Annotated in this window: 82 protein-coding genes and 1 pseudogene (1 of these 83 running past the window's edge); 17 read left to right on the top strand and 66 right to left on the bottom strand. The window is 36.0% G+C overall.

All coding sequences use genetic code 11. From position 1 onward, the window contains the following. The 6 genes from QRN68_RS14850 to QRN68_RS14825 form a co-directional block, all read right to left on the bottom strand. Positions 1–539 carry the 5' portion of an SCO family protein gene (locus QRN68_RS14850; protein WP_285397671.1) on the bottom strand. 70 nt of this gene lie to the left of the window's left edge, so only the first 539 of its 609 coding nucleotides appear in the window; the start codon lies at positions 537–539; its stop codon lies beyond the left edge, outside the window. 103 nt (positions 540–642) lie between these two features. Beyond that, positions 643–765 carry a YvrJ family protein gene (locus tag QRN68_RS14845; RefSeq protein ID WP_082337366.1) on the bottom strand — a complete coding sequence of 41 codons (123 nt, stop codon included), beginning with the start codon at positions 763–765 and terminating at the stop codon, positions 643–645. Positions 766–836: 71 nt separating this feature from the next. Then, positions 837–1,061 (bottom strand): DUF2922 domain-containing protein, encoded by a 225-nt coding sequence (locus tag QRN68_RS14840; protein ID WP_285397670.1) that lies wholly within the window; start codon positions 1,059–1,061, stop codon positions 837–839. A gap of 15 nt (positions 1,062–1,076) precedes the next feature. Continuing rightward, the gene (locus QRN68_RS14835; RefSeq protein WP_285397669.1) at positions 1,077–1,292 is read right to left on the bottom strand and encodes a DUF1659 domain-containing protein; all 216 of its coding nucleotides are present in this window, start codon (positions 1,290–1,292) and stop codon (positions 1,077–1,079) included. Between the two features lie 314 nt (positions 1,293–1,606). Next, a complete protein-coding gene (locus QRN68_RS14830; RefSeq protein ID WP_285397668.1) occupies positions 1,607–2,368 on the bottom strand; it encodes a hypothetical protein in 762 nt (253 codons plus the stop codon). Between the two features lie 134 nt (positions 2,369–2,502). Beyond that, on the bottom strand, positions 2,503–3,396 hold the full coding sequence (locus QRN68_RS14825; protein WP_285397667.1) for a helix-turn-helix domain-containing protein: 894 nt from the start codon (positions 3,394–3,396) through the stop codon (positions 2,503–2,505). Between the two features lie 170 nt (positions 3,397–3,566). Between QRN68_RS14825 and QRN68_RS14820 the strand changes: the two genes are divergently transcribed. The 5 genes from QRN68_RS14820 (at position 3,567) to QRN68_RS14800 (ending at position 4,953) form a co-directional block, all read left to right on the top strand. Continuing rightward, complete coding sequence (locus tag QRN68_RS14820; protein ID WP_285397666.1) at positions 3,567–3,797, top strand: helix-turn-helix domain-containing protein; 231 nt, start codon at positions 3,567–3,569, stop codon at positions 3,795–3,797. After that, complete coding sequence (locus QRN68_RS14815) at positions 3,798–3,929, top strand: hypothetical protein (RefSeq protein ID WP_285397665.1); 132 nt, start codon at positions 3,798–3,800, stop codon at positions 3,927–3,929. Between the two features lie 126 nt (positions 3,930–4,055). Further along, positions 4,056–4,385: a hypothetical protein gene (locus QRN68_RS14810; protein WP_285397664.1), complete on the top strand. Its 330-nt coding sequence runs from the start codon at positions 4,056–4,058 to the stop codon at positions 4,383–4,385. Positions 4,386–4,665: 280 nt separating this feature from the next. Further along, on the top strand, positions 4,666–4,728 hold the full coding sequence (locus QRN68_RS14805) for a YjcZ family sporulation protein (RefSeq protein ID WP_285397679.1): 63 nt from the start codon (positions 4,666–4,668) through the stop codon (positions 4,726–4,728). Between the two features lie 30 nt (positions 4,729–4,758). Beyond that, complete coding sequence (locus QRN68_RS14800) at positions 4,759–4,953, top strand: hypothetical protein (protein WP_285397663.1); 195 nt, start codon at positions 4,759–4,761, stop codon at positions 4,951–4,953. Positions 4,954–5,316: 363 nt separating this feature from the next. On the opposite strand, the gene QRN68_RS14795 is transcribed toward QRN68_RS14800, so the two are convergent. From QRN68_RS14795 to QRN68_RS14635, 33 genes are all read right to left on the bottom strand, one after another. Next, positions 5,317–5,988 carry a M15 family metallopeptidase gene (locus tag QRN68_RS14795; protein ID WP_285397662.1) on the bottom strand — a complete coding sequence of 224 codons (672 nt, stop codon included), beginning with the start codon at positions 5,986–5,988 and terminating at the stop codon, positions 5,317–5,319. Continuing rightward, positions 5,985–6,389, bottom strand: a complete 405-nt coding sequence (locus tag QRN68_RS14790) for a phage holin family protein (RefSeq protein ID WP_285397661.1) — start codon at positions 6,387–6,389, stop codon at positions 5,985–5,987. Before QRN68_RS14790 ends, QRN68_RS14795 begins: the two co-directional genes overlap by 4 nt. Before the next feature lie 69 nt (positions 6,390–6,458). Next, positions 6,459–6,671 carry a Thoeris anti-defense Tad2 family protein gene (locus QRN68_RS14785; RefSeq protein WP_285397660.1) on the bottom strand — a complete coding sequence of 71 codons (213 nt, stop codon included), beginning with the start codon at positions 6,669–6,671 and terminating at the stop codon, positions 6,459–6,461. 78 nt (positions 6,672–6,749) lie between these two features. Next, positions 6,750–6,932: a hypothetical protein gene (locus QRN68_RS14780; RefSeq protein ID WP_285397659.1), complete on the bottom strand. Its 183-nt coding sequence runs from the start codon at positions 6,930–6,932 to the stop codon at positions 6,750–6,752. An 88-nt stretch (positions 6,933–7,020) separates the two neighbouring features. Continuing rightward, positions 7,021–7,182 (bottom strand): hypothetical protein, encoded by a 162-nt coding sequence (locus tag QRN68_RS14775; protein WP_285397658.1) that lies wholly within the window; start codon positions 7,180–7,182, stop codon positions 7,021–7,023. A gap of 1 nt (position 7,183) precedes the next feature. Then, entirely contained in the window at positions 7,184–7,465 is a 282-nt protein-coding gene (locus QRN68_RS14770) for a hypothetical protein (RefSeq protein ID WP_285397657.1), read from the bottom strand. An 11-nt stretch (positions 7,466–7,476) separates the two neighbouring features. Next, the gene (locus QRN68_RS14765; RefSeq protein WP_285397656.1) at positions 7,477–8,301 is read right to left on the bottom strand and encodes a glycine-rich domain-containing protein; all 825 of its coding nucleotides are present in this window, start codon (positions 8,299–8,301) and stop codon (positions 7,477–7,479) included. Further along, positions 8,298–8,615 carry a hypothetical protein gene (locus QRN68_RS14760; protein WP_285397655.1) on the bottom strand — a complete coding sequence of 106 codons (318 nt, stop codon included), beginning with the start codon at positions 8,613–8,615 and terminating at the stop codon, positions 8,298–8,300. The genes QRN68_RS14765 and QRN68_RS14760 overlap by 4 nt, the downstream gene beginning before the upstream one ends. After that, positions 8,615–9,430 carry a putative phage tail protein gene (locus tag QRN68_RS14755; RefSeq protein ID WP_285397654.1) on the bottom strand — a complete coding sequence of 272 codons (816 nt, stop codon included), beginning with the start codon at positions 9,428–9,430 and terminating at the stop codon, positions 8,615–8,617. The genes QRN68_RS14760 and QRN68_RS14755 overlap by 1 nt, the downstream gene beginning before the upstream one ends. Before the next feature lie 8 nt (positions 9,431–9,438). Further along, entirely contained in the window at positions 9,439–9,786 is a 348-nt protein-coding gene (locus QRN68_RS14750) for a phage tail fiber protein (protein WP_285397653.1), read from the bottom strand. Further along, positions 9,783–10,826 (bottom strand): baseplate J/gp47 family protein, encoded by a 1,044-nt coding sequence (locus tag QRN68_RS14745; RefSeq protein WP_285397652.1) that lies wholly within the window; start codon positions 10,824–10,826, stop codon positions 9,783–9,785. Before QRN68_RS14745 ends, QRN68_RS14750 begins: the two co-directional genes overlap by 4 nt. Further along, a complete protein-coding gene (locus QRN68_RS14740; protein WP_285397651.1) occupies positions 10,827–11,273 on the bottom strand; it encodes a DUF2634 domain-containing protein in 447 nt (148 codons plus the stop codon). Then, positions 11,273–11,632, bottom strand: a complete 360-nt coding sequence (locus QRN68_RS14735; protein ID WP_285397650.1) for a DUF2577 domain-containing protein — start codon at positions 11,630–11,632, stop codon at positions 11,273–11,275. Before QRN68_RS14735 ends, QRN68_RS14740 begins: the two co-directional genes overlap by 1 nt. Continuing rightward, entirely contained in the window at positions 11,633–12,610 is a 978-nt protein-coding gene (locus QRN68_RS14730; protein WP_285397649.1) for an XkdQ/YqbQ family protein, read from the bottom strand. Then, positions 12,610–13,032, bottom strand: a complete 423-nt coding sequence (locus QRN68_RS14725; RefSeq protein WP_285397648.1) for a hypothetical protein — start codon at positions 13,030–13,032, stop codon at positions 12,610–12,612. Before QRN68_RS14725 ends, QRN68_RS14730 begins: the two co-directional genes overlap by 1 nt. 13 nt (positions 13,033–13,045) lie before the next feature. Further along, complete coding sequence (locus QRN68_RS14720) at positions 13,046–14,884, bottom strand: phage tail tape measure protein (RefSeq protein ID WP_285397647.1); 1,839 nt, start codon at positions 14,882–14,884, stop codon at positions 13,046–13,048. Between the two features lie 198 nt (positions 14,885–15,082). Further along, a complete protein-coding gene (locus tag QRN68_RS14715; RefSeq protein ID WP_285397646.1) occupies positions 15,083–15,487 on the bottom strand; it encodes a phage tail assembly chaperone in 405 nt (134 codons plus the stop codon). A gap of 13 nt (positions 15,488–15,500) precedes the next feature. Further along, on the bottom strand, positions 15,501–15,932 hold the full coding sequence (locus QRN68_RS14710; RefSeq protein ID WP_285397645.1) for a phage tail tube protein: 432 nt from the start codon (positions 15,930–15,932) through the stop codon (positions 15,501–15,503). A 14-nt stretch (positions 15,933–15,946) separates the two neighbouring features. After that, the gene (locus tag QRN68_RS14705; RefSeq protein WP_285397644.1) at positions 15,947–17,005 is read right to left on the bottom strand and encodes a phage tail sheath C-terminal domain-containing protein; all 1,059 of its coding nucleotides are present in this window, start codon (positions 17,003–17,005) and stop codon (positions 15,947–15,949) included. Next, on the bottom strand, positions 16,986–17,453 hold the full coding sequence (locus tag QRN68_RS14700) for a phage tail terminator family protein (RefSeq protein ID WP_285397643.1): 468 nt from the start codon (positions 17,451–17,453) through the stop codon (positions 16,986–16,988). Before QRN68_RS14700 ends, QRN68_RS14705 begins: the two co-directional genes overlap by 20 nt. Beyond that, positions 17,450–17,878: an HK97 gp10 family phage protein gene (locus tag QRN68_RS14695; RefSeq protein ID WP_285397642.1), complete on the bottom strand. Its 429-nt coding sequence runs from the start codon at positions 17,876–17,878 to the stop codon at positions 17,450–17,452. The genes QRN68_RS14700 and QRN68_RS14695 overlap by 4 nt, the downstream gene beginning before the upstream one ends. Then, a complete protein-coding gene (locus QRN68_RS14690; protein WP_285397641.1) occupies positions 17,875–18,204 on the bottom strand; it encodes a phage head closure protein in 330 nt (109 codons plus the stop codon). Before QRN68_RS14690 ends, QRN68_RS14695 begins: the two co-directional genes overlap by 4 nt. Positions 18,205–18,214: 10 nt before the next feature. Next, positions 18,215–18,505, bottom strand: coding sequence for a head-tail connector protein (locus QRN68_RS14685; RefSeq protein WP_285397640.1), 291 nt, complete (start codon positions 18,503–18,505; stop codon positions 18,215–18,217). Beyond that, entirely contained in the window at positions 18,495–18,650 is a 156-nt protein-coding gene (locus QRN68_RS14680; protein ID WP_285397639.1) for a hypothetical protein, read from the bottom strand. The genes QRN68_RS14685 and QRN68_RS14680 overlap by 11 nt, the downstream gene beginning before the upstream one ends. A 38-nt stretch (positions 18,651–18,688) precedes the next feature. Next, positions 18,689–19,858 (bottom strand): phage major capsid protein, encoded by a 1,170-nt coding sequence (locus QRN68_RS14675; protein WP_285397638.1) that lies wholly within the window; start codon positions 19,856–19,858, stop codon positions 18,689–18,691. Position 19,859: 1 nt separating this feature from the next. After that, positions 19,860–20,468 carry an HK97 family phage prohead protease gene (locus QRN68_RS14670; protein WP_285397637.1) on the bottom strand — a complete coding sequence of 203 codons (609 nt, stop codon included), beginning with the start codon at positions 20,466–20,468 and terminating at the stop codon, positions 19,860–19,862. After that, the gene (locus QRN68_RS14665) at positions 20,458–20,721 is read right to left on the bottom strand and encodes a hypothetical protein (protein WP_285397636.1); all 264 of its coding nucleotides are present in this window, start codon (positions 20,719–20,721) and stop codon (positions 20,458–20,460) included. Before QRN68_RS14665 ends, QRN68_RS14670 begins: the two co-directional genes overlap by 11 nt. Further along, positions 20,718–21,710, bottom strand: a complete 993-nt coding sequence (locus tag QRN68_RS14660; protein WP_285397635.1) for a phage portal protein — start codon at positions 21,708–21,710, stop codon at positions 20,718–20,720. Before QRN68_RS14660 ends, QRN68_RS14665 begins: the two co-directional genes overlap by 4 nt. 12 nt (positions 21,711–21,722) lie before the next feature. Beyond that, positions 21,723–23,402 carry a terminase large subunit gene (locus QRN68_RS14655; RefSeq protein ID WP_285397634.1) on the bottom strand — a complete coding sequence of 560 codons (1,680 nt, stop codon included), beginning with the start codon at positions 23,400–23,402 and terminating at the stop codon, positions 21,723–21,725. Next, a complete protein-coding gene (locus QRN68_RS14650) occupies positions 23,399–23,830 on the bottom strand; it encodes a phage terminase small subunit P27 family (RefSeq protein ID WP_285397633.1) in 432 nt (143 codons plus the stop codon). Before QRN68_RS14650 ends, QRN68_RS14655 begins: the two co-directional genes overlap by 4 nt. Positions 23,831–23,944: 114 nt before the next feature. Beyond that, on the bottom strand, positions 23,945–24,334 hold the full coding sequence (locus QRN68_RS14645) for an HNH endonuclease (protein WP_285397632.1): 390 nt from the start codon (positions 24,332–24,334) through the stop codon (positions 23,945–23,947). A 33-nt stretch (positions 24,335–24,367) separates the two neighbouring features. Next, the gene (locus QRN68_RS14640) at positions 24,368–24,535 is read right to left on the bottom strand and encodes a hypothetical protein (RefSeq protein WP_285397631.1); all 168 of its coding nucleotides are present in this window, start codon (positions 24,533–24,535) and stop codon (positions 24,368–24,370) included. Next, complete coding sequence (locus QRN68_RS14635; protein ID WP_285397630.1) at positions 24,528–24,809, bottom strand: hypothetical protein; 282 nt, start codon at positions 24,807–24,809, stop codon at positions 24,528–24,530. Before QRN68_RS14635 ends, QRN68_RS14640 begins: the two co-directional genes overlap by 8 nt. A gap of 362 nt (positions 24,810–25,171) precedes the next feature. On the opposite strand from QRN68_RS14635, the gene QRN68_RS14630 reads away from it, so the two are divergent. Both QRN68_RS14630 and QRN68_RS27085 read left to right on the top strand, forming a co-directional pair. Continuing rightward, positions 25,172–25,321, top strand: coding sequence for a YjcZ family sporulation protein (locus tag QRN68_RS14630; RefSeq protein WP_481817454.1), 150 nt, complete (start codon positions 25,172–25,174; stop codon positions 25,319–25,321). Positions 25,322–25,597: 276 nt separating this feature from the next. Further along, a pseudogene (locus QRN68_RS27085) lies at positions 25,598–25,681 on the top strand (YjcZ family sporulation protein); the annotation flags it as partial. A gap of 419 nt (positions 25,682–26,100) precedes the next feature. On the opposite strand, the gene QRN68_RS14620 reads toward QRN68_RS27085, so the two are convergent. From QRN68_RS14620 to QRN68_RS14515, 22 genes are all read right to left on the bottom strand, one after another. Beyond that, entirely contained in the window at positions 26,101–26,469 is a 369-nt protein-coding gene (locus QRN68_RS14620) for a hypothetical protein (protein ID WP_285397628.1), read from the bottom strand. Between the two features lie 73 nt (positions 26,470–26,542). Then, positions 26,543–26,794: a hypothetical protein gene (locus QRN68_RS14615; RefSeq protein WP_285397627.1), complete on the bottom strand. Its 252-nt coding sequence runs from the start codon at positions 26,792–26,794 to the stop codon at positions 26,543–26,545. A gap of 449 nt (positions 26,795–27,243) precedes the next feature. Beyond that, positions 27,244–27,684, bottom strand: a complete 441-nt coding sequence (locus tag QRN68_RS14610) for an ArpU family phage packaging/lysis transcriptional regulator (RefSeq protein WP_285397626.1) — start codon at positions 27,682–27,684, stop codon at positions 27,244–27,246. Positions 27,685–27,741: 57 nt separating this feature from the next. Beyond that, entirely contained in the window at positions 27,742–28,188 is a 447-nt protein-coding gene (locus QRN68_RS14605) for a hypothetical protein (RefSeq protein WP_285397625.1), read from the bottom strand. Continuing rightward, entirely contained in the window at positions 28,181–28,759 is a 579-nt protein-coding gene (locus QRN68_RS14600; protein WP_285397624.1) for a hypothetical protein, read from the bottom strand. The genes QRN68_RS14605 and QRN68_RS14600 overlap by 8 nt, the downstream gene beginning before the upstream one ends. 35 nt (positions 28,760–28,794) lie before the next feature. After that, a complete protein-coding gene (locus QRN68_RS14595; protein ID WP_285397623.1) occupies positions 28,795–28,989 on the bottom strand; it encodes a hypothetical protein in 195 nt (64 codons plus the stop codon). 31 nt (positions 28,990–29,020) lie between these two features. After that, complete coding sequence (locus tag QRN68_RS14590; protein ID WP_285397622.1) at positions 29,021–30,304, bottom strand: replicative DNA helicase; 1,284 nt, start codon at positions 30,302–30,304, stop codon at positions 29,021–29,023. Next, positions 30,282–31,058 carry a replication protein gene (locus tag QRN68_RS14585; RefSeq protein ID WP_285397621.1) on the bottom strand — a complete coding sequence of 259 codons (777 nt, stop codon included), beginning with the start codon at positions 31,056–31,058 and terminating at the stop codon, positions 30,282–30,284. Before QRN68_RS14585 ends, QRN68_RS14590 begins: the two co-directional genes overlap by 23 nt. 15 nt (positions 31,059–31,073) lie before the next feature. Then, positions 31,074–31,298: a hypothetical protein gene (locus tag QRN68_RS14580; protein ID WP_285397620.1), complete on the bottom strand. Its 225-nt coding sequence runs from the start codon at positions 31,296–31,298 to the stop codon at positions 31,074–31,076. Continuing rightward, on the bottom strand, positions 31,298–32,041 hold the full coding sequence (locus QRN68_RS14575) for an MBL fold metallo-hydrolase (protein WP_285397619.1): 744 nt from the start codon (positions 32,039–32,041) through the stop codon (positions 31,298–31,300). Before QRN68_RS14575 ends, QRN68_RS14580 begins: the two co-directional genes overlap by 1 nt. Positions 32,042–32,186: 145 nt before the next feature. After that, the gene (locus QRN68_RS14570) at positions 32,187–33,065 is read right to left on the bottom strand and encodes a RecT family recombinase (protein WP_285397618.1); all 879 of its coding nucleotides are present in this window, start codon (positions 33,063–33,065) and stop codon (positions 32,187–32,189) included. A 2-nt stretch (positions 33,066–33,067) separates the two neighbouring features. Then, positions 33,068–33,262 carry a hypothetical protein gene (locus tag QRN68_RS14565; RefSeq protein ID WP_285397617.1) on the bottom strand — a complete coding sequence of 65 codons (195 nt, stop codon included), beginning with the start codon at positions 33,260–33,262 and terminating at the stop codon, positions 33,068–33,070. Then, positions 33,259–34,767, bottom strand: a complete 1,509-nt coding sequence (locus tag QRN68_RS14560; protein ID WP_285397616.1) for an AAA family ATPase — start codon at positions 34,765–34,767, stop codon at positions 33,259–33,261. Before QRN68_RS14560 ends, QRN68_RS14565 begins: the two co-directional genes overlap by 4 nt. A 218-nt stretch (positions 34,768–34,985) precedes the next feature. Continuing rightward, on the bottom strand, positions 34,986–35,258 hold the full coding sequence (locus QRN68_RS14555; protein WP_285397615.1) for an AbrB/MazE/SpoVT family DNA-binding domain-containing protein: 273 nt from the start codon (positions 35,256–35,258) through the stop codon (positions 34,986–34,988). After that, on the bottom strand, positions 35,255–35,869 hold the full coding sequence (locus QRN68_RS14550; protein ID WP_481817453.1) for an HNH endonuclease signature motif containing protein: 615 nt from the start codon (positions 35,867–35,869) through the stop codon (positions 35,255–35,257). Before QRN68_RS14550 ends, QRN68_RS14555 begins: the two co-directional genes overlap by 4 nt. Beyond that, positions 35,866–36,102, bottom strand: a complete 237-nt coding sequence (locus QRN68_RS14545; protein ID WP_285397613.1) for a hypothetical protein — start codon at positions 36,100–36,102, stop codon at positions 35,866–35,868. Before QRN68_RS14545 ends, QRN68_RS14550 begins: the two co-directional genes overlap by 4 nt. Next, a complete protein-coding gene (locus tag QRN68_RS14540; protein WP_285397612.1) occupies positions 36,102–36,452 on the bottom strand; it encodes a hypothetical protein in 351 nt (116 codons plus the stop codon). The genes QRN68_RS14545 and QRN68_RS14540 overlap by 1 nt, the downstream gene beginning before the upstream one ends. Then, positions 36,453–36,761, bottom strand: a complete 309-nt coding sequence (locus QRN68_RS14535; RefSeq protein ID WP_285397611.1) for a hypothetical protein — start codon at positions 36,759–36,761, stop codon at positions 36,453–36,455. It abuts the gene before it with no gap. Further along, positions 36,758–36,997: a DUF6877 family protein gene (locus QRN68_RS14530; protein WP_285397610.1), complete on the bottom strand. Its 240-nt coding sequence runs from the start codon at positions 36,995–36,997 to the stop codon at positions 36,758–36,760. The genes QRN68_RS14535 and QRN68_RS14530 overlap by 4 nt, the downstream gene beginning before the upstream one ends. Continuing rightward, positions 36,987–37,130 (bottom strand): hypothetical protein, encoded by a 144-nt coding sequence (locus QRN68_RS14525; protein WP_285397609.1) that lies wholly within the window; start codon positions 37,128–37,130, stop codon positions 36,987–36,989. Before QRN68_RS14525 ends, QRN68_RS14530 begins: the two co-directional genes overlap by 11 nt. After that, positions 37,099–37,341, bottom strand: a complete 243-nt coding sequence (locus tag QRN68_RS14520) for a hypothetical protein (protein WP_285397608.1) — start codon at positions 37,339–37,341, stop codon at positions 37,099–37,101. The genes QRN68_RS14525 and QRN68_RS14520 overlap by 32 nt, the downstream gene beginning before the upstream one ends. Positions 37,342–37,361: 20 nt before the next feature. Continuing rightward, a complete protein-coding gene (locus tag QRN68_RS14515) occupies positions 37,362–37,544 on the bottom strand; it encodes a helix-turn-helix domain-containing protein (RefSeq protein ID WP_285397607.1) in 183 nt (60 codons plus the stop codon). Positions 37,545–37,935: 391 nt separating this feature from the next. Here QRN68_RS14515 and QRN68_RS14510 point away from each other — a divergent pair, with 391 nt between their 5' ends. From QRN68_RS14510 to QRN68_RS14490, 5 genes are all read left to right on the top strand, one after another. Then, complete coding sequence (locus QRN68_RS14510; RefSeq protein WP_285397606.1) at positions 37,936–38,361, top strand: helix-turn-helix domain-containing protein; 426 nt, start codon at positions 37,936–37,938, stop codon at positions 38,359–38,361. A 17-nt stretch (positions 38,362–38,378) separates the two neighbouring features. Further along, positions 38,379–38,816: an ImmA/IrrE family metallo-endopeptidase gene (locus QRN68_RS14505; protein WP_285397605.1), complete on the top strand. Its 438-nt coding sequence runs from the start codon at positions 38,379–38,381 to the stop codon at positions 38,814–38,816. An 83-nt stretch (positions 38,817–38,899) separates the two neighbouring features. Next, the gene (locus QRN68_RS14500; protein ID WP_285397604.1) at positions 38,900–40,546 is read left to right on the top strand and encodes a recombinase family protein; all 1,647 of its coding nucleotides are present in this window, start codon (positions 38,900–38,902) and stop codon (positions 40,544–40,546) included. A 160-nt stretch (positions 40,547–40,706) separates the two neighbouring features. Further along, positions 40,707–41,135 (top strand): DUF2621 domain-containing protein, encoded by a 429-nt coding sequence (locus tag QRN68_RS14495; RefSeq protein WP_285397603.1) that lies wholly within the window; start codon positions 40,707–40,709, stop codon positions 41,133–41,135. Positions 41,136–41,456: 321 nt separating this feature from the next. Further along, entirely contained in the window at positions 41,457–41,990 is a 534-nt protein-coding gene (locus QRN68_RS14490; protein WP_285397677.1) for an SF0329 family protein, read from the top strand. A gap of 122 nt (positions 41,991–42,112) precedes the next feature. Here QRN68_RS14490 and QRN68_RS14485 read toward each other — a convergent pair whose 3' ends face one another. The 3 genes from QRN68_RS14485 to QRN68_RS14475 are packed head-to-tail and all read right to left on the bottom strand — an operon-like array spanning position 42,113 to position 43,763. Further along, on the bottom strand, positions 42,113–42,607 hold the full coding sequence (locus QRN68_RS14485; protein ID WP_285397602.1) for a CcdC family protein: 495 nt from the start codon (positions 42,605–42,607) through the stop codon (positions 42,113–42,115). Between the two features lie 33 nt (positions 42,608–42,640). Continuing rightward, on the bottom strand, positions 42,641–43,018 hold the full coding sequence (locus QRN68_RS14480) for a response regulator (RefSeq protein WP_285397601.1): 378 nt from the start codon (positions 43,016–43,018) through the stop codon (positions 42,641–42,643). A gap of 34 nt (positions 43,019–43,052) precedes the next feature. After that, entirely contained in the window at positions 43,053–43,763 is a 711-nt protein-coding gene (locus QRN68_RS14475; protein ID WP_285397676.1) for a cytochrome c biogenesis CcdA family protein, read from the bottom strand. 525 nt (positions 43,764–44,288) lie between these two features. On the opposite strand from QRN68_RS14475, the gene QRN68_RS14470 reads away from it, so the two are divergent. From QRN68_RS14470 to QRN68_RS14455, 4 genes are all read left to right on the top strand, one after another. After that, a complete protein-coding gene (locus QRN68_RS14470; RefSeq protein WP_285397600.1) occupies positions 44,289–45,017 on the top strand; it encodes a FadR/GntR family transcriptional regulator in 729 nt (242 codons plus the stop codon). Between the two features lie 327 nt (positions 45,018–45,344). After that, on the top strand, positions 45,345–46,058 hold the full coding sequence (locus QRN68_RS14465) for a (Fe-S)-binding protein (protein WP_285397599.1): 714 nt from the start codon (positions 45,345–45,347) through the stop codon (positions 46,056–46,058). A gap of 83 nt (positions 46,059–46,141) precedes the next feature. Then, on the top strand, positions 46,142–47,569 hold the full coding sequence (locus QRN68_RS14460; protein ID WP_285397598.1) for a LutB/LldF family L-lactate oxidation iron-sulfur protein: 1,428 nt from the start codon (positions 46,142–46,144) through the stop codon (positions 47,567–47,569). Then, complete coding sequence (locus tag QRN68_RS14455; protein ID WP_285397597.1) at positions 47,569–48,285, top strand: LutC/YkgG family protein; 717 nt, start codon at positions 47,569–47,571, stop codon at positions 48,283–48,285. The genes QRN68_RS14460 and QRN68_RS14455 overlap by 1 nt, the downstream gene beginning before the upstream one ends. Positions 48,286–48,389: 104 nt before the next feature. Here QRN68_RS14455 and QRN68_RS14450 read toward each other — a convergent pair whose 3' ends face one another. Next, on the bottom strand, positions 48,390–49,676 hold the full coding sequence (locus tag QRN68_RS14450) for an MFS transporter (protein WP_285397596.1): 1,287 nt from the start codon (positions 49,674–49,676) through the stop codon (positions 48,390–48,392). A 144-nt stretch (positions 49,677–49,820) separates the two neighbouring features. Here QRN68_RS14450 and QRN68_RS14445 point away from each other — a divergent pair, with 144 nt between their 5' ends. Further along, entirely contained in the window at positions 49,821–51,071 is a 1,251-nt protein-coding gene (locus QRN68_RS14445; RefSeq protein WP_285397595.1) for a helix-turn-helix domain-containing protein, read from the top strand. 48 nt (positions 51,072–51,119) lie between these two features. Here QRN68_RS14445 and QRN68_RS14440 read toward each other — a convergent pair whose 3' ends face one another. Next, complete coding sequence (locus QRN68_RS14440) at positions 51,120–53,024, bottom strand: endonuclease MutS2 (protein WP_285397594.1); 1,905 nt, start codon at positions 53,022–53,024, stop codon at positions 51,120–51,122. Positions 53,025–53,741: the final 717 nt, after the last annotated feature.

The following is a 53,741-nucleotide window of genomic DNA, read 5'->3' as shown; positions in this document are numbered from 1 at the left end:
TTAGAATACCCACTATACATTTTTACTAAGACTCCATCTTTATCGACTAAGAAAAATTGGTTTCCGTGTATCACTTGGTCGCTATTCGGATCATCTTTTACCATTATCTTCGTTGATTTTACAGCAAACTGCTCAATATATTTTTGTGAGTAGCCAGTAAGAAGATTCCATTTAGATTCATCGGGAACATTATATTTGCTTAAATAATCAGCTAATACTTCAGGCTTATCAACGTCAGGGTCAATTGAAAACGCAACAATATTATAGTCTTCTACACCTTTTTTCTTTAGCTTTTCTTGAACTTGCGTCATATTAAAGGACATTGGTGGACAAATTGAGTTACAATTCGTGAAAATATACATCCCGATCCAAGGTTTTCCTTTTAAACTATCTAAAGAAACTTTTTCTCCGCGTTGATTGACATGTTCAAAGTCTGGTAATTCCAAGTTATAATCTGCTTTAAACTTTGTATTTCCACATGCACTGAGCACTGCTGTTAGTGCAAAAAGTAAAACAATCCCAATTACTTTATTTCTCATCTTAAACACTCTCCCTACCTACACTAACCTCATCCTATCTTAGGATGTCAACGTTGACAAGGAATCTAAGTGACATCTTTCGTACATCTTTGTGAAATTCATTTCACTTTAAGGAGACAAGTGCATCATGTATAGCATCTAGTTTAACCTCTACTCGGTGCAGTAAATAAAACGACACTAAGATAGGAAAGCCGATATCCGATATCATATTTAGCCACTGTTCCATGTGAATCCCTCCTCCACATACTTTTGCGAAAAATGGTCTCTGCAGTACATTCTGCAAAGACCATTTCTTGATTATTCTACCTCTAATTCAAATTCTGTCACTTGTCGATCAACGATTCGAGCCCCGCTCATTGCAACCAGAGCACCAGCTTGTCCACCAAAAACATTTTTAGTGATGATTGTTTGCATTACCTTTTGAATCTCTTCCGCAGTTACTGTTGGCTTCGGTGCATCAATCACTATCGTTGCTGTTTTCCCTGCTGCTGTCTCAAATTGCAGCTCTAAAACTTGTGTCATAACTTTTCCCTCCCTTTAGGATAAATCTGTTGTTTCTTGTTTTACAATGCTGTCTAGTGTGAGTGAGGAAAGACTAGCAATACCAGAAGCTACTGCTAGTAAATCCTCTGCCTTATGCGAGCCGTTTAAATTCCGGTACGTTTTAGTTGTGAACATAGGCTCATTTTGATCATTGTGACCAGTGACATACTTTAAACGAAATGTTGCACCTAAGAAATTGACTTTTGCCATGAGGATCACCTCCTTTCTTACACAATATATACATATAAATATGGGTATAAAACCATGAGGATTATAGTGTACAGAAAACAACAAAAGACCGCCCATATAGGTGGCCTTTCTTCTATTATAATTATCATGCTTATAGACAAAAAAATAGACCCATCACTCTAACTTTTGGGGTGCAGCACCCACGGGGTGGTCTTTTTATAGTTTATTCAGCTAAGCCCAAGACATCGACAAACATCCTATCCGCATGTCAATCAACCATAAAAAATAGCCCCCTTATCAAATAAATAAGAGGGCTTTATATAATTCTTAATCTATCACTTATCTCCAACTGGCTTTAATAAATTCATCGGAAGCCAAACAGCATTATCGTGTCTTCCTTCTAAGTTATCGACTACATATATATAACCATTAATTTCATTATACCATGAATAAACAATGCTTCCCTTTTTCATAAATCTTTCAGTTTTAGATTCTTTTAATGGAACGCCTTTTCCTTCTGCATCTCCTGTTAGCTCATAACGTACACCTCTTTCTCTCGATATTGTCTCAACGATTTTAAGGTCTGTACCAGGATACTCATAACAAAATTCGTAAGTACCATCACCACTGTCGCAATACTTCAGTATTTGTCCATTATTTGTATCCTTGAAAGAAATACCCCATAATCCTTCTTGTTTGAAGTACGATCCGTAATATTTGCTAGCATTAATACCATCACGAGTAATAACAATATAAGTTGGATTATTATAGAAAGATGAACGGATTTCTATTGGTACTTCTTTGAAAACTACCAAATCCGTTGCTTGTACCCGATATTGACCCATTTGATAGAATGTTTTACCATCATATTTCTCAATATCATACGTTCTAAAAAAGTTATTTCGCTTAACCACTAACGAATCAAACGTACCATTTGGATTTCTCTTGTATACCTTGATGTCTTTTTTAAAGGTCATTTTTCCTGTTTGTCCTTTTACAACTTCGGCTCCATCATGCATCACTTTCGCATCAGATATTGTTGGATTTACTACTGCTATTACTAATGCTGCTAGTAACATAATAAAAAACTTTTTCATTATTCTCCCCCTACTCAGTTTTATTTTAAAAAACATAATATCTTAGTATTATATACTAGCAATCTACTATTCTACCAACGAATGTTAAAAATCCAACAAAAGTAGAGTGTTTTCCATTACATAATTTCACCCATCTACCACTCTACCCAATTTTCTAAATTACCTGGTCTGCTATTTATTTGTGTACGACTGTCACGCTCATTAACCCAGTTATAAAACGATACTGGACGTTCTCTATTCACTGTTTCTTCTATAGATGATGAATTAATCGACTTCTTACTTAATCGCTCTACAGCCTTACTATAAGCCCCTACAAATACTGCTCTTAATGTACTAGCAACCGTCAGTACACCTTCTTTAATATCCATAGCAATTTTGAACATCACATTTTTTGCTTTTATAAATTCCTCTACTGAATTTACTTGTGAAGCTAATACAACTTTGTGTAATTCATCTTTCAAGTTATCTACTAATGGCAAACTATTCATGAAATCAAATAGCATCCCCTGATACTCATTCATGTATTCTTTTTTCTTTTCAGCTTGCAAAGCCAATTCATTTTCTAATTCACATAAATTATTATTTGCTTGTTTAGAACTTAAAAGATTAAAAGAGTTTAAAGATAGGTTTTCAGATTGTGGAGGACAAGCAACGTCATTACTAGCCTCATCAACTGTCTCTCGTTGGGACACGCTCGATGGGACATAGGGTAATATGCGATAAATACTAGCACCTTTAATGCCGTTTAATTTTGTACCTGGTACTTTTTCGATGATGCCTAACTCGACTAATTTTTTTATTGAACGGTAAACTGTCTTTGCGCTGATCTCTAATGATGCAGCAATGGTACTCGCTTTTAAATGACATACCCCAGGATGCTCTAAGCTGTGACTAGCAAGCTTGAAAACGATAGCACGCTCTGATTCAGTCAAATCATAGTAGTGTGCTGCCATGTGATTCTCTACAGCTGTGTCCATATCTGTTATTGAATCGAATGTTGTGTATTGTGCTAAGTATTCAAATGCCATCGTTTTCACCTACTTTGTAATTCATTATTATATTTTGTATTCCAAAACCAAATTACGTAATTTAATTACATAATAAAATAACATCACATGTAAGTCAATTACAAATTGCGTAATTGACTACCTTAATTTATAATTGACATATGATAATGTTACTTTTGAGAGGTGAGAAAATGACTAAGGAGGTAAAATTACGTTTACGTGTACTACTTGCAGAAAGAGATTGGGAACAGAAGGATTTAGTAGCAAGAACGAACTTAACAAGCCGTGCAGTAAGTGATATGGTAAATGATCGACAAAAAAGCTATCCCAAAGCATCTATTAACGAATTAGTTAATGCATTTGAAATAACTGACATGAACGAATTATTTAAGATTGTAGAAGTTGAAAATGAGGAAAATTAAATGAACAGATTAGAGCAAACAACCCAAGAATTGCTTGAAGAAGGTTATACAATCGAGGAAATTAAAGCAGCTTTTGATGAAGCATTTAATAAAGCTATACAATCAATGACTAATGATGAAACAGATAACTAATATTGGTTGTCTGTTTTTTTATATGTACTAATGTAAGGATTTTAGATCCCAAACCTGTACCTTAGTCTAAGCCACTTCATTAATTGAACATAGCCTATACTATATCAAATGAAGGGAGTTAAAAAAATGGTAAATCCAATGCATTTTAATGAAGGACGCCAATTTTTCCCCCGTTTTGAAGACCAAAGGTTTCGTGGTTTTGAGAACGAATTTTTCCCCGGTTCTAGACACGAATTTTTTCCCATTTTTAGACACGAATTCTTTCCCGGTTCAAGACACGAATTTTTCCCTGACGGTTTTAGACATGAATTCTTTCCCGGTTCTAGACACGAATTTTTCCCTGACGGTTTTAGACACGAATTTTTCCCCGGTTCTAGACACGAATTTTTTCCCCGTTTTGGGAGCCCATTTTTCCCGGGCTTTGGAAACCAAATGTTTCCCCGTTTCCCTAGATAAATAGGAATCCTTTTTTTGAATTACTGATTTATTATCAACTAATCAAATTTTTAAAACTAAAAAACCAGGTACTCATTAATGAGCGCCTGGTCTTTTGTTTGTAAAACGATGTTTAGTGAATTTAAGTTAGTAAATAATCCAATACGATATCCAAATACGAATATACCTGTTTGCGTTTCAAGAAATTTCACGGGATTATTGACAATTTGTCCATAAGACTTATTTTTATAACTCATATATTAAATTACCAAGCTCTAAAGGAGATGATATGTGAGGAGTAATGACAACTTCTTTTGCATTAATTGTTGTATTGTTTATTCTACTCATTATTGTAGGAACCTAAGTAAAATTTGCTTCTGAAAGGAGGGTTACTATGCATCAACTATGTAGACACCAAGGTCAGGCTGTAGAAGTTAGAGATATTCATGGAAGAGTTCATAGAGGAGTACTAGTAGGAGTTGATCCAGCAAGAGGAATTTTTATGCGGTCAGCCTTTAGAACCTTTTTCATTCCCTTCTTTTTAATTGCAGCTATTTTCCTCATAAGTATTGGACTACGTATCTTCTAAGTATAAACACTTGAACAAGTGAATATATAATATAAAAAAAATAGAAGTAAACGTGCGTGATTGTGGAATAAAATTAATTAGAAATCTTCGTTTTGTTTTTTCTTCGAATACACAGGAATTACGAGGTAAAGAAACACAAAAAAAGCCCAGGCTCAAAATTAATTGAGTACCTGGGCTTTTCAGTTGAGTTTAGGGATAGTGCATCTTAACCCTTTGTGCAGAAGGGAAAAGTTGCACCTGAATTATTATACCAATTCAATTATTTCGACAAAATCCAACAAATGGTTTAAAAAGAGATATAATCCCATCGTCTTGGATAATATACATTTTTAACTAAATGTATCCAATTATACAGACCAACTTCTATTTACCTCGTCTTTGTTGAATCGTAATATTCAACCCAACTAAACGGTCAGTTGTCATAGTACCATTCTGTAAATCCTTCAAATGTGAAGCTTGAATAATACCATCCTTTACAGCTTGTGCAATATAATTCTCCGTTTCAGTTTTCATAGCTGGTGAACCTGGATTCCAATTTGTATTTGTCAATTTAATTTCCTCCTTTTTATCTTCCACAATTAATTGAACTTTCATTTTGCTGTTACTTGGTACGATTACTTGTCCTTCTAACTTGTATCCTTTTGGCATCTTCCAAGATGATTTAACCTCAAAGTGCGGTCGGTCAATACTGCCTACCCAATCACCGCCCCACGTAATGCCTAGCTTTCGTGCAATAGCCCCTACTTGACTCAGCGTTGTCACATCATAAAGAGATTGTGGAAGACCAACAGCAATGTCCCATGCTAGACGGCTGTTATGGTTGCTTTTTAATGTCCATGTAACAATTTGCCCTGGTCGTGTTCGTCCTTGTGCATATAAGTAGTTTTGGCGTGCTTGACTTCGATACGTTTCCGTAATGAAGATATTCTTAATACCAGCCTTGAAACACTCTTGGAATAGCAATCTACAAGCTGTTTGTGCAGCTGGTAATAGTTCGGCCAAGTCTCGACATGTAGTAGTTACGCTTGTACTCATTTCGTGTTCCCCTCTCCTGTTTGATCCTTTACAATCGCTAAAATATTTTTAATAAAATTCGGTGTAGGCAAGCCCATCTTTGTACCGTTTTCTGTGATAGAAATAAATTCGAGTACACAGAATGCAATGGCTGCCCCATCACCTGCGTACTCGATACCTGGAATCACTAATGCCAGTAAATACACTGAACCAACTAGCATTAAGTAATAAATTTTTCGTATGATGCCGTTGAAACCTACTCGGCTATTTAAATTCCGGTTTACAATCCCACTCATAATTCCTGTGAGGTAGTCAATAGCCATAAATCCTATTAAAACTGTTACTGCCATACCTAAACCGTTAACCGAATACGACACCAACGTGCCAATTGCTCCACTTACTGCAGCAATCCATTTTTCCATTAGAACACTTCCCTTTTTGCATAGTAAAAAGCACCCTCGTTTGAGAGTGCTAAATAATGTTGTGTAATCCTACTCAATAACTGTCCAATTTTCAGCGAATAGCTCAATGTATGTTTCTTTCCACGGCACACATCCAAAACGGCTTTCCACGTATAAGTAAGGTGCTGTCATTTTGCTATGTTCATCAGGGTATTGAACACGGACAACAACATCCGGTTGCCATTGTGGTAATCGCATCCCTTTCCCTTGTTTTGCTTGTTCAAATGCTTGTTCAAATTTCATTGTAAATACCTCCGTTTTTTTGCATAATAAAAGCCCTCCACAATAATCTGTGGAAGGCGAATCAATATTCATTCTATATTATTTTGTCATAGCTTTAATATCTGTAACAAGCGTTTCAATCTCTTCGAAAGTTGCTACATTTTTCGATTCCAACAATTCGATTACCGCAATCATAAAAGACCCTATTATCTCTGCGCTATTTAAATCTGAAGTTAGTTCCTTAGCGATTTTAATTGCTTCTTTTCTTTGCTCTGTTAACATAATAAATCCTCTCCTTCACCATCTATATTTCGACAAAAAAGAGAGATTTTCCTTCAACAAGATTTAGACAATAAAAATAACGCTAGGCTCATGCCTGCGTCTTCTGGTCGTCCATTACTGTAAGTAACCCTGTATACTCATCATCTTTTAGTTGATTATTAGCATAAAAGACGTTTACCTTATTTAACATAGCCTCATGCTCATAGCGTTTACGCTCAATTAAAAATTTACATAATTCGTAGACTGACATTTTAGTTTCCTCCTAATAATTCACTTTTTGATACCAAGTATTCAGTGTTTAAAAGCGTTTGTGCCTGCATTTCCTCGAGTGTTGGTTGTGGTTTGATTGGCGTTGGTTCAGGTGCTACAGGTGCTGTAAATACGCCTGATTTAGCATTATATAAATACCCTTCTTCAATACCTTCACGCCCAGTAATATCTAAGAAATCTTCTGGATTCGGATATGGCGGTAATTCATCTGCTTCAAATATCCAGTGAACTCTTTCGCCTATAATTTGTGCATATCTTTTCATGTCTGTTCCTCCTACCATTCTATAATTATAATGCCATCTCCACCAGGCATAGAAGAAAACCACCCACTACCAGCTCGGAATACTACTCCACCGCCACCTGCGCCGATTCCAGCTACAGTAGGTGTTATAGAAGAGTAACCGGCAACACCATCGCCACCACTTCCATATCCAGGACCACCACCACCAGCCATCAAATCGTTACTGTTATCAGAAACCCTAGATGATTTTCCTGGTTTTCCGTAAGGGGTATAAGCTTCAAATCCAGCATAAACATCAGTAGTGTATCCATAAGGATGAATCGCATTCGTTCCTGCAGTAACTAAAGAAGAATTGCCACTCGGTGCACCAATGCCACCACCTTGACCACCAGCGCAAATTAAACCAAATGCCGAACTACTACCGCCTGTTAAACCTCTAGAAACGTTATTAATACTTGCATTACCAGGTGCTGGGTTTCCACCTTTACCAACAATTAATGTATATGTCGTGCCAGGGATAACAGAAACGAATTTACCACCTACAAAAGCTCCACCCCCACCGCCTTGCGCTCTTTCGTCAGACTCAAAATTACCCTGAAGCACGTCACCACTTCCGCCACCGCCGAACATAGTTAGCTTCACCGCTTTTACATTCGCAGGACAAGTCCAGTAGTAAGTACCAGGTTTATCAAATACTGCACATCCTGAAACACTAGATACGACTTTTTGTGTTTCATTTACTGCTGATTTTATTTCTGCAACTTCGTTTTTTGTACTATCTACAGTACCTTTAATATTATCTACGACAGATTTTATTGCTGTCTGCATCATTTTTGTTGCCATATCGATTATGTTCATCCTGTTACCTCCTCATAAATAATTTGAGGTTCACCATTATTAACTGTTCTGAATCCCCATCGATAAGTAATACCATTATCGATAAACATGTGAGGCATTGGATCTATTACATGACCGGTCATTTCGTTTTTTACCTCGTTAATGGCTCCGGCCAATGTTTTATCTACTGTCTCTAAGTCGGGTATCGATGTGTTACCCTTTTGTAATTCACTGACGGCACCATCTAAAGTTTCCATATTTTCGTTTATATCTGAAATTAAAATATTGTCTTTTAAACCTGGTTTCTTTAAGTTCAGATTTGGTGTGTATTCCATTAGCTCACCTCATTCCATATTCGTATATCATCCCATGTGATATTGGTTACACTTCCCCAGGTTCTATTGCTTACAAATTCCCAAACGTTGAAGGTATACGCATAATCAAACTGCAGATGTGCTGGCACAATAATTTCAATCGCTTGCATTAGACCAGCTATGTTATCCGGTATACCCTTTTTACCAACGAATTTAATTTCGTATACACCAGGTATGCTTGTTGGGTTTACCTCTACATCTCCATTACTGTAAGCAGCTGCAACCGACTTAATTGTTTCTTTTGTTGTTTGGTCAAAGCTTGCCCGATTTCGTGAAGTGATCTGCTCTCTCCGTTGGTCATAGCGTAATGTTCCAATCGATTTAATACCAAGATCACGTTCATATATTGGCAAGGCCTCAATCGCTGTATCGATAAATATATTACGATTAACGATTTCAAGCTGTTGCTCAGTGTTACGAAACTCCCTGTCGTCTGAGTTAAGTACCGTTCTAAATACGGATGATTTACGCTCATATAACGGTAAATATTTAATCATATCCGTTAGATAATCTCGTGTCGAAACAACAATACTTGTAATCATTTCAGCTTGTGTTTGCATAATGATAGGCGATTGAACCACTTTGACACCTTGTGTCTGTAGCTCAGTTATAACTTCATTTGTTGTACCGGATGAAGCTATAGAAACCCCATGTGTCTGCAATTCTGTTTCGGTAATCATTAATGCTAATCTAAAACATTCCCATTGGTGAGGCGTTAACTCGCCCCATGTAAATATGGAGATCTGACCCCATTCCGATTGTGGTATAGCGTGCATATTATCACCTACTTCAATCGTACAATTAGATAGTTTTTAGGAATCTTGTATTGGCTTGATACATCGATGTTCTTTGTAAATTCTGCTTGTGATTTAAAAAGTAAATTACCAGCCGTCTTTGCATCATAAATACCAATATGCGAAATATCTCCCCAAGACTCTGCAGCAATCGGAAATAAAATATCAGCATTATTAGAGGTTTGGCCATCTGTTGGTACTGCAAATACCGCAGATTGTCGTGAATAACTTGCAGCGCTTACCTCTGTGTCACCATTAAATATGGCAACAAATACCGGTGTCGTCCTTAAATTGTCCGTTAACACCTTATTCTTTAAATAAACAGTCATGTGATTCATTCATTTACACCTCCCATAATTGCCACTGCATCATCAGGAATAACAACATTTGCTGTTGATCCATTGATAAGTAAATCTTGATAATCCATCACTCCGTCACTGTCTATAATGAGTGCGCCTATTTTGGCATAACTCACAAATGAAGCTTTGAAAGCTATTTCTTTCAAGTATTTAGTAACGTTCTTTTTGATATTTGTTTTTACAATTTCCTCCGTGTAACCAGGCAATAATGATAAGGCTACGGATAGATTAAGTAACAATGCAGTTGCAGATATTACAAGCAAATCCTCAACACCAAACGGCATTTCCTTCTCAATATGCTTTCTCACATCTTCTACTAATTCAACCGATGCAGGTAGCTTATTCGCATCGATAACGACAACCTTCATTGTTAATGGTCCGTTGTAGCGAGGGAATACTTTTGCATCCCCTGTGCCTGTAACTTCTAAGGTCCATTCACGATAATGATATTTATTGCCTGCTTTCCCTGGGCGCTGCAGCTTGTCATAATATCGTTGGCGTAAATCGTTATCTGTTTCAGCATCGTAGCCGTCCATCACTGGATCAGGATTATAAACATTGACCAGGCCTACTATAGAAACGGGAAAGTTTTTAATAGTATTAGCTGGCACATTTCCTATTTGACCAAATTCATTACACTGTACACGTACATGAGCAAACCCACTTTCATTAAGTGTTGCTTCCTCAATAACTGTATATAGTAATGATGTTTCAGTAGCTACTAACTCGCCAACTTTAACAGGTGTGCCAGCTGTACCCGATACAATAACTGTCGTTGTTGCTCTTGTTGAAGGTTTTCTGATTTGCCCTGTGCGCTGATATACGGTGCGAGTAAGTTCGTCACCGGTTAACTTTTCAACATCTAATTTATCTTGTACCTTAGCAATCTTTTTTTGTTGTTCTGAAAATTCAATAGCTGCAGGCTTCGTTACATCGTAAATGTAATTGCCTGTTGACTTGTCGTATTCATCGCTAATGTTCGAAAGCATACGTTCATGTATGACTTTTTCATCTTCCATCTACGCTGCCACCTCCTTAATTGGCTCGTCAATATCGAAAGCCCCCTCTACCGTAATGACTCTAAATTTAATTCTCATCCATGTTCCATCACGGATAAATTGCCACTCCTGGATTGCTTGTATATGTGTGTGTTCCATCAAAGACTCTGTAACTTCTCGTTTAATCTCAGCTTCAACAAATGCACGTGGCAAGTTAGAGCCTATTAAATCTTCAAGCGTGACTCCGTATGGAATATCTTTGTAGATCCTAAAACGAAAGCGCTCAGTCTTTAACACTTTTAAAATCCATTGCTTTAATGTTTCAAGACCGTGTACTTCAACCATTTTTCCATTTCGCATCACGAAATCGCCTTTTTTAAAGTCATATAAAAAAGACTTACCAAGTGGAGGTAAGTCTTTTTTAATCTCCTGGTTATTAAATTCTAGTTGAGCAATCTTAGGTAACATTATTCAAACCTCACCGCCTTGGCCAAGACAAAATAAAGCTGCTCGTCTGCAGTAGGTAACAATATTACTTCGTCATCTTCTTTAAGCGTATCTTTTGTTGTGGATCTTACTTCTTTAGCCTCAAAAGTCTGAAATGGGCTATCAGTGAATCTAATATCACCTTCTAGCTCAATTTCACGTTCATAATCTTCAAGAATATGAGCAGCGAATACTAACTGGTTATTATATAAGATGACTGTATCATTTAATCGTATTTGAGCATTTGGAGGCGGTGAAATAACGGTACCAGTTGACATTGATATAGGTTTTGGATTTTTGTTGTCATTAAACATTTTTGCAAGATCCGTGATTGCATCCATTTACTTCACCTCTAAACTAGGCTTCATTGTATGAATTCCTTTACTGATAGTGTGTAGCACATCTTTAATTAAGAAAGTGCCGTTAATACCCGTTGTTGGTTCTTCTAGTGCAAATAAACGGCCAGCCCTAAAATCATCATGGCCCATCAATTCAACGCCATTTTCCTCCACAATTTTTGATAGCTGCTTTAATTCATTTTCAGCAACCTGTTTAGCGCTTTTTTTCTCATTTTGATCTAACTTCACCACTTTAGTAATCTGGCCATATTTCTCAACCATTGTACTATCAGACTTTGTTAAAACAACTTTGTCATTGTTGCCAACCACCTGAATTGTATTAGCCATGTCTGTAATGCTGCGTTTTTTAGATGGATTCATAAGGGCTGAATGAATGTCGTACTCGGGGCCACCTTCGAACAATTGAAATGTACCTGTTACCACAACATCACCTTGTTTTTCGATGTATAACTTACCCTGGCGCATTTCCATGAGATATTTCACGCCTAACGATTGTTCTGCAGTCGTTAAAATTTCTTTAATAATTTCACTGACTTTTTTATCGTTATAAATTTTCGTGATTGGTTTAGGAATAGATATAATCTTACCAATTGGGATATTAAAATCTTTAGCGATTTTCTTTATACAGGCATCTGCAGATAGTTTATTAAATTGATACACAGCAGTTGATTTATTTAGATAAAACGCATAATCAAATCCGATGTATGCAATTGGTGCAAATCCATTTTTCTGCTCATCCACGATAATAGCTCGCGTGATTTCCTTACCGTTGTTGTATAGAGCCACCATATCGCCTATATCACATGGATTCACTGGAAAGTAGTTCGTATCATTAAAAGCAATACTGAAATTAATTTCGTCTCCTAGTTCATCCATGTTACTACGCCAGGTTAATGTTCCAAGCAAAGGCGTAATATTCGTCATGGTATCGCCTTTGATTAGCCATAATTCATGTGCCATCATTTCACCTTCTTTGTTTCTAAAATAATCTCCTTAAATTCCGATAGACCAAGTGAATAATATACATCGCCTGAACCATCTTGTGGACCGTATTCAAATTTATCGATAACCATCAGTAAATTGATAGGTGTGTTCGAAATAACTAGGCGAATAGGAAACCGTTTATCAATCCAAGATTCGATAATGTCAACGTATTCCCAACCTAAGTAAGAAGTATCTCGCGAAAAAGGATACAACTTGGAGGGGAAAAATGTGTCTATATTAAGTGCCTTTAAGCCCCTACGACCAATTGCTTTAATATCGCCCTGGTTAATGGTTGTGAATGTTTCATTATTCATTGGGCTAGGTATTTTAAACTCAGCTGGCACTATAGGAAGTTGAATAATCTGTTTACGATCCATTGTACTTAAAAATATATCCACCTATCCAACCTCCCTACATATTGGCCAATCTTAATTTCAACATCGGTACAAACTCGTCCACAACTTCTTTTGCCGTTACACCTTTAGCGTTTAAGTTTTGAATAATAACTTGTACACTGCCATTATTTGAAGGAGTTGCTTGTGGTGTACCGCCCGATGGTGCCGGTTGTGATGTGCTTCCTGAAGGTGTAGGCGTTGCTACTGCAACAGGATTCGGCTGTACCATTTGATCTACATTATCGATTGATCCACCGGCTGCACGAATCCTTTCAGATTGTCGTGCGGGAATAACCATTTCGCCTTTGTGCAGCTCAGCGATATAGCCATCGTAAGGTACATGATTTAAACCAGTTGCGTGTGATCCGCTAATCCAACCTCCAACCTTACTTGCTGCACCACTTATTGCACCACCAATTTTTGAAACCCATTCAGGTGGCTTAAAGCTCATAATTGCGTTTTTAAAATCGACAAATTTGTCATATAGCCCCTGGAAAAAGCTTATTACTGGTTGGATTTTTTGAACGCCCCAATCATATATACCGCCAAATACTTCTGTTACTTTTCCCCACAATTCACTAGCTTTAGCTTTGACAACATCCCAGTTTTGATATAAGGCAACTCCTACTCCAATTAGTAAAGTGATAAGTGTAACTACCAACCCAATAGGATTAGCCCGCAATGCTGCGTTAAAACCTTGTGTAGCGAATGTAGTGGCTATAGTAGATGCCTTAAACAAGTCCATAAAGCCTTTAATTGTATTAAAAATAGATAGCAGTTTTAGTTGAATATACAACGCACCTATAGCACCAGCAATTGGCGTAATTATAGAAGTTATCGTTCCCCAGTTATCTACTATAACAGTGGCAAATTCGGTAACCTTACCTACTACTAAATCTAATGTAGGTGTTATTTCAGTTAACTTACTAGTAAGCTGATTAAATAGATCAAGTAAAATGGATCCAAATGGTGCTAATGACGTGACCACATCACCTATAATTGTTCCGATATTACCTAGTGTGTCCATCAGGACGGGTCCGTTTGTTTTCGCATATTCAATAAAATTTTGAAACCCTTTCGATTCACTTAACCCTGCAGACCATTGTTGGAATTTTTCCGTCATGCTTACTAATCCACCTTCAACACTAGCCCCCAATGGCGCAAAAGCTTGCAATACGTTAAAAACGCCACTAAATGTATTGCCGATGATCGTTGCAAAGTTTGTCAAACTTGTTGCGGCATTAGTTTCTAACCAGGTAAAAAAACCTTTCATGCCGCCGCCATCAATGGATTTATTCATATCTTGCATAATTCCAACAACTGCGCCCGACACATTTGTGATTGTCGGTTCTAAGCCTTTTAATAATTTTTGAGTAAATTGTAGCCCTTCACTAAAGGCTGTAAAAACAGGCTTTTCAAATTGCTTTACAAACCCACCCCAAAAACCTTTAAAATCTTGCAGATCCTTTAAGGCACCTTTTTGTGCGGTACCCATATCGGCATATACTGCAGCTAATTCTTTTTGTGCTGCAGCTCTCTCCTTGGCACTATCAGCCTTTGCAATTTTCTCTTCTATCTTTTCTACTTCTTCCGATGCTTCAAAAACATCTTTTAGTGATGATGCCGCTACTGCCCCAAATGCCGCGGCGCCAAGACCAGCTGCAGCAAATGATGATGCTACTGCACCAACTCCAGCAATTGCTGGTCCTGTAGCAGCTGCTATACCAGCAATTCCACTCGACACTATGGCTGTTTTCTTTGAAAAATCATTCATTTGAGCTGCAGCCTTTTTCATGTTCGTAGAAAAGTTCTTATCTTTTAACGTTAAAATTGCTGATATTACGCTCGTGGCCATATAAGTTTCACCGCCTTTCAGGCAAACAAAAAAGAGAAGACTATTTTATTTCAAATTTAGCCTTCTCTTCATCCATATACCGATCTATACTTGCTGTCATAAAAAGTTTCTCATCTTCTCTTAAACTCAATAGGTATTCTAGTTTAAAACCTCTTTGTAAATAGTGATGAAGAAAATAAAATTCATCATCACTAGTAATTAGTTTTTTAAATCTTTAACCTTGCTAACTGAGTTCCCATATCCAGACAGTGCGAAACAAGCTTTGGCAATTTCATCAACTTCTCCTGGATCAAATAATTTTTCAACAATATCAGTCGGCTCTACACACCCAAATTCTTTTTGTAATGCTTTGTCTTTTAAATTTGGCTCCACAACCGCATTATAAACCACGAAATTATTAGATTTATCTGCTTGATTTGGATCGTGTGCCATTTGGATTGTTTCAAGACATAAAGAACGTTCAGGCTTTCGAATAGTAATACTTACCCCTAAACGATCGATGATTAAATCCTCTGTAACATCATCTTTCACCTGATACTTTTCTTTATTTTTAATAATATCTGTCAACGTTAATTTTTTAATATCTTTTTTAGTTTCTCCCATTGTAAACCTCTCCTTAAGCAGAAATTTTGTCTATAAAGTCGTAGTCCGCGAAATTAAACGGTAATTCTTCAGTAGCAGGTGTCTTTTGTTCAAATGCTAGTAAAGTAAACTCATTAAATGTTATTTCCCTAATTGCAACTCGCTCATGCCCAAATGCATCAGGATCAGCCAGTCTTCCAACGATCTCAACGTCCGGCATTTGACCTGTCTTAGCAAAATCAGCCATTAGTATAGCACCTCGTGAATATACCTTTTTCACTGTTATAGAACCTTCTCCGTTCCATCCAATCGCCTTTTTGTGAGTGGCCAAGTCTTCAGCCATATTTACATCTTCATAGTCAAAAGCGACTTTAGCTTCAAAACTTTCTACATCAAGCCACTTTTCACCATTAACCCAAACTGCACCGAATGTACCGTTAATTTGTTTATTCGATTTTAGTTTCAAGTGTTAACCCTCCCTTAAATTGCAATTTGGAAATCAAGATCTTCCATTGCATCAACAATTTTAATATTTCCACCTGCAAAAACATTACTCTTGAAGGACATTAATTTCACTTTCAAGTCATCCCACGTGGATGTGTCCTCACCAATACTTTCCCAAGCTAGACGTTGTGTTTCGATGTCCACAGTGGCGTAATTATTGTAGCTAGGATCTAATATCATATCTCCAGCTAAGCCCTTAAAATAGGAATTAACAGACGTAAAAAACAAAACCTGATTATCATAGATATTTGGTACTTTACCAACATAATTGTTATCAAAAGTACTCCGAATATCATCCATAATCATATCCATTACTTCTAATACTTTAATCTTCTTAAAATCCTCTGTTTTGACTAGAGTTGTCGTTACTAAACTATTAACACCTCTAGCAATTTTGATATTTTCACCATCATTAATAAGGATTAATTGTCCTGCATCTATATCTTCATTCGGTGTATCTGATTCAGTAATACTATCTACTTCATCCAATACAAAATAAGTAGACGATCGCGTGAATGGTAATCCTGCAAAGATGCCAGCAAAACGTGCTGTATATTCTGCAGTTGTATATACTTTGTCACCAACTTTAATATCTTTAGTAGTGAAGTTGATAATACCTTCATCATCACCATCTACATTTGGAAGTACTGCTTTAAATGTTTTCTTGTCATTTTTACGCTTTGATTTAATCCAAGTTGCAACGTCTTCTTTTTCTGCATCTTTTAATTCAGGAATAGCTAAGTAATTCCACTTTTTACTTCCAAGACGTTTTAAAACTGCATTCATATCTGTTGCATCTGCGCCTTGCCTTTCACAGATAACTTTTTTAGGTATGCCCAGAAAAGCTTTTTTGATAAAGTCCAGATTTTTAGCATTCCAATCGGCTGATTCAATTTCTTCAATGTTCTTATATTCTTTTGCGTCAAAGGTGCCTGTATCATCCTTCAATACTAAAGAGACAATCCCCATAGCACTTCGACTTATCGCACTAACGGCTTTACCTTTAAACTCAATATTAATCTCCGGTAATCCCACTATAATCACCCTTTCTAAATTCTAGGTTTTGCATTAACTCTGGATTGTGGTTAGGATTCATGTCATATTCGTTTCCTCTTGCTTCAAAGATTTGAATATCAAATTCAAACTGCAGCACACCGTCAATTTCATCAAATTTCGGTTCAACTACATCTAAATGGCGGCCATCCACAGTGAATTTAAGATCAAATAAATCCCCTAATGCTTCTTGAACATCTAATAGCTCTGCTGCATTATCATCAATAGTAGAAGGGAAATAAAAAATGCGAACCGTGCAAGACCTTTCAACTTGTGTTAAAGAGCCTTCACGCTTCACATTATCTAACTCAACTTTAAATGATGGACGTATAAATCCTTCTTTTGCTGATCTACTAGAAACATCAATATCACTAAAACTGGATTTTAATTTCTTGTTCACTGTTATTTTTAATTTTTTAAAGGTAATCATAATTTATTTTTCCTCAACAATTCATCTAGCCACTTTACTGTTTCTTTCTCCACCTCGCCAGATGCTTCAAATTCTCGTATCCCTTTGTCGAGAGGTTTTTTACCGTGTACAAACTTTCCTAAATCATTTCCCTCACTATCGACCATCCTGTGACCATCTTCCACTAAATGAGCATGTGGTGATGAATTATAAACACGAACAACAAGCTCACCTCGATAGCCAACAAAGACCTTACCTCGTTTCCACTTTTTATGGTACATTCCTGTTTTCTTTTTAACGAGGCTTCGAGCTTTTCTTGCTACTTTCGTCCTTGCTTTGCTACCAATTTTTCGCATCAATTTCGGAGCTTCATTAGGTACCTTTCTAGTGGCGACATCAAACAAAGCTTTTTGGAAATCGGTTAAACCATCCATTTCAATACTCATGTCAGCACCTCCTGGACAAAGATTTCAAGTGTTTCGTTTTTGAAATATGGATTTAGGATATATTTGATTTCAAATTCGTGATTTTTATATCCGATTCGCATATCTTTTGTAATGTCCTTGCCAGCTGAAAAACGGACAATAATTTTATGCGTGACATTTGTTAGAATTGTATCAACAGCTTGTTTTTGTAATGATCCTGTTTGCGGGATGATCGCCGCCCAAATTGTCTTTACAGGTAAAAATTTATAAGTTGTTTCTTCTAACTCATTAGTTGTTTTTTGATTGGTGAGGATTTTAATTTTATGTCTTAAATCTCCAGGATTCATATTACTCACCTCAAAGTAAATTAATTGAGTGCATATCTAATATGGACTGAACAACTTTATTTACATTGTTATCTTTCACAGTAAAGATACGATTTTCATACATTTCATTCGCCAGTACAAATATAGCGATTGAAATATCTTCTTTTGTGTCGAGTTGTTCATCAGATAGTCCCGTATAACCTTTGATATAAGCTTTTGCAGCTGAAAGAATAAGGGTAAATGTTGAAATAACATCTTGATCCGTTTCATCTTCACGCGCATATTTAGCTAATTCAACTGGCGTAATTTCACTAACCTGCATCACTTTTCACCTGCTTTTTTGAAACAACTTCTTCCACATGGCCAGCTTGTAATAAATCATCCGCAATTTCCTTTTTCACTACTTTAATTTCTCCTTTTGACATAGTGACCTGACCCGAAAAGCTCACAAGCGCTTTTACTTTCATTCCGTCACCTCCCAATATAAAAAGCGTAGAGTATGTCCCTACGCTGATTTCATAACTAATTTAGAGATTTTTTGAGCATTTTCAACCTTTGAATCTATTTCAATCCAACCAACAACACCGATAGCGTGTTGAGTTGCGTATTTTTCACGTAGAATTTCAATTGATACATTTTCAGAAAGCTTTACCGCAAGTCCTGACATATCACCATAGAAGACAACGGTTTTTCCAGCTGCCATTTTAGGCATATTATCAGATGTATAAACATCTTTACCTAGTAAAGTATAGCCCCAACGAGCTGTAGCATCCTTGTTTAATAGGTAGTTACCTTGGCCATCTTTAAGCTTGCGAATATCTTTACGGGTTTCTTTATTCATGATCCAAATAGCGCTGCCCTGAAATACATCAGGTACTTCTTCTTGTACATCAATTAGTTCATCTGCTGTTACTACTGTTGCAGCTGCTGCAGTAATAGATTGTGTAACTGTTGATAGACCTGTTACTTTATTAGGTGTACCATTTAGCAATTGATTTTCAATCCATTTGGCAATGGATTCTGCCATTTTTCCTACAACAAATGAAACAAGATCAAACTGCGAATTATTAACAAGTGATTTAGATACTTTACTTAATGCACCTGCTAAGAAACCTTTTAACTCGATAGAACCAAATTTACCGCTAGTAGATTCCAATTCAACAAATTCATCAGCATAAGCCATTTCAATTGTTCCTGCAGATTCATCATAGTATGGAATACTTAATGATCCACCGACATTATAGCGAGTTGCTAATTGATAAATTGGTGAAATATCATATACCTTTTGAATAATTTTATTTGCAATACTGGAAGGAATCACAGCACCGTTTGCTCCGACTGTTAAATTAACATCTGCTCGATCTTCCACTACACCACGAATGTAATTATCGAAAGCACGCGTTTCAGCTTCTTCTTCTGTACGTTCTTCAGCTTGTTTAGCAGGTAATTTTTTATCCAAAGAACGTGCTTCATCAAGAGCAGCGATAGTTTTATCAAGTCCAGCGATTTCATTTTTGATTTCATCAAATCGAGTTGCTTCTTGTTCCGTTAGTGCGCGAGTTTCTTCTTTTGCACCTTTTAATAAGTTGTCCATTTCATCTAATAAATTGTTACGTTGTTCTACTAACGTAGGCATCGAACGAGTCTCAATAAATTTTTCAATACTTTTTTTCATATTAATTTCCACCTTTCAATTTTAAAAGCTCAATTTGCTTTTCAAATAATGAGTAATCTATGTTTTTATTGGAACGGGTTTCTTCTTCTGATAAATCTTCAATTTCAGCTTTGAAATCTGTACCGCGAGTTTCAGAAATTGCCTGTTCTTCTCCTCTGGCCTCGATTGAAGTGGCAATATAAGCTGGCGTTTTATCTAAAATAGACACCTCTAAAAGCTCAATGTCCTCTAAAGTACGTTGCTGAATACCGCCCTCACCGTCTTCCCACGATGGTTTATTATCAATAAAGCCAAATGACCAACCTTTCAGCTTACCGTCTTTTGCTTTTTGAATAATTTCTGTATCTGATACATGAGCGATGGCACGTAAACCGATGTTATCCTCATAAAGTTGTAAATTACCCTCTTTTAATGAGCCAAGCTTTCGGTTTTTATCATGGTTGAATAATAAATCAACATTTTCGGCCTTATCTAAAGCTCTTTCAAACGTTTTAGCACGGATTTTTTCTTTAAACCGCCCTCTTGGTGAAGGTAAAACTCGACTTTCACGCTCCACAGCATTAACATAACCATCGAGTAAAACTTGATTTTCTCTAATTTCAATCCTCATTTTCTTCACCTCCTTCTGCAGCTACTTGACCGGATTCTGAAATATCAGCTGTTTTATTTGTATTTGGCGTGTAAATTTGTTTTGTTTTTGGATCATACAAGACATCTTGCAAGCCTAATTTAATGAAATCTAGCCCAAGTGGTGGAAGATCTTCTGAATAACGAACTTCATCTACTTGCATCCAGCCGTTTTTAACAGCAATTTCATAAGCTCTAAAGCGTTTTTCAATATCACCTTTGATAAGCTCTTTCATATCAAAAGCAAATAAAAAGACTGCTCTTTCTCAGATGGAAGAAGCAAGTCCTTGTTCAATGCCGTTTCAATCGCTCGAATAATCGGCAATATGCAATTTTTTATAAAGTTTCCATGCACTGCTTCACTGGCTGAGCCATCCAAAATGCTATCAGGCACTTTAAAGAGTTTATTAATTTCGCTTGAATTGGTTTTTTTATTTTCATTCAACTGCATTTCTACCGATGTACTAGATGCCTCTTTAAAATCTAAGCCGTTATTTAACACAACAATATTCTCAGTGTTATTCTTGTATAAATTGTTCCAGGCTGTTTTTAATTCTGCGATAGCGTCCTTTGACAAGCGACCTAATGACTTCAAAAATCCTTTTTTATTACCGCCTGTTTTAACAAGTGAATCCTCAAAATCAAGGGTATTATAAGCGACTGATAAAATTTTATTATGTTCTTTAATAATCCCTTTGCCTGTAACACCGTCTTTAGAGTTTCGGGCAATTTTAATAAACTCAAATTCCCTATAGTTCACACCATTGACGGAAATATCGTAGCTTTTAAATATCGGATCAACACCGACTAGAACTGATACATTCCGATTTTCAACATAGTGTAGGCTTTCAACATCATTTCTTCTTCGATTGATATATGCGTAGCCTGCACCTTCCAATAAGTAATCAGTTACTAAAGCCTTTTTGAATTGAAAGCCATCCAACGTGTCTTGTGTCTCATCGTTTAGTAGAATGACACGTTTATCTTCTTCCAATTCTTCTACTTTCCCGCTACCCTCTTTGAACAATTTGATTGGTAAGGTAGCAATAATACCTGAAATTAGATCCACACAAGTCCCTACCGAAGGTATACTAAGAGCTTCTTCTTTTGTTAAAACGGCACTTGTTAGACCTGCCTGCAGCAATAATTCATCCATTCCACTCTCGCGAAACTCCTGAATCCGCTGGAAATCACGCCATTCACGCCACTCTTTAATTAATCCCACAATCTCACCTCCTTAAATGACTTGTGCGCCCCAATCAGCATCAGGATTAAAGATGACATCATGCTGCAATAGATAGGTCGCATTGATTAGACTTACAACCATATCGACTTTGCCAGTTGATTTTTTCTTATTAACGTAGATATTTTTATTGGTGTCCTCAGTGACTTTTGCATTTTGAAAGTTTTCTTCTAGCAATTCATTTTCGGTATAGTGAAATTCCTTGTTCATTATCTTTTCTCTTAGTAGTTTTGTAGCTGGATGTAACACGCTTGAATGCTGCTTTACTTCCACGGTAACTAGACCTTCTTTTTCTAATTTCTGAGCTGTAGAAAGGCAGTTATAACGGTCATAAGCTACACCCATAACAATTACGTTGAATTTTTCTTCTACTTCCAAAATCATTTGTTCAATAAAGCCATAATCGACAGTCATATCACCGCACGAAAAACATTTACCTGATTTAATGTGATAATAATAATTGATTTTTTCTACTCGGTTTTTATCAGGAATACGCTCCGTTGGTACAAATGCATAAGAGTCTGCATAGATCTCCATATCTTCCTCAGTTACCATCGAGAACGAACAGTTATCATTGGTCATGGCCAAGTCTAAACCTAACCAAACTTGACGACCTGACCAATCAAAATCGTCCATTTTACATTTCCGCAAGTCTTCCACATTAACGTATGCTTCACCACTATTTGAAGGCAAAAAGTGATTCATATGTTTACATAGATATTCTTCGCGTTCTGAGGGCTTTTCTATAGCTGATTTACGGCTATCTCGAATCTCGTTATAGTTTTCCTCAATCCTCAACGGATTCGCCTGATAGAGCCCTGTATCGTCCCATAAATGCTCGTCTTCTGCATAATATAGCAGCGCAAACATTCGATCATCTTCAATAAACCCATTAAAGACTTTCTTTGCATACGCCAGTTCTTCCAACATGATCGATTTATCCTCGGCATAAGCAGTTGTTAATTTAAAGCGCAATGGATTTTTTACATTCAATTGCCCTGACTTCATGGCATTTATATTCTTGTAATCCTTAAAAGCGCCCACTTCATCAGCAATAAAAGCTGAAGGTCGGATTGAGTTATTTCGATTTGCTTCTGCAGTACGTGCCTGGTAAAAACTATTTGTTAATGTGCATACAATTCGGCCACTTAAGGTTTTAGGGATCACAAAGTATTTTGCTATCTTAGGACTTGCCATGATAATTTGTGTCATTGCCTTTTTAACTTCACCTGCAAGCTCACGGTCCAAACAGATTGAATAAAACTCTGAATGATTGTCTTCTGTCAGCATCAAAATGATGATGATTAGAGCGCAAATGAATGTTTTCGCATTCTTACGTGGTATAAATAGCGTAATATCACGGTATCTAAACTTTTCCTTATCATTTTTAAAGCGCCAGCCAAATATGTTTACAAGGAAAAAAGCCTGGAATCCTTCCAAGCCTTCTAAAATCGTTTTACCTGCTACCCCTAACCCTGTTGCGAAATTAAGTAAATCCAATAATCCTTCGATTTTTTCTACTTCTTCCATATCGAAATAGTAATCAAAATCATCTTCATACTGCTTTTCTAAATCTTTGAGGAACCAATTACACTGAATAATGACCTCTTTTGTTGTAATTTCTTTGCCTTTCACAACTCTTTCAGCGTATTTTACCGCCTTTTCAAAAATCATTTTTTACCACCACTCAATACTTTTAACAGCGGATCATCTTCTTCAACTCGGACTTGGAAATTAATATTTCCTAACTTCGCTCGACTCTGAGGCGACAAGCTTAACTCGTTACAACAACGGAAAAATTCTTTCGAGTATTTATCTTTAGCACTCAATAAATTTCGGTCCAATAACCGTTCAATATCTTTGTTAATGATTCTTTCAATTTGTTGCACACGATCAATAGCCACTGCACAGGTACTTAATATATAAATATCGAGATTCCCAAGAATACCACTCGCTTGTAATTCCTTAACGATATAGTTAAAAATTTTCTTTTGCCTAGCATTTAGGTGTGTAGGTGGCGAGATTTCATCGGCAGCACCTTTTAATTTTTCTTCTGTTTGAGTACGAATAGCAATTTCTTCTTTCGTTAAATTCTTACTCATTGTTTTGACACTCTTTGACGGCCTAGCCAACTTTCTCACCTCCTTGAAAATTTTCATTTAGGGAATTTTTTTCGAGCAAATAGGGGCAGTCGGTGTACGGCAATCTCAAAAATATTAACCAAACACCCCGGGGGTACTCTCCTGAATCATATTTTTTAATTTATTTTTTGAAATTAAATCTTTCTCAGCAAGCTCATGATGATAACGACAAAGAGAGATAAGGTTATCATCATCCAGTCTCTTGTCCCATGCATCTGCTATAGGTTCTATGTGATGTACCTCTAAGTCTGTAAAGTTATACTGTGTCTGTGTATTGTGTAGGTTACGCAAGCATACTTGACACAGATGTTTGTCACGGTCTGCAATGTATGCACGCTTATTCTTCCATGCCCTCGACCATCTAAACTTATCAATGTAAGTAGTCTTCTTTATAGCTGCTGGCTTAGATGGACACTGTTGTCCACGCTTATGAATGCCACCACAATATGTACAACTCTTTAGCATAGTGTCACATCCTTTCACAATTAAATTAAGTCATTATTCACTACCTTCTAAATATGTTGGTAGTTCTTCATCATTCATTGCATCAATCGCATCAAGCTCATCAGCTAATGCTTCAGTATACTTTGAGATTGCTCGTAACTTTAATTGCATCTTGTCTGTGTCCATGTCTACTGATAATGAAACGCTAGGTGCTTTATCCATTGTTCATCCCTCCACAATCTTCATACATTCTCTTAGCCTTTAACAATTGCTCTCTCTTCTTGCTGTGCTTAGTATATTTAAGAGCTGTTACGATATCGTCATAACGTTTCTGAATGATGAGTGAACTAAATGTATTATTTATCTGAGTGTATAATCCGCGTTTCTCCAACTGTTTAATATATCCAAGGTCAGTTGATTTCACTTTAATCATCACTCTAGATGGACTTGGGACTTTTAATAGTTTCAATAATTTTTGCTTTATTTTTTTGAACATTGTTCATCCCTCCACAATTAAAAGTAATTGTAATTTCTATTTGTTTATTTACATACAATGAACTTGGGATAGCAACTTCTTACCTCGCCCAGGATGTTTTTGTTAGATGCTATCCCACCTTGCATAATAAAAAGCCACATCCTTTTGGATATGACTTTAGTTATCTAATTCTATGTGCACCGCTTTGATTTGCTTAGGGTCACTTCCATACGGGTGATCCTTTTTATTCTGTTAATCCTTAAAACACGTTACCGATTAATTATTTTTCAAATATTTATTTCCAAAGAACCTTTTAGTTGGATAAATACCTCTTCACTTTCTATAACTATTCATATTATAGACATAGAAAGGAGGTATATTTCATGGGATACTCCGGAAATATCGGAAATTACAACAACAATTGTTATTATGGAGGCTATAATGGCGGTGGCTATGGTGGCGGTTCATCATTCGTCCTAATTGTTGTTCTATTCATTCTTTTAATCATTGTCGGCGCTACTTTCTTGCATTAATCTCTAATACCTCTTTTATTCACAACATAGAAATAAATAATAGGATAAAGTTTATTAGCCATACACCTCCTTATTCTAGGGTCACTTTACCCGAGTGACCTTTTTTCATTAAATCTCTTGATATATAAAATGTTTATTTTTAAATTAAATTTATTGAGTGGATGAATATCGCAAATCCTTTTAACAACTATGCATATTATAGACATTGAAAGGAGGGAAATAATTATGTCTCAAAATTATGGTAATGATTATGGTAGTGGTTATGGATCTGGATCTAGTTCTTCATTTGCTCTAATTGTTGTTCTATTCATTCTTCTGATTATTGTCGGCGCTAGTTTCATGATGTCAAAACATTATTAATACCCAACACCGCCCCTAATGCTCATAACAATTAGGATAATACAAACTTATCCTTTACACCATCAAATCTTTAGTAAGGGTCACCATCCTCCGCGTGACCCTTTTAATATTTTCCTCTTTCAAAGTATTCATCCCTCCATAACTATTTTCATAGTTGAAATATAATTTACCCTCACTGCACAGAATAGTTTTAACTGAATAAAAAGGTGGTGAGAAAAATGAAGAAAGTAAAACCTTCCTTTTACGAGTTAGTAATTCTTTTACTTTTAGTAAAAGCTATCTTCTTCTAATTCAACAATAAAGAAGATGACGACACTTGAAAAGAGTGTTGTCACGCGTTAAATAATAAAATACATAATTATTGTTTTGCTTTATGCATAAGAAAAAGCCACGCTCAAAAAGAACGTGACTTTAGTAAATTAATTATTATCTAAAATTCTATTGAAATGAAATATTAAAGCATTTAAGTTTTTAATATCTGATCCATGTTTACTATTAATGTCGGTTTCAATGTCCATTAACTTATCTAAATATTCTCTAGCATTTGAAAGATACTTTGAATATTCTTCGTATATAGATCCTTCATTAGCTTGTAAACCGTTCTCATATACATATATTAAATCTCTAACTATCGCTTTTTCTTCTGCAAGATTAATTTCTTTTTTGCCACTTGAAGCGAATTCAGTATCTACTTCAACTGTATAGATTTGTTCTAAGTATTTTTCTAACTTTACAATCTGATTTTTTGCAGTAGTTTGTAAGTTAGCAGTCTTAATTTCATTTGTCATTTACTTCACCTCCATTCTATTAATAGTAAATTATACCACAACAAAAGACTGTACTATTTTGTACGGTACAAAGTTACTTGTTTAACTTTTTAAATTGCATTTTAACTACATGATCAAGAGATATAAGACGATCTTGAATATATAAATATTTATCCCTATTTTTTGTTGCAACTAACACATTGGCCCAAAAGACTTCTGAAACCTTTAAAACATCTTTTTCTCCAGTAGAGTAGGTAATAGTAACTTGAAGATTTTTAGGTAATTGTTTATCACCAATATCTTTTAGTAATTCTTCAACCTCTTTAAAGAATTTCTCTTTATCCATTGTGATCACTCCATCATTCTCTGTTATAAAATATAATACCACATAAAAAGAACAAACGTTTGCATTTATTTATAATTCATTTCTTGTGATCATCATTTAAAAATAGAATTCTACCCTAGCAAAAAGTATTTGCTAGTTAGTTTTCTTTATTGTTTTCTTTATTGTTTTCTTTATTGTTTTCTTTAGGAATTTTGCATATATAGAAGAAACTCGTTTAAGTGTACGCTAATTAGCGTATAGTACTGTATGCTAATTAGCGACACTACTGTATGCTAATTAGCGTATAGCAAAGGTGTATGCTAATTAGCGACAGTCAACTCCATGAGAATGAAAAAGGAATCAACTAAGGTTTCCCTTAATCAATTCCCGATGATATAAATTTAACATGGATAAAACCAAATGCTTTAAAATGCTTTTTAAATATTTTACAATTCTTTTTTAAATATTTTCTATAATGTACGCGCAATATTTAAATCCAAGGCTAATTTATAAAAGGCTTTCCAACGTATTTTATCGTAGGTAGGTGGTGAAATTGGGGGTTGGAACTTAAAACAATAGACTTTCATATCTGTTAAGTATTCAGCATCATCAGCCATGTATCTTGTTTCAATTAAGAATCTTTCCATTGGTGGCAGTCTCTTTACAGCCCGTTCTACACGTTCACAATACCTGCGTCTTGCACTTTGTTCATCAACGTTGTAAATGGCTACTGAGCCTGTTTGGTCACTCGTCAAATTACCCTTTCCTCCACCAATGTCATTAATATGTGATGTTGTAGCAGCTTCCTTTTCCTCGAATGTTAAGTGCTTAAAAATGCGGTACTTTTCTAATTCATGTTCTACAGCTGCTTGTGTTGCTTTTCTGTCCAGTTCAGGTAATTCAAAATGCAAAGTCGTTCCTCCTTCTGTTCAAAAGGAATGCCCCAGAATTAACTAGGGCAACTTTTATTAATCTAGTAGGTCATCCCCGTTTTTGTCTTGAGCTACATCTTCCATGTTCAATTGCTCTACTACTTCGGTAGTACCATCACCATTTACGGTATATTTAAGGCCCTCATGATCTTCTCCATCATCAATATCCTCAATACTCATTTGGCTTTGCTCAAGCAATAATTTGATGTTAAAGCCAGCCCTTGGATATAGTTGAATAGTTTTTTCTTCACTATCACCTTTAGCTTCAAATTTGAGTACGACTTTCTTGCTATCGCGCTGTATAGATTTCATCTCTGCAGATAATTTAACATCACCAATTTCAATTATTACAATGCTGCCTGCCATACCAATTAATTCAGACTTATGTTGAACATCGTCCCCTAAGATATGGAACTCTAAAACTTCCTTCTTATCGTCTTTCTGAATCTTTTTAAATAGCACATCTAGTTCAACTTTAGCCATTCTTCACACTCTCCATTTCAATTATTTTATTTCCTAATATCGATTTAACTACCTCTGCTTGATAGACAGGACAACCAATAAAATCAGGTCTATTAAACTGGTACATGATTCTCGCAATTTGAGCTAAAATATATGCATCTACAACGTTGTCACTTTTATGTGAAAAGCCATAGTGATCCTTTACTGACCTCATAACGACTTTTTTCTTTTCTACTCCAGTAAGACGTTTTTTGCTACCTACTTCACCAGTAAATCCTGTTACATTTACGAATTTCTTAACAGCATTAGGAGCAACTTCGTAGTATTTAAAGCCACGTCTAGTTAGTGACATTCGCATACCCCAACCAATCCCACCAAGTTGTATGCCTTGCTGTGTTGCAAATCCAAATCCTTCTACAGTAATGATGTCGCCTTTTTGCATATGAGCCATAACCTCATCGATAAGGGTAATCATGCGTAGAGGATCTTTATCACCTATGCCAGTTAATTCTTTAGCTCTAAGCACTTGGCCACTTTCATCAAGTGCAACAAATCCTGTTTTAGTTGATGGATCTAAACCGATGAATCTCATACTGATCCTCCAAATTTCTTTTTTTTATTAAATCCTCAATGATGGTGGATATACACCTTTGTAATTGGAACACTAGAGAATACTAATATTGCCGTTAATATTCCAGACACAATAAAAGCTGCTGCTATAATGTATCTTGAAGGTGTATAAATATTAAATAGGACTAATAATCCTAGAACAATCCAATACATAATACTGAGGATTTGTAACAAAATTTTCGCTGTAGTCAATATTCCCAACCTTCCTTCTGAGCAAAGACTTTTACTGTTTATCCAGTTCAATAAACTTCTGTTTCCACCCCATAAATAGCAATTTAAATTCATTCATTCCAATGTCTCGACCTTTTGCAAAGAACTGTTGAATGACCTTGCCTTGTTGCATTTTGTCAGCTGGATCATGCCATAAAAATTCAACAACATCTGCGTCTTGTTCAATGGATGATGATTCTTTTAAATGTGACAGCTGTGGCTTTTTAACATTGTCGCTTTCCCTGGTCATTTGCGATAACATCATAAAACAACAATTCATGTCGCGTGCTATCTGCTTGGCTGTGGTAGTTACATTCCCAACAGCTTGCGCCCTAGTTTCATTTTTTCGTTGTGGAATTTTCATAATTTGTAGGTAGTCAACTGCAATCATTGCGATTTGCCCATAGCGTTTTTTAAAACGCCTTGCCGTTGCTCTCACTTCTTCAATTGTGACACCACTCGAGTCTTGAACGAAAATCGGCAATTTCTCCAGTTCTTTATACGCATGTTCAATTACTCCCAATTCTTCTACTTTAAGCTCTTTGTTTTTAATACGACCATAAGCAATGCCCGTTGAACTAGCAATCATACGATCAAACAATTGAAACTTGTCCATTTCCTGACTAAAAACAATCACTGGCCCACTTTTGGCAACCCCCATAATTCTTTGAAGAAGCATTGCTGTTTTGCCAACACTAGGACGTCCAGCACTAACAAACAACCACCCTCTCCAAAGTCCATGTGCCCACTTATCGTAATATTTAAATCCAGTTGGAATAAATTCAGCTCGTTTTAAGAGATGTTCGAAATACCCTTGTCGTGAATCCTTCAAACTTTGCATTTTCCCATCATCTTCTGGCCTTACTTCCGATGCTAGTTTTTCGATTTCAGCGAAATAATCATCGTCTGCTTCATAATCCTCATGTACGAGATTCATAATTTTTTGCCCTATATCTGTTCCACGGCGCCTTATTGCTCTCGAACGAACAATATTGGCATATGACACAACATTCACTGCAGTAGGACATGAAACGGCTAATTCAGCTAAATAAGAAATGCTTACTTCGTCCATCTTGTTATGCTTCATGTACAGTTCAGTAACGGTTGTAATGTCAATGGGTTGGTTTCTATCATCCAACCACTTCATTACTCTGAAAATTTGTTGGTGACGTGCGCTAATAAAGTCCCTCGCTTCAAGAAAAACAATGTCATCAATCACACTTGGTTCAAGAAATATCGCACCCAACACCGACTGCTCGGCTTCAAGTTCATATTCAGTTGCTCCAATCAAAGTCATTTGGATCATTCCCGTCTTGAATCCAGCGTTGGAACTCTATTTCTTTATCTCTAGGATCGTATTGTTGTTTTTGTTTTGGTTGCATAGGTTTCTTTTCAGCATTCATTTTAATAGCTAATTCCATAAACTTATCTCTAAGTTTTTTGGCTGATAAAACATTAGTGCGCCAAAATGAATCTTGTGTCACCCAATCCATGACTTGTTTTACTAAGTGCTTATCTACCTGATCTATTTCAATAAGCTTTCGCATATCATCAGCCCAGGTTTGCATGTTAGACTTTTTAATTAAATGAGAAATTCCAGCCTCATTTGCGACTGCAGCAACTTTTTCATGAAAATAGACTGCCATTTTGAAATAAGTATTTTCTTCATCATATTTTAATTTTTTTACTTGTTTAGTTTGATCAGGGATTTCAGGATCTACCTCTTTAGACGGCAGCTGTTCATCCCACTCTTTATAATCTTTATTAAATCCCATGATTCTCGCTCCTTTTGAACCAATCCCAATAACTGAGATTATGTTTCTATCAATCAGCGTTACTAATTCTCTATTTAATTGCGTTCTGTTAACATTGACTACTTTTGCTAAAAAACTTATGGACATTTCATTGGTTTTTCTCTGAAAACCATACGTATATCTCCAAATGGCCAGTACCAAACGGAATTGTGTGCCATTGAGATTGGTCTTCATGATATGATCGAAGATTTCATTGGCAATCCGTGTATGCCCATTTTTGAGTTGTGGACTTGCCATGATCACTCACCCTATTCATGCTTTCAATTGGCTGCTCATGTATTCAATGAGTTCCTCTGAAAATTCCTCAATATCTTTGCGGCTACTACCTTTGTATGGTCTGTTTAACCATTCATCAATGCGATCCGCAACTGATCCAGTAACATTTTTAGATTTAATGGACTCTAATTGCCTTTTTAGCTCTACGTTTTCAATTTGTAATTTCAACATAGCAGTTAAAATTAATTCATAAGGATGCATTAAATGACCTCCAATTCGTAGTGGCTGCCTGCTTGATATCCTTTTTTCAACAACTCCCTTTTAACGGTCATTTCTGCAAGCGTAGGAAGGTTGTTCTTGCTACTTAAATGTGTAAGGTATATTTGTTCACCTTTGCCTCTTACAAGCTCTCTAAGGGCTGTTGCTGTTTGTTCATTTGATAAGTGGCCAACGTGACTCAATATCCTCGCTTTAACGCTGTTAGGATAATTAGACGCTTCAACCATTCGTGGTTCGTGGTTGGCTTCAATAATATAAACATTGCTATACCTCATGGCACTTAACATGTTTTTATCAACTAAACCAGTGTCTAAGCATATAGAAACTTTAAAATTGTCTAATGTTCTTACAACATATCCCCTCGGATCGATTGCATCGTGATGAACATTAAAATCGTTTACTATAAAGTGACCACAACCGAAAATACCCCCAACACCAATTGGTCTAATCAATTCTTCTTCAACACTAGTGATATTTTTCCATTCACGTTCGCCAGCATAAACAGGAATTTTGTATTTATTGGCCAATGGCAGACCTTTAATATGGTCACTATGTGCATGTGTGACAAAGATTGCTTTAACACTACTTGGTGTTATGCCCACTTCCAGAAGCCTTTTCTCTATCTTTGTTTTAGCAATACCTGCATCGATTAGAATGGTAGTTTCATTGGTTGTTAAAGCTATACAGTTTCCGGATGAACCACTTGCTAAGATGTCAACTTTCATTTCCTACCCTCCAACTCCTCATGACACCGCGGGCATATTTCTAGCCCACGGTACAAGTTGTATTCATTTTCATTCATTTCTTTCCCACACAGCTCACAGTCTTTATTCTTCTCATAAACTATTGTTTGTGGTAGTTTCATAGTTTTTACTCGAGTAAATCATCATTACTTTGTTGTGTAGCGAGCATTTCAATATTTAAATCTAGCAATTCAATCAAGCCAACCATTTCAGCCTCTGTTGCAGTTGCAGGGTCAATATTCGGAGCATTTTTATCCAGGTATTCTTGTACAGCCTTTTTCGTTTTAATGCCAAGCTGTTTCAACCTTGAATTAATTTCCTTGCGTAATTCGTCAGCGCGAGTTAGTGCAGGCTGTTCAACCGGAGGCTCTAACCGTTCCTGATTAGGTGTAATATCCTTGCGTGTTTGCGTAACAGATTGCGTTACATCATTTGGTGTAATCGTTACATCTTCAAATGACAGTCCGTATTGTTTTTTCAATGCACGTTGCTGAACATGTTTTCCGAACATGTCACTTGTCCATTTGTTCCAGTTATCTTTGTTTTGACCAGTGAACATATGAGATACTTCATCAATGTCCATAATGACCGTTACAGGTGGATAGCCGTCACGATAAGCAACTGAATAGGCACCGATAATCTTTCCACGTGGGAATCCAATTTCATGCTGGACAACTTCCATTTGCTTAGTTTCTTTATTCATAGCAATTTTGAACTCGTCATTTTCATGAACCATTTGTGTGTCAGGCGCTATAAACCCCTCTTGTTCTCGAGCTTTTGAAAGATAAGCCTCAGCTGCAAATTGAATACGTGCTTGGCTACCATATTTGATGAAGAAAATTTCATTTTTGAATGGATCTAAACCGTATGCGGCTGCCTTATGTGCGAACAAAAGAAATTCCTGATCATTTGCTGTTGGCGCAATTGAATTTCGAATAACCTCTAATACTGCAGGTTGAAAAGCTTCTGTAATTTCAGGTGTTAAAGCCGGTAAGTTTCTGTTCATAATTAACGTGCCTCCGTAAATTTATTTAGTCCATTTTTGACCTGTTTTTTCATACTTTCATACGCTTTTTCATAAAGTGCGTCAACATCTTGTCCAGGCTCTACCGAAATTGTTACTGCAGCATCTACTTTTACATTTTCAAAGTTCCCTAGATTTTTGGTATATGTGTAACCTACTGTGATTTCTTTAGTGTTCATTCGGACACAACCTCCAATTCTTTACCTGCAACAACACGACTAATTATTAACTGCCCATTCGGTTCTTTGAACTTAGTAATTGTTTCAGCATTATCTACAAAACAAGGGACGATAAGATCACTTTGCCCTGACAACACATCACGAATTTCAAGCCCTGCTCTAGTTTGTTCGCTAAATGAAAGTTTCATATAGTCTTTACCATCCATTTGAACAATGAAAGTTGGTTTATTTTCACCTGTCGTTTTCACTTCTTCGAATAGTTTTATCGATAAATTTTCGAACAGATCTTGAACCTTCTTAACTTGTAATTCAGCTTCTTTTGCTTTGAAATCTTTAATGGCATCAAGGATAAAGATTGATTCATTAAGTGATTCAAGTGTTTCTTTTTCATTCGCTTCTGCAGCAGCAACTTGCTCTTTCAAAGCTTCAAACTGCTTATGTTTAGAAATCTCATATTCAATCGGATTTATCTTTTCTTGTAGTAAGCGTGCTTTTTCCAGTTGCTCCGTCACATCTACATATTCAAGAGTTTTAAGTTCTTCTTCCAGGGCTTTTCGTTCATCAACAGCTTTTTGGAACCTCGATTTAACCTGTTGAATACGTTGCTCTTTTTCTGCTTTTACAGCATCGATAGCTTCATCTTGTAATGTTTGATTACAGACACGGCAAGTGTCTTGAATTTGTTCACTTTTGAGCTGATTAAATTGGTCTTTAATATCGTCACGTTCATGTGTCAAAACGTTAATTTGGTTGTTTAGGATATTGATCCTACCATTTACCGTTTGAGCTTTATCTGTGACAACTTCAATGCTGTTTCGTTCTTTAACAAGCTGACTCAATTCCACATTTAGCGAATCTAAAGGCACAGTTGGAGCTTGTTGTTCTAATTGCTCTTTCAATGTCTTTGTTCTACTTTGTGCAGCTATATATTGCTTATCCAGCTTGGTTTTATTAGATCGGTGTATTTTATCTAAATCATCTAATGAATGTTTTTTAATTAATGTGGCCAACTTGTCCGATTGTGGCTTAGGTAGCTCTTTTAATACTTCTTTATTTGCAGGTGCAGTTGTATACTTTAAAATCATTTGGCGCTGCTTTTCCCAGTGCAATGTGAAAAAGTAACTTGGATTAAACAGCGATAAGAATAAATCTTTATCAAATAACTTCTCTACTACCTCATTAAATTCAGTAGCTTTTGAAGGCACTTCATTCACGTAAAATTTGTTGCGCCCTTTAGCAATTTCACGACCTAGTAACAGCTCTCCGTCATTAACGTTTAACAGTAGCGTTACAAGCGTGTTATCTGCCTCGTATGTGACTGGTGACGGATCTAGTTTGCTACCCATTAAGTCGTTACCGTATAATAAGAATGTAATAGCTTCGCCAATGGAGCTTTTACCTTTTGCATTATCCGCGAGGATCTTAGTCAGGTCACCAAACTTAACTTCAAGATCCTTGTGGCTTTTAAAATTCTGCAAGTTTAATTGATTGAATTTAATTTCCACAATTTTTTACCTCATTTCGTGTTATAATGTCACAGAAAAGACTTGTATCTGAGCCTGAACCGTTCCAGCGGTATAGGCTCTTATTTTTTGACCATAACAATAGTGCCTCGCTGCCATTCAGCTACAAATTCGTGAAATTTCCACCCTTTGTTGATAAGATTATGTTTTATGAAATAATCCCACAGGACTTTTAACATGCAATCATTCATGTTTTTCATCTATTTGAATTGCTCAATTTCAGCAATTAATTTTTGGGCACCCTCTGGACTTAGAACTAACTTTCCACCTAGCAAACTATAATTTTTGTCTGAGACTTCACCAGTAACGGCACATGTCATATTAGCCATATATTTTTTGAGAATGATTTGATCCCCATCGATAAAAATTTCTAAAGCATCCTTTTCTCCAATCCCTAATGTGCGACGTAACTCAATTGGAATAACTACACGACCTAAATCATCTACCTTGCGTACAATACCTGTTGATTTCATTTTGTTTTCTCCTTTCGATTGAGAGCTCCCATTTTTGTGTAGATATTTGCAATTACGACACCTGTTTTAGTGAGCTCCGGATCCTGCTTAAATAATTTATTTTGATTCATCCTAGCTAACCGTGCCCGAGTAATTAACTGCAAATTTTCAAGCTGAATATTAAGTTTGTTTCGATCAAGAAAAATCAGAACATGACCTTTGGGTATTGGACCGTTTACTTTTTCCCAGACAACTTTGTGTTTATGCCGCCATCTCTCATGCCAAGCACCCGTGTCAGAAACTTTAATTAGTACATAGCCATCACGGTCAATACGCTCAGTACCTACAGGTTTATAATTCTTTGCCTTGTCTCCTTTCTTAAATGAAGTTTTATTTATTTGACCAGGGAACTTTTTACCCTTATTAGCAGGTGAACTGCCTTTCTCGAAGTATCCAGTACGGCCACTAGTAATAGTGTGATTTTTTAAGCAAGCTTTTAATTGTTTCAGATTGATATTTAATTGGAAATGTTGATTGAATATCAGTAGCAAATCGCTTTGACTATTTGATGGATAATGCTCACGTAAAAATTCTTTTTGCTCATGTGTCCAGGTATGACGCAATAACCTCACCCTTTCAGCAATTTTGGCTTTTCTGCATCGAGATTTAATCGATCTGGGTTGTCATAGAATTTTTGAGCTTGTAACACTAAGGAACCGTTAGAGATTATTTGATTTGCTACGCTTGTAACAGCTTTAGCTCTTTCAATTTCCTCCGTTAATTTATTACCAACCAAATCTTCATCACTCAATCGCTCGAGCTGTGCAAATAAATGATTGTTTAAATCTCCTAATGTGTTTTTCATTATGCATTCACTCCTTTGATTTTTAAGTTGAATGCTGAAGCTACGTAACGAATACCTTGTCTTACACCTTCTTGGTGAACTGTCCAAAAGTCACTTACCTTAGCGTTATATAAATCAGCAATTAATTCTTCTGGAGACTTTACAATCACATATTCTCCAAAACAAATTTGTGCGGCTTCTTCAAGTGTGTACTGAGCTTTTAATAAATCTGCCAGTTTACCTGAATGAATATTTGAAGCAAATGTTCCATAAAAAACATTGCCTATTTCACGGATTAAGAACGCTTTGTGTAACCCATCACATGCCTTTACAGCATCATCAATTTCCTGTGTGACTTGTACCTTGTCCATTTACTCACCGCCCCATTTGACTTGGAAATATTGTTCCTTATATGGTCCAAGTAATCCGCGTTTCTCAACTATTTCAAATTCACAATAGAAACCTTTTGACTGTAGTTCTTTTTGAGTGACCTTTAAAGCTCTAACATCATCATGAGTATCTACGCTTTGTCGCCAACCTGTGAAACCATCTAATGCGGAATCTTCAATTTTGGTCATAATTTGTTTAAATAGTGGACCATCTAAAACATCCTTCTCATAATTAGCTTGACCTTCACTTGCTAATTGCTTCAAAAACTCAGCTGTTGGAATTTCATTCACCCTATCTCACCACCTTTCAATGCCTGGTAAACTTTCTGAGCGTAAGCAACTTGCCTCTTAATGTATGGATCAGTTTCTTTCCCACCACTTGCTAGCCAATCACCTATACGCTGTTTAACGTCTGATAGAACGTTTAATGGTAACTCGCAAGCAATTTGGTGTAACTCATATAAAGGACTAATACCACTCGTTAATGCTTCGCCTACTAATGCCTCTGGAACAGGTTTAATCTTCATTGGATTCACCTGCCTTCATCTGAGCCCATCTTGCTGACCACATAGCAACTGTTTTAATAATTGCCTCACGCAATTTTTCAGTTCTGCCATCATCAGATTTTTCAGCTCGCCACTGTAGGTTGGTTGTGTTCATTTTGTGCCTCCTTTGAAGTCTGGATAGTATCACCCACATATTGAATGACCTCATCCCATAGTTTTTTTACGGTTTTTGTTCCCTCACCCCAAGCCTGTAAAAGCTCCAGTGCTTTTTCCGGGTTTGACTTAGAGAGTTCAGCTAGTTTCACAGGTAAATATGCATTTTGACGTATTCTTTCTGGATCAATCGGAAAAAAATTTGTTGTCATCAAACATCGCTCCTATAGTTTTAAATACATAAAATTTTTCTAATGTGCTTTATATGTTCTTGAGCTTTCTTACCATCTTTTCGGCCTCTGATAATATCCGACAGATAGGCGCTCGAAATACCAACCATCTCGGCTAAATCCTTTTGGCTCATCTTTCGTTTAAATAACTCTGATCTAACTTGTGCACCCAAATCTTCTGGCATATTTGAACAAACCTCCTTCAAAAATCAATTGACGTTGCTACCGTCATATAAGCTATAAGTTGAAATAATATATACCGTCATTGGCTCGGTATCACAGCGCATTACTTATTTGGAAAATTTTAAGCTAAATTATTTGCTAATCTAGTTGACCAAAAATGACTTTTTTGCTATTATAAACCCATAGCTAAATAAGACTTTAAAAAGCCTTTAAACCAACATTTAAACCGTTCCCCAACGAAAAATGTTTATGAATAGGTCATCTTTTTTATTGCCTTTTTAGCCAATAAATTAGCTTATGAACACAGTATAATGACTTTAAAGTTAAATGTCAATATATCGATGACTAAAAAGTTACTATTGTTTTGATAAGCCTTGCGAAAGGTTGATATAAGTGAGTTTAGTGAAAAGAATAAAATTGCTATGTGATGAGCGAAAAGTAACTTTTGCTGAAGTAGAAAGAGAAATAAATATCTCAAATGGTCAAATAAGAAGATGGGATAATGTTTCTCCTAAAAGTGAAACATTACAAAAGGTTGCAGACTACTTTGATGTCAGCACTGATTATTTACTTGGACGCACTGACGAGAAACGTTACTACGATTTAACCGAAAAAGATGAGCTTGCTATCCAAAGAGAACTAAAGAAAATAATTAATGGCGAGGACGTAGACAATGCATTCGCTGCCTTCGATGGAAGAATTTTAGATGAATTGGATGAAGAAGATAGAGAGTTGTTAATCGCTTCTTGGGAAAATACTTTACGATTAACTAAACGTATGGCCAAACAGAAATTTACACCTAATAAATATAGAGATTAAAGTACGGTGGTGTTTTGATGGATATTAAAGAGATTATTGGACAACTAGTTAAAAAATACAGCACAAACAATCCTTTTAAGTTGGCTGATCTACTAGGGATAGTTATTGTCTTTGAGCCACTAGGTTCAATTCATGGCTATTATAGTAGATCTCACCGTACCAAAGTAATTCATATCAACGAGAATTTACCGTACAATAAGCAATTTTTAACGTGTGCTCATGAACTAGGACACGCTATATTACACCCGGATGAAAATACTGCATTTTTAAAAAAAAATACTTTATTTTCTACTGACAAAATTGAAATAGAAGCCAATACATTTGCTGTTGAGTTATTGTTACCAGATGAATTATTTGAAGATCAAAATATTTATAGTTGTTTTACCATCTATGAGGCTATAGAAGAAAAAGGAGTTCCAATCGAGCTACTTTCTTTAAAAAAGAGTAGATGGTAAAAAAATTTTGTCTTAAAAAGAACAAACATTCCCATTAGAGGAGTTTATTATTTTAATTAGCAAAAATAATAAGGAGAAAAATAATGAAAACTATAATATATTATCGGGTTTCCACTAAGTTTCAAGAAGATAGATATAGTTTAAAAGCACAAAAAGAAGAACTCACTAGATATGCCCTTAGCCAAGGTTGGGAGATTGTTGCTGAATTTAAAGACGTAGATAGTGGTGGGAAACTTAATAAAGAAGGACTTAACGGATTAATGGATTATGTTGAGGAAAACTCTGTAGATATAGTTCTATGTGTTGACCAAGATAGATTAAGCCGACTTGATACTCTCAATTGGGAATTTCTCAAAGACGTCTTACGAGACAATAAAGTAAAGATTGCCGAACCCGGAACAATTGTAGATCTTTCAAATGAAGATGATGAATTCATCTCTGATTTAAAAAACTTAATTGCTCAACGAGAGAAGCGAGCTATTGTCCGTAGAATGATGAGAGGAAAAAGGCAGCGCACACGTGAAGGGAAAGGTTGGGGCCCTACTCCATCAGAATACATTTATGATAAAAGCACAGGTACTTATGAATTAAATGAAAAGTGGGCATGGGTCTACCTATTTATGAAAGAATCATACTTGGATAAAAATATGGGAGATGTAGCAATCGCAGAAGCATTAAATAAGATTACCAAAACTCCTAGAGGAAAAGCATGGACAACCTCAATTGTATCTCATAAACTCACCAGCGAAGTTTATTGTGGTCGTATGATAAAAAAATTTTCAAATGGTGAAAAAATAGTAGTTGAAAATGTCTATCCTATATTATGTACAGATGAAGAGTATCAAAAAATTTTAGAAAAACGAAAAAGTAAATATCGTCGTAGACCTGAAGGTGATCCTCAAATATTACGTCGTGTAGATATGACATGTGCGTATTGCGGTAAAAAGATGGCTGTTCGTATGTCAGGTGTAAAAGGTCGATGGTTACATTTTTACATTGGCCATCAGTCAGACTGCCATTTAGAAGCAATTAACACGATTCGTGTTGAACCTAACTTTATCAAAGCAATAAAAGATATTATTAAAAATGAAACATTAGCAAAGCAATATATACAAATTGAATACAACGCTGAAGATTTACAGCGAATTGAAAATGAAGTTAATATGACTCTTAAATTAATGAACGACATCAAGACCAAAATTGACCGTCTTTTACCTCTATATCTTGATGGTACCTGGTCAAAAGTACAACTCAACTCCCAGAAAACGTTACTTGAAAATGAACTAAAGTTACATGAGGAACGATATAACCAAATAACCAATAAACAAGAATTAATTAAAGCAAACTTATTTAACTATGATGTCGTTATGCAGTATTTAAGTGTGGCAGAGAGATTTGATATCCTTTTAGAGAAATCTGAACAAATGGAAATGATCGGACATTTATTCCCTACTGCCACTGTGTACAAAGATAAAATTATATTCAACATTTTATTACCAAATAATGTACCCTTAGAAATAAGTGTACCAATTGCCCCTGATCCATATAAAAGAGCGAAAATCATTAGCTCAGGTGTGGACCCACAAGGTAAATATAACCGCATACAGCAATACTTAAAGGATAATCCTGACGATTCTGTACAAGCAGCAGCTAATGCGTTAAATATTCCTACAAGTACAGCTTATAGATTAGAAAAGAAATTCGGTAAATTTAAAAGTATAGATTATTAAATTGACAACATGAATTTCAAAAAACTACTATCCCCCACCCATTCCCATGGTTTTATACATTCATATATACAGACTAATTGCTAAAAAAGGGACATTAAGGATGAATTTTTTTATGTAAGCTTTTATAATAGAGTAAGAGAAGGCAAAGAGGTGAACATATTTGTTAGAAGGTTGGTTTTTATGGTTTATCCTATTTTGGGTAGTTGTGCTCATTTCATTAATGGCGATAGGCGGATTTTTTATGTTCCGCAAATTTTTAAAAGCTTTACCGAAGCAGGACGGTAAATCTGATTTAGATTGGCAAGAGTATTATTTAGATAAAACCATTCATTTATGGGGACAACCTGAGAAAGAGCTTTTATATGAACTTGTAAGCCCCGTACCTGAGCTATTTAGACAAGTAGCAAAGGAAAAAATAGCAGGAAAAATTGGCGAGCTTGCTTTAGAAGAAAAAGCATCAGCCATTAACCATGATCTAATTATTCGTGGCTATATTCAAGCAACCCCTAAGCGCGACCATAAATTTTTACGCAAAAAATTAGATGAAATGCAAATTGACATTTCCCCATATGAACATCTATTTGATTAATGGTACGCTGCACAAAAATCTGTGCAGCGTTTTTACTGCTCTTCGTTAAGTTAAAGTTTTTCTATGCTGTTATTAAACAGTGTTTCCTTCTATTCAGGTACCGTGTTCTATCCGCTAGGCAACTGTATATATATAAGATTTTCATTGAAAACTAAGTTCGATTATTTAATAACAAATTTTATTCCTAAATTTTATTCAAACATTCTTGAAGATGATATAAAAATAGAATCTCGTGACCATCTTCTACTATTTCTCGATAAAATAAATGCGAGATTTATTCGATATTCGATATATTTAGAAAAGAACAGAAAGGAATTTAATATGTTGTACAAGCCAAAATGGAGTATAGCAAAGAAACGTTTAAAAAATCTTGTATGCGAATCTTTGTATTCAAGAGTGGATTTTCATGTGATTAACTATCGAAAAGCGCATGATCAGTTAGGTAGAGCTGTTATTACCGTTGATGGTATAGAAAAATTAAGTATGTGCACCATAGTCGCAGAAAGAGAAGAATACTACAGAGAAAGAGAAATTCGGATTCAATCGAGTAATTTAAACTATGTTGATGTAGCGTATAATAGAGGGGTACAAGAACAGGCTCATGAGCAATTAAAAAAAGAAGGAATCTACGGACAGCATGACTTCTTTTTTGCATTAGAGACGTATTTTAATTCGTCAATGGACGATTTATTAAAATCTAATAATCCTTTAATAAAAATATTATGTATTTTAGACCGACGCATAGGAAAAAGAACATTATACAAAATGGAAAATATCATTTCAGAAGAAAATACATTAGTTCAGGAATTTTATAAGCTTCATTGTAACGCAGAAAATATACGTCTTAGTATATAAATAGCTCCTATTTTTTTCTATGAATCGCAATTACATTTTAATCAAACTTTATTCAAATTTAACATCACCTGGATACAAAAAAACTACACCAGATGATTCTTTCTAGTGTAGTTTTTCTATTATTAATTCTTCAATGAAATTGTTTTTTTGATTCTTTTAAATTGGATAAGCATTGCAACTCGCCAAGGGACTAACATGGCGAACGCCAAAATCCAAAACATTCCTGCTAATTCGCCAACATCAATGGAGCTACTTAATAGCACTTTTGCAACAATACGGATTACTAATAACCCTACTAGTATAAAAACGAATGCTTTCGAACGTTTTAAATAAATATCTTGACCTTTTACTTCAAATTTAGAAGTGGCAATTAAGATTGTTGAGAACACTATACCGACTGCTGTCGCCTCTAGAATCTCCATTGGCGACACTCGAAATTGTTCAAATAAAAACATTACTGCACCTGAAGACATCGCAATAGGTGGAATGATAATTTTCTTCTCATTTGTTGGTTTCTTGGATGCTCGCACACGTAAAACCATGACAAAGCTACCCATAAAAATAGCCATTATAGTTGAACCTATAACATAATATTGAGAAGGGATATTGCTAAACATAAAATTTCCTCCTCTAATGTCAAATTAACAATTTTATCCAATCAATTGATCAACTACAGCTTTTAATCTTTCTGGCTCGAAAGGCTTTGTGATAAAATCCTTCGCACCACTTTCAATCGCTTCCACGATTAACTTCTGTTGTCCTAAAGCCGTAATCATAATTATTTTTGCATTTGGAAATTCAGGGATGATTTCTTTTACTGCTGCGATACCTGTCATAACGGGCATTGTTACATCCATCGTTACAAGATCTGGTTGTAACTCACGATACATCGCTACAGCTTCTTTACCATTGGCTGCCTTGCCGACTACCTCATAACCCCATTCAGTTAACATATTACTTATTGCAACACGCATAAATAGCGTATCATCCACTACTAAAACTGTAGGCACATGTTCATCTCCCTCCACGTTAAAGTACGGTATGTCTCTTTAGTTTAGCAGATTAGAAGCCTGTAAATTCACCAAAAATAGGCTGTAAAATGCGTGTTATATACGTTAATCCATCAAAGAATAATAATACCCCAACGGCAATCATAATATAACCGCCGATCTTCACAATTTTTTGGCTGTGTGTACGAATCCAAGTCATACGTGAAATAAAGAAAGATAACACGAAGAAAGGAATCGCAAAACCTAAATAATAAGCTAACATATAGCTAAAGCCTGAGCTTGGATTTGCACTAGCTAATGAAATAATCGACGCTAAAATTGGACCTGTACATGGTGTCCAGCCAGCCGCAAAGGCTATTCCAATTAAAGCTGATCCCAAATAACCAGATGGTCGATTTTTAAATTGAAATTTTCGATCCTTCATTAAAAAGTCAATTTGTAGTAATCCCACAATCATTAAACCAAATACAACGATTAAAATGGCCCCAACCTGGCGTAATAATGTTTGATAATTTAGGAAGAACTCTGCTGCAAATGATGCCCCTAGTCCAATCATTATAAAAATAATTGAAAATCCTAGTAAAAAGAATAATGTGTGCAAAATAGCACGCTTTTGCATCATGCCTCGTTCCGATTTTAGCTCATCTAATGTCATACCCGTTATGTATGATAAAAATGCTGGATACAGTGGAAGGGTACACGGTGAAATAAAGCTTAAAAACCCTGCACCGAAAGCTAAAAATACGTTAATATCAGTTTCCATATTTTTCATTCGCTCCTTACAGTTACTGCTTCCATCGTACCAAAAATCACTGTAAATTGCGCCCTTCCTGTTTGTGAACGTTTCTTGACAAAAGGGTGTTGAAAAAGTGAAGTTCCAGCATATTATCATACACAATTTAATTTTCAAACCTCATTACACCGAGGTGTATTTGATAATGTACTTCTGCATTATGCGCCCCGTTGTATTATCTGTCAACAAAATTCCCCATAATTCTACATACAGTGTTACTTGGCTGCTCTTAGCGCTAAAGCAGTAAGGTTTTTTGAGCTTTTAGTTGAATATCGAACACTGACTTTCAACCATTAATCGACCACCTATCTTCTTTGCTTTCCTTGAATTTTGAGGTGGGTTTCTTGTACCTGACGCTTCGCTTTTGGTACAAATAAATTATTGCCCCTTAATGCGAGGATAACGGATTCATTTTTACACAGTGAGTAAATTACTTTTCATCATGTATAATAATAACGATACAGGAATAGATAGAGATAAATGAGGTGTAGCTCCTTGGAATTTAAAAAAATTAAACCGAAAAAAATATATGAGGAAGTATCCGAAATCCTCTATGAAAAAATTAGAGCTGGCGAACTAAAGCCTGGTGACCGACTTGATTCTGTAGAACAACTTGCTGAACAATTAGAAGTAAGTAGATCGGCCATACGAGAAGCTCTTTCTGCTCTAAAAGCAATGGGGCTTATTGAAATCAAACAAGGTTCGGGTACATTTGTTAAAAGTATCAAATCTAATCAGCTTGATTTTCCCTTATCAACGGCCATTTTAACAAATAAGCAAGGTGTCTCTCATTTGTTAGAAGTACGTAAAATTATTGAAGTGGGCGCAGCGGCTAGCGCAGCCATTCACCGCACAGAAGAAGACATAAAATCAATGATGCAAATTTTGGATGAAATGCAACAAGTACAAGGAGATGGCGAACTAGGTGAAAAACTAGATTTTCAATTTCACGCGGCCATTTCTTCTGCCTCTAAAAATCCCCTTCTTGCAACAATATTAGACCAAGTCTCTAACGTAATGATCGAAACGATGAAAGAAACACGCCGAATTTGGTTATACTCTAAAAAAACAACAAGCGAAAAACTGTACGACGAACATCTACAAATTTTCCTCGCGATTAAACAGCAAAACGAAGAGCTAGCAAAGCATGCCATGGCAATGCATTTAAGTAATGTGGAAAAGGTCTTAATGCAATATTTTGAAACGACCAAATCAATAAATTGAAGCTTTAATCAGTGGGGTTTTCTTCATCCCCACTGATTATTAGTCTTCACCAATCGTTCTTCTATGGGCAGCTCATCTCTCAACTACCTCCTTTACTTTCGCTGAATTTAGGCAGTGTTTTGTACCTGACGCTTCGCTTTCGGTACAAATCAATGACTGCCCGTTAATGCGAGATAAAGTAACAGCAACTGCCTAATTTTCACAAGGAGCTTTGCCTTTTATTAATTTGAAAAGTTGTAGTATTATAAAAACAATACTCACTAAGTCATCAGATGACCTGTTGATTAGTTGTTTTGAGGGGAAATAAAGACAAAAGGAGCGATTATCATGAAAGTAACACTATTTGCAACTTGTTTAGTTGATATGTTTCAAGGTGATGTAGGAAAAGCTGTTGTCGAAGTTCTTGAAAGACTCGGCTGTGACCTTGACTTTCCAGAAAATCAAATTTGCTGTGGACAGCCTGCCTACAATAGTGGCTATGTTAAAGAATCTAAAAATGCCATGAAAAAAATGATCACAGCATTTGAACATGCCGAATATGTCGTCTCCCCTTCTGGTTCCTGTGCTTTTATGTTTAAGGAATATCCAGAAGTGTTTAAGGAAGATCCTGTTTGGGGGCCGAAAGCGCAAGCATTAGCAGATAAAACATACGAGTTTACAGAATTTATTGTTAATGTATTAAAGGTCGAGGATGTAGGTGCACGTTTAGAGGGTAAAGCTACTTATCATACTTCCTGTCATATGACACGCCTGCTCGGTGTTACGGAAGCACCGTTTAAACTATTAAATCATGTTAAAGGATTACAGTATGTAGAACTCCCAGGGAAAGAACGATGCTGTGGATTTGGTGGAACATTTTCGGTAAAAATGGGCGATATCTCAGGAGCAATGGTCAATGAAAAAGTACATGATGTTGAAGAAACAGGGGCAGACATTCTAATCGGTGCTGACGCTGGCTGCTTAATCAATATTGGTGGTCGAATTAATCGACAAGGAAAGCCTATTAGAGTCATGCATATTGCGGAAGTATTAAACAGCTGATCAATTATGCCTCGACATAATTGCGTTCAGAATCGGCTTTGTGCTTGGATACTCGCTGAAAGAAGCTAAGGGGGGTAAAAGAAATGTCAATGAAAACAAGTGATGAAGACTTTAAACATCGATTAACGAAAGAATTAGAAAATACCTTTATGCGTGGAGCTGTGTCAAGCGCACAGGAACGCTTTCAAACACGTAGACTAAAACAAGCTGATGAGCTAGGACATTGGGAAGAATGGAGATTACACGGTGAGGAAATCCGACAGCATGTGCTTGCCAATTTAGATTATTACTTATATCAGCTGAGTGAAAATGTCTCTAAAAGAGGTGGACATGTTTACTTTGCGCAAACTGCGAAAGAAGCAACAGACTATATTCAAAGTATCGCAAAAAAGAAAAATGCTACTAAAATTGTGAAATCGAAATCCATGGTCACGGAGGAGATTAATTTAAACGCCGCTTTAGAACAACTAGGGTGTGAAGTCATTGAAACAGATCTTGGTGAATACATTTTGCAAGTAGACGATCACGAACCACCTTCTCACATCGTTGTTCCAGTTTTGCATAAAAATAAGGAGCAGATTCGAGACGTTTTTAAAGAAAAGCAAGGCTATGAGAAAACAGAAAAGCCTGAGGAACTAGCCCTTTATGTACGTGAAAAATTAAGGAATGAATATTTAACAGCAGATATTGGCATTACAGGCTGTAATTTTGCTATTGCAGAAAGCGGCTCGATTACACTCGTTACAAATGAAGGGAACGCAGATTTAGTAACAGCTTTGCCTAAAACACAAATTACCGTAATGGGAATGGAAAGAATCGTTCCCTCTTTCGAAGAGATGGAAGTGCTAGTAAGTTTATTAACAAGAAGCGCTGTCGGGCAAAAGCTAACAAGCTATATTACAACATTAACAGGGATCAAAGATGAAGGTGACACTGATGGACCTGAGGAATTCCATTTAGTAATCGTTGATAATGGACGCTCGGACATTTTAGGCAGTGAATTTCAGCCCATTTTACAATGTATTCGCTGCGCAGCCTGTATCAACGTCTGTCCTGTTTATCGTCATGTTGGTGGACATACGTACGGCTCTATTTATTCAGGTCCAGTAGGTATCGTTCTTTCACCATTATTAGGGGGCTATGATGATTTTAAGGAGCTTCCGTATGCTTCCACATTATGTGGAGCTTGTACTGATGCTTGTCCTGTCAAAATTCCGTTACATCAGCTTATTCTTAGACATCGCCAAGTAATTGTTGAAAACGAAGGAAAAGCTCCTATATCGGAAAAGTTATTAATGAAGGCATTTGGTTTAGGTGCTTCCTCCTCTACCTTATATAAAATGGCGACTAAAATGGCATCACCAGCAATGTCTCCATTTACTAAAGACCATAAAATTTCAAATGGCCCAGGTCCACTAAAAGCATGGACAGAAGCAAGAGATTTTCCTGCTCCAAATAAAGATAGTTTCCGTGACTGGTTTAAACACCGTGAAAAAGGAGGCGAGGAATAATGACAGGTATCATTGAAAAAAGAGATGCATTTTTATCAAAAATTGCGCAACAGCTTGGGCATACCCCAAAAACAGAACTTACACGACCAACGTGGCAATATCAACCACAGGATCGAGTCCTAAAAGGTGCAACTAAAGATGAATTAGTAAAGGTTTTAATTGATCAATGCAAAAACATTGAGACAGAAATCGTCATAACAAATACAACTAATCTTTCAGATGAATTACAAAAAGTAGTTGAAAATTACGGAGGCCATTCTGTAATAACGTGGAAGGACGAGCGTTTTCAAAGCTATGGACTATCATCCTTAATGACTAAGCAGTGGCCACAAATGAATATTCAACTGTATGAATGGGACTCTGAACAACCAGAGGAAAATATCCACCAGGCTGAAAAAGCTAACATTGGTATCACGATTAGTGAAATAACATTAGCAGAATCAGGAACTGCTGTTCTGTTTAGTAGCAAGGATAAAGGTAGATCCGTCAGCTTTTTACCAGAAAACTCTATTATTTTGATTCCGAAAAGTACAATTGTTCCACGAATGACCCAAGCCGCTCGCTTAATTAGTGAAAAAATAAGAAATGGAGAACAAATTGCCTCCTGCATCAACTTTATTACAGGTCCAAGTAACTCGGCAGATATCGAAATGATTCCAGTCATTGGTGTACATGGACCAATTAAAGCAACTTATATTGTGATTGAGGATCAGTAAAATAAAAAATAAAACAGGCATGCCGTTCATTTTTGCATACCTGTTTTATTTTTGTGACTATCTTGATAGGTTAAAACCCTCAACTTCGATGATATGAAATGATTTTATCCTGCCGTTCGCTCTGTCAGAGTTCCGTTCGTATAAAACTCTGGATGTGCTTCCTTTAAGACAGATGTTCGCAGCATCACTAGCGATATCGTTATGATAATAGCACTAGTAACAAGTAAAATAACCGTTGCTGGGAATGTATCGTACAAGATACCGTAAACCATCATACCAATCGGCATCATAGACATTGCCATTGTTTCCATCAGTCCAAAGACACGTCCACGATATTCTTCTGATATTAGCCTCTGCATATAAACTCCAATTGGCATGTTAATTCCCATTTCAAAAATAGCAAAAATAAAATAAATCACAATGTAAAAACTAACAATTCCTAAATAAGAAAAATCTGTAACTAACGGAACGACAGCGAGCCCCAAGCTACTAGCCAACAGCAATAAGCTGATTTTAGAGAAACGTAGTGGCGCCTTAACCTCTGATCGTGTAGCAAAATAAAGGGAAGCAACAAGCATCCCAACTGCTCCTGATGCCTCAATAAAACCAAAATGAGTTGATTTTACTTTTAGTAATTCAATAATAATATACGTTCCTCCTACAACGATGGCGGAGAAAAACAAATTAATCCATAAAGAAACCCACATAACAGTTTTAACGACTTTTTGTTGCTTAATATAACGAAAACCATTAGTAAGCCCTGCCCATATTTTTTCCTTTTCCACATCTTGCCCTCTTGTACTATAAAGATTAAAATTCATTGTCGATTCTAAAGTAAAAGCACTCGCATAGGCTACCATATTGATCATTAAAAAGACGTCCAATGAGAAAAATCCGTACATCATTCCCCCAATTACTGGCCCACCAATCGCAGCCACTGACGTAGACAACTGATTGAATGACATTGCTTTTTGTAAACGCTCTGGATTGACTAATGTAGCAATGGAAGATGAAAACGTTACACCTGAAAATGCAGAGCATATCGTATTGAATATTGTTGTCACATAAATAGCATAAACTGACATTCCAACTGTTTCTGTATAAAGAAGTAAGCCCCCAACTGTCAAAATTGTACCAGCCTGTGCACTAAGAATCGTGCGCTTTTTCGAATAATTATCTGCCACATAACCTGCCACTGGTGCTAGTAGTGCTCGTGGTAAAACAGAACATATCATATTGGTTGCAAAGCTCATTGCTGATCCCGTCATTGCTAAAATATACAAACTGAACCCAAAGGCCAGCACATTTGCCCCAAGCATCGAAATCATTTTACTAGCTGTAAATGTCCATAAATGATACGTTGCCTTTTTATATTTTTCTGCTTCAGTCATCCAAAACACCTCCGTTTTTTTAACTAAATTAAAAAGTTTAATTTTATTAAACAAAATATAACACACTTCCCACTTTTCACGCAAGTAAAAGTTTAATATAATTAAACATGAATATACTTATTAATAAAAAAAGGAGGCGAGGCAGTGGACTCTTTAGGCACACGAATTCGCAAATTAAGGAAAGAACGAAAATTAACATTAGAGGCACTTGCCGGTGATCGTCTAACAAAAGGTATGTTAAGTCAAATTGAAAATGATAAGGCCAAGCCCTCGATGGAAAGTCTTGAATATATCGCGGAGCGTTTAGGGGTAAAAGCAAGTGAATTACTTGAAGAAGTAGCACCCTCTACAATTCGTCAACTTTTAGAGCAGGTGGAAATTTTATATGCAGAAATACAACTTGGTGATACAGAGAAGCTGCAGCAAGTCATAGAGATGATTAAGCCGTATGAAGAAGAGCTCCCACTTAGCTATGAAGCAGGTCGTTTATTGTATATATATGCAGCAGCACAATATCAAATGGGATTAACGACATGGGAGTCCCCTCTCCAACAAGCACGCTTCATGTTTAAAGAAATTAATTTACTGAGCCATTGGTTTGAAACTTATATATTACAGTTGGCCATATTCACGGAAGGTCGAAACTATAAAATGGCTTATTCCTGTATTTTACAGGCTAAAAAAGAGGCTGAGCAAGAAAATTATCAATTAGATTCACGAGATACTGGGAAAATGGCTTATTATATTAGCATTATTCAATTAGCAATCGGAGAACATGAAGCAGGTAAACAACTCGTTAAAGATACCATTGTCAATGCACATAAAAATCAATTTTACTATTATATCGATGATTTGTACCGTATTGCAGCGTTTTGTGCCATGGTTGACAATGATTTCGAGCAAGCAGAGCAAATGATAAAGAAGCTTGAGCAGTATCGAGTTTTTGCCGAACAAGTAGATGTAGATGCATTTATTTTCACATTAAAAGCACATTATTATAACAATTACACTCATGATTATGAAAAGGCACTAAAAGAAATAGAGCGTTTTCGTCCACTCATGGAATTGGGCTCCATTAAATTTGATAAGAACTTATATTACTGTGAAAAAGGAAAATCCTTATATTTGCTAGGTCGATATGAAGAAGCTAAGAAAGCATTTGAACAATTTACAAACATTCCTTCATTCATCCTGCATCCATTTGACATATTAGGCTTTAATGAATGTTTTTCCTATAAAGCTCTTTGCTATGCACATTTCGGTGAATTGACAACAGCCTATGAAATTGCCAAGATGGCCTATATGGATTCACACGATTTAATCGACCTTCCTTATAAACAAAAAATTGAGGAAACTTATTATTCAATTAAAGCACAAATAAATTCGGTTCAATAATTATTAATGGGATTGCACACTTAAGATATATGTGCAATCCCTTTTCTTCTAGCTCAAATTATCTTTTCTAATTTCTTTCTGAATTTTACGCAGTGCTTTTTTTGATCCACGCTCTATATCATGCTGAAGCTTTCGTTCTTTATAGTCCACAAACAATGTCTCTAAATCATATCCTTCGGGGTATAATTCTGTTGCCGGTAGCTCCAAAGTCAGTCGCTTGATATTTACATCCATAAATTCGCTCTCATAAAACACGACAACATTATAGTAATTATCCATTTCTTTAAAGACGATTCCAACGTCATCATGATCTAAAAGCTTCACACGATCTCCCTTCTGAAAATCATATTTAACTTTGATACCCTCTTTTTCAATCTTAGGCTTCCTGATTTTACTATCCTTAACACGTTCCAAGTGATATTCCTTATTGGCCAAATAATCTTGCGCTCTTTGCAATACTGTTTCGCGTATATTCATCTTTTTGGAAATCCATAGCGCATTACTTTCTCCAGATGTTCCGATAACTAATTTATATAACGGTTCCAATGTTTCACTATTAAAACGCATAGCCGCATTCATAAAATCACTATGCATTTCAGAGAAACGCTTAATCTCTCCATAATGTGTAGTCGCCACTGTTATACAGCCCATATGATAGAACTCCTCCAAAATGGAAATGGCTAATGCAGCACCTTCATTTGGTTCAGTACCACTACCTATTTCATCAAATAGTAAAAGCGTATTATTATTGGATGCCCTCATAATGTCTGAAAGATTTTTTATGTGAGATGAAAACGTACTCAGTGCATTTTCAATACTTTGATTATCACCAATGTCGACAAAAATATTATTAAATATAGCTATTTCAGTTCCTTTATCTGCAACAATATGAAAGCCCGACATGGTAGCTAATGTTAACAAGCCAATGGTTTTTAATACAACTGTTTTTCCACCAGCATTGGGCCCTGTAATAATTAAACTGCGATAGTCTTTGCCAATTTCAAAATGAAGTGGCACTACTCCACCAGTTAACAGTGGATGCTTACAATTGACGAGCTTAATATAGCCACAATCATTTAAGCTCGGCTCTACGCCTCCAATATACTTGCTATACTTAGCTTTAGCAAACACCATATCATATTGGCTAATTAACTCCATGTTGATGTTGATTTCACGAATATTTTCCATCAGGAGCCCTGATAATGTCGCCAAAATCTGATATTCCTCCACCGCTTCCTCTGCCTTCAAAATGGCCAATTCCACATTTAATTTAGCGACTGCACTTGGTTCCATAAAGACCGTTGCACCTTTAGATGAAACCTCTACTACAGTCCCTTGCACATGATTTTTATAGGTAGCCTTAATGGGTATCGTGTAGCGATCATCCTTTTTACTTATAAAGAATTCCTGGATGTATGTTTTATTTGCACTACTATTTAAAAATTTAGTTAAGCGTTCTTTAATTTTTTCCTCTGTTGTTTCGATATGATTTCGGATACGCTTTAATTCTCTGCTAGCAGCCGAATCAACACGATTTGCTTTAATTGCAAAATTAATCTCCTCTTCTACACTTTTAAATTCAGCCATCGAATTAGCATAGGATGCAAGTACTGGCGCAAAAAATTCCTTTTCCAGCATAAATTTTTTAATTTTTCTACAGCCTCGTAAAAAGTCTGAGATGCTAACTAACTCGCCTGGGTCTAAAATGATTCCCTTTTCAAGCTTTTTAATGGTATTGTCAATATTCGATACCCCTAAAAACGGGACATGGCCTTCCGCGTCTAAAATTGCTCGTGCCTCAGTCGTTTCATTTAAACGGTTTTTAACAACCGTCAAACTTGAACTAGGCGTTAACTTATCTAATAACTGTTTACCTAAACCGCTGACACAGTAAGATTTTACGATATCCTTCAATTCATTGTATTGTAATTTCTCTAGAGTAGTTTGATTCATTTTTGCTTTCTCCTCACTATGATTTTTTCATAATCATTCATGAAGATACCTACTCATTTAGATAGCAATGATTTTATATTGGTTCTACTTCAAATGTTGAGGTTTTGGCAACTGCCCCTCCCTTCCCACTAACTGACTGCAAAGCCTGTTTTTCGGCAGGAGTACTGGTGGATGGACATCTCAGACAAATCGAATAGAACCTTTATATTCAATAAAAAAACAAAAAAGCTGTGGGGATACCACAGCTTTTTACAGTACAAGGCATGTGTAAGAAGCATTCTGAAAAAGACCTCATCAAAATGAAGTACATTCAGATCATTACACGCTTTATAAAGTATTGTAGGTATCTTCATAGGTTCGAAATAAATCCACGACAAAATTAAGGGTAACTTTATGACATAAATCCCCTGTCGTCATTAAATTTATTTCATTTAGTTGTTCCTATTTAGAACCTACCGCACTCACAAAAAGCACCTCTCATTTATATAATGTATAATCATTGTTATCTAATTGATTGCCATCATATTACTATATGCTGGCAGAAAAGTAAAGTTGCTTATTTTTGTCTTACAATAACATGTGTGTTGATTAACCATTTTTATACATTCGAAGAGGCTGATTTTCGCTACGGGCTACAATCAGTAAAAAATGGAAATATATTAGCTCTTCACCAAAACGTGTGGTTGATTTCCGTTCCGACTGGGCGCTTTGTTGCTG

Source organism: Lysinibacillus sp. fls2-241-R2A-57, from assembly GCF_030209535.1.
Classification (GTDB): domain Bacteria; phylum Bacillota; class Bacilli; order Bacillales_A; family Planococcaceae; genus Lysinibacillus.
This window is presented reverse-complemented; position numbering and strand designations above follow the sequence as displayed.

Excerpts from the sequence above, each read along its gene's own strand:
- QRN68_RS14450 (WP_285397596.1), bottom strand. The coding sequence starts at position 49,676 with ATGACTGAAGCAGAAAAATATAAAAAGGCAACGTATCATTTATGGACA.
- QRN68_RS14740 (WP_285397651.1), bottom strand. The coding sequence starts at position 11,273 with ATGTTACCTAAGATTGCTCAACTAGAATTTAATAACCAGGAGATTAAA.
- QRN68_RS14580 (WP_285397620.1), bottom strand. The coding sequence starts at position 31,298 with ATGCATCCTTATGAATTAATTTTAACTGCTATGTTGAAATTACAAATT.
- QRN68_RS14670 (WP_285397637.1), bottom strand. The coding sequence starts at position 20,468 with ATGAGGATTGAAATTAGAGAAAATCAAGTTTTACTCGATGGTTATGTT.
- QRN68_RS14735 (WP_285397650.1), bottom strand. The coding sequence starts at position 11,632 with ATGGATGCAATCACGGATCTTGCAAAAATGTTTAATGACAACAAAAAT.
- QRN68_RS14635 (WP_285397630.1), bottom strand. The coding sequence starts at position 24,809 with ATGTTCAAAAAAATAAAGCAAAAATTATTGAAACTATTAAAAGTCCCA.
- QRN68_RS14645 (WP_285397632.1), bottom strand. The coding sequence starts at position 24,334 with ATGCTAAAGAGTTGTACATATTGTGGTGGCATTCATAAGCGTGGACAA.
- QRN68_RS14815 (WP_285397665.1), top strand. The coding sequence starts at position 3,798 with ATGAACAGATTAGAGCAAACAACCCAAGAATTGCTTGAAGAAGGTTAT.
- QRN68_RS14640 (WP_285397631.1), bottom strand. The coding sequence starts at position 24,535 with ATGGATAAAGCACCTAGCGTTTCATTATCAGTAGACATGGACACAGAC.
- QRN68_RS14840 (WP_285397670.1), bottom strand. The coding sequence starts at position 1,061 with ATGACACAAGTTTTAGAGCTGCAATTTGAGACAGCAGCAGGGAAAACA.
- QRN68_RS14685 (WP_285397640.1), bottom strand. The coding sequence starts at position 18,505 with ATGCAGGTTAGTGAAATTACGCCAGTTGAATTAGCTAAATATGCGCGT.
- QRN68_RS14785 (WP_285397660.1), bottom strand. The coding sequence starts at position 6,671 with ATGAAATTTGAACAAGCATTTGAACAAGCAAAACAAGGGAAAGGGATG.
- QRN68_RS14545 (WP_285397613.1), bottom strand. The coding sequence starts at position 36,102 with ATGAAAAACACATTAGGAGATTTAAACAATCATTTATTTGCACAGCTC.
- QRN68_RS14490 (WP_285397677.1), top strand. The coding sequence starts at position 41,457 with ATGTTGTACAAGCCAAAATGGAGTATAGCAAAGAAACGTTTAAAAAAT.
- QRN68_RS14455 (WP_285397597.1), top strand. The coding sequence starts at position 47,569 with ATGACAGGTATCATTGAAAAAAGAGATGCATTTTTATCAAAAATTGCG.
- QRN68_RS14770 (WP_285397657.1), bottom strand. The coding sequence starts at position 7,465 with ATGAAAAGATATGCACAAATTATAGGCGAAAGAGTTCACTGGATATTT.
- QRN68_RS14745 (WP_285397652.1), bottom strand. The coding sequence starts at position 10,826 with ATGGAAGATGAAAAAGTCATACATGAACGTATGCTTTCGAACATTAGC.
- QRN68_RS14590 (WP_285397622.1), bottom strand. The coding sequence starts at position 30,304 with ATGACTTTGATTGGAGCAACTGAATATGAACTTGAAGCCGAGCAGTCG.
- QRN68_RS14715 (WP_285397646.1), bottom strand. The coding sequence starts at position 15,487 with ATGGGAGAAACTAAAAAAGATATTAAAAAATTAACGTTGACAGATATT.
- QRN68_RS14630 (WP_481817454.1), top strand. The coding sequence starts at position 25,172 with ATGGGATACTCCGGAAATATCGGAAATTACAACAACAATTGTTATTAT.
- QRN68_RS14605 (WP_285397625.1), bottom strand. The coding sequence starts at position 28,188 with ATGGCTAAAGTTGAACTAGATGTGCTATTTAAAAAGATTCAGAAAGAC.
- QRN68_RS14565 (WP_285397617.1), bottom strand. The coding sequence starts at position 33,262 with ATGAACACTAAAGAAATCACAGTAGGTTACACATATACCAAAAATCTA.
- QRN68_RS14845 (WP_082337366.1), bottom strand. The coding sequence starts at position 765 with ATGGAACAGTGGCTAAATATGATATCGGATATCGGCTTTCCTATCTTA.
- QRN68_RS14570 (WP_285397618.1), bottom strand. The coding sequence starts at position 33,065 with ATGAACAGAAACTTACCGGCTTTAACACCTGAAATTACAGAAGCTTTT.
- QRN68_RS14720 (WP_285397647.1), bottom strand. The coding sequence starts at position 14,884 with ATGGCCACGAGCGTAATATCAGCAATTTTAACGTTAAAAGATAAGAAC.
- QRN68_RS14615 (WP_285397627.1), bottom strand. The coding sequence starts at position 26,794 with ATGGATAAAGAGAAATTCTTTAAAGAGGTTGAAGAATTACTAAAAGAT.
- QRN68_RS14765 (WP_285397656.1), bottom strand. The coding sequence starts at position 8,301 with ATGAACATAATCGATATGGCAACAAAAATGATGCAGACAGCAATAAAA.
- QRN68_RS14700 (WP_285397643.1), bottom strand. The coding sequence starts at position 17,453 with ATGATTACCTTTAAAAAATTAAAAATAACAGTGAACAAGAAATTAAAA.
- QRN68_RS14600 (WP_285397624.1), bottom strand. The coding sequence starts at position 28,759 with ATGAGATTCATCGGTTTAGATCCATCAACTAAAACAGGATTTGTTGCA.
- QRN68_RS14540 (WP_285397612.1), bottom strand. The coding sequence starts at position 36,452 with ATGGACAAGGTACAAGTCACACAGGAAATTGATGATGCTGTAAAGGCA.
- QRN68_RS14775 (WP_285397658.1), bottom strand. The coding sequence starts at position 7,182 with ATGTCAGTCTACGAATTATGTAAATTTTTAATTGAGCGTAAACGCTAT.
- QRN68_RS14650 (WP_285397633.1), bottom strand. The coding sequence starts at position 23,830 with ATGAGTAAGAATTTAACGAAAGAAGAAATTGCTATTCGTACTCAAACA.
- QRN68_RS14800 (WP_285397663.1), top strand. The coding sequence starts at position 4,759 with ATGCATCAACTATGTAGACACCAAGGTCAGGCTGTAGAAGTTAGAGAT.
- QRN68_RS14755 (WP_285397654.1), bottom strand. The coding sequence starts at position 9,430 with ATGCACGCTATACCACAATCGGAATGGGGTCAGATCTCCATATTTACA.
- QRN68_RS14520 (WP_285397608.1), bottom strand. The coding sequence starts at position 37,341 with ATGACAACAAATTTTTTTCCGATTGATCCAGAAAGAATACGTCAAAAT.
- QRN68_RS14460 (WP_285397598.1), top strand. The coding sequence starts at position 46,142 with ATGTCAATGAAAACAAGTGATGAAGACTTTAAACATCGATTAACGAAA.
- QRN68_RS14465 (WP_285397599.1), top strand. The coding sequence starts at position 45,345 with ATGAAAGTAACACTATTTGCAACTTGTTTAGTTGATATGTTTCAAGGT.
- QRN68_RS14760 (WP_285397655.1), bottom strand. The coding sequence starts at position 8,615 with ATGGAATACACACCAAATCTGAACTTAAAGAAACCAGGTTTAAAAGAC.
- QRN68_RS14655 (WP_285397634.1), bottom strand. The coding sequence starts at position 23,402 with ATGATTTTTGAAAAGGCGGTAAAATACGCTGAAAGAGTTGTGAAAGGC.
- QRN68_RS14515 (WP_285397607.1), bottom strand. The coding sequence starts at position 37,544 with ATGCCAGAAGATTTGGGTGCACAAGTTAGATCAGAGTTATTTAAACGA.
- QRN68_RS14525 (WP_285397609.1), bottom strand. The coding sequence starts at position 37,130 with ATGAACACAACCAACCTACAGTGGCGAGCTGAAAAATCTGATGATGGC.
- QRN68_RS14795 (WP_285397662.1), bottom strand. The coding sequence starts at position 5,988 with ATGAGTACAAGCGTAACTACTACATGTCGAGACTTGGCCGAACTATTA.
- QRN68_RS14575 (WP_285397619.1), bottom strand. The coding sequence starts at position 32,041 with ATGAAAGTTGACATCTTAGCAAGTGGTTCATCCGGAAACTGTATAGCT.
- QRN68_RS14530 (WP_285397610.1), bottom strand. The coding sequence starts at position 36,997 with ATGAAGATTAAACCTGTTCCAGAGGCATTAGTAGGCGAAGCATTAACG.
- QRN68_RS14835 (WP_285397669.1), bottom strand. The coding sequence starts at position 1,292 with ATGGCAAAAGTCAATTTCTTAGGTGCAACATTTCGTTTAAAGTATGTC.
- QRN68_RS14830 (WP_285397668.1), bottom strand. The coding sequence starts at position 2,368 with ATGAAAAAGTTTTTTATTATGTTACTAGCAGCATTAGTAATAGCAGTA.
- QRN68_RS14810 (WP_285397664.1), top strand. The coding sequence starts at position 4,056 with ATGGTAAATCCAATGCATTTTAATGAAGGACGCCAATTTTTCCCCCGT.
- QRN68_RS14675 (WP_285397638.1), bottom strand. The coding sequence starts at position 19,858 with ATGAAAAAAAGTATTGAAAAATTTATTGAGACTCGTTCGATGCCTACG.
- QRN68_RS14505 (WP_285397605.1), top strand. The coding sequence starts at position 38,379 with ATGGATATTAAAGAGATTATTGGACAACTAGTTAAAAAATACAGCACA.
- QRN68_RS14500 (WP_285397604.1), top strand. The coding sequence starts at position 38,900 with ATGAAAACTATAATATATTATCGGGTTTCCACTAAGTTTCAAGAAGAT.
- QRN68_RS14750 (WP_285397653.1), bottom strand. The coding sequence starts at position 9,786 with ATGAATCACATGACTGTTTATTTAAAGAATAAGGTGTTAACGGACAAT.
- QRN68_RS14665 (WP_285397636.1), bottom strand. The coding sequence starts at position 20,721 with ATGAAAGAGCTTATCAAAGGTGATATTGAAAAACGCTTTAGAGCTTAT.
- QRN68_RS14790 (WP_285397661.1), bottom strand. The coding sequence starts at position 6,389 with ATGGAAAAATGGATTGCTGCAGTAAGTGGAGCAATTGGCACGTTGGTG.
- QRN68_RS14585 (WP_285397621.1), bottom strand. The coding sequence starts at position 31,058 with ATGGCAAGTCCACAACTCAAAAATGGGCATACACGGATTGCCAATGAA.
- QRN68_RS14825 (WP_285397667.1), bottom strand. The coding sequence starts at position 3,396 with ATGGCATTTGAATACTTAGCACAATACACAACATTCGATTCAATAACA.
- QRN68_RS14695 (WP_285397642.1), bottom strand. The coding sequence starts at position 17,878 with ATGAGTATTGAAATGGATGGTTTAACCGATTTCCAAAAAGCTTTGTTT.
- QRN68_RS14620 (WP_285397628.1), bottom strand. The coding sequence starts at position 26,469 with ATGACAAATGAAATTAAGACTGCTAACTTACAAACTACTGCAAAAAAT.
- QRN68_RS14555 (WP_285397615.1), bottom strand. The coding sequence starts at position 35,258 with ATGAAATCAACAGGTATTGTACGCAAGGTAGATGATTTAGGTCGTGTA.
- QRN68_RS14690 (WP_285397641.1), bottom strand. The coding sequence starts at position 18,204 with ATGAATCCTGGAGATTTAAGACATAAAATTAAAATCCTCACCAATCAA.
- QRN68_RS14485 (WP_285397602.1), bottom strand. The coding sequence starts at position 42,607 with ATGTTTAGCAATATCCCTTCTCAATATTATGTTATAGGTTCAACTATA.
- QRN68_RS14730 (WP_285397649.1), bottom strand. The coding sequence starts at position 12,610 with ATGGCACATGAATTATGGCTAATCAAAGGCGATACCATGACGAATATT.
- QRN68_RS14820 (WP_285397666.1), top strand. The coding sequence starts at position 3,567 with ATGACTAAGGAGGTAAAATTACGTTTACGTGTACTACTTGCAGAAAGA.
- QRN68_RS14475 (WP_285397676.1), bottom strand. The coding sequence starts at position 43,763 with ATGGAAACTGATATTAACGTATTTTTAGCTTTCGGTGCAGGGTTTTTA.
- QRN68_RS14440 (WP_285397594.1), bottom strand. The coding sequence starts at position 53,024 with ATGAATCAAACTACTCTAGAGAAATTACAATACAATGAATTGAAGGAT.
- QRN68_RS14680 (WP_285397639.1), bottom strand. The coding sequence starts at position 18,650 with ATGAAAGTAAAAGCGCTTGTGAGCTTTTCGGGTCAGGTCACTATGTCA.
- QRN68_RS14780 (WP_285397659.1), bottom strand. The coding sequence starts at position 6,932 with ATGTTAACAGAGCAAAGAAAAGAAGCAATTAAAATCGCTAAGGAACTA.